This window comes from Cupriavidus sp. 22TCCZM04-2 (assembly GCF_057798895.1).
On the sequence record NZ_JBYOJS010000022.1, the window covers coordinates 23,958 to 80,615 of the forward strand.

The following is a 56,658-nucleotide window of genomic DNA, read 5'->3' on the forward strand; positions in this document are numbered from 1 at the left end:
CGCCCCAAAAAACCCCCCCATTTGTACCCCGCCGCCGGGGGGGGGGGGGGGGGGCGGGGGGGGGGGGGGGGGGGGCGCGCCCCCCCCCCCCCCCCCCCCGCCGTGGCCTCAATACACCAGCTCGACCGCCTCGTTGCCGAGCCACTGCCGCAGTTCGCCGAGCAGGGCTTCGTCAGGCTCGACGCGCCAGTTCGGTCCGAGGTGGATATCGCATGCGGCACTCGGATTGCGGTAGCGCACCAGCAGGCCAAGGCCCGCCAGGCCAGTGTCGCGCGGCTTGGCACGGTACTGGGTGAGCATGGTGCGCAAGCGTTCCATGGTCGAGTCTTCCGGTGCGAGCGCAATGCTGAGCGCGCTGGCATAGGCGCTGCGGGCCGTGGCGAGGTCCATCACCGACTCGGCCGTAAAGCGCACGCCGCCGGTAAAGGTGTCGTGGCGCGCGTTGCCGGTGGCGATCAGCAATTCGTCCTCGCGGAACATGTGCCGGTTGGCATCGAACAGCTCGTTGAAGACGGTCATCTCCACCAGCCCGGTGCCGTCGTCGAGTTGCACGATGATCATCTTGCCGCGCTGCGTCATCTGCGTGCGCACCCCGGCGATCACACCGGCGATGGTCTTGCCGCGCACATCGCGGCCAAACCCGCCGCCATTGCCCTGCACTTCCTTTTCGAGCCCCGCCAGCGTGCTCTTCACGAAGCGGCGCACCTCGTCGCGGCACGCGTCGAACAGGTGTCCCGAGAAGTAATAGCCAAGCGCCTGCTTTTCTTCCTGCAGCGTGCGCTTGGGCGTCCAGCGCGGCTCGTCGAGCAGTTCCGGGCCGTGCGCGTCGCCGGCATCGCCCATCAGGTCGAACAGCGAGACCTGGTTGGCCGACTGGGCCTTCTGGTCGGCCGCTTCCATGGCGATCGAGACCGAAGCGAGCAACTGCGCGCGGTTGTCGTTGAGGCTGTCGAACGCACCGGCTCGGATCAACGCCTCGATGGTGCGGCGGTTTACCTGGCGGCGATCGACGCGCTCGCAGAAGTCGAACAGGTCCGTGAACGGCCGTTCCGCGCGCGCGCGCAGGATGTCTTCGATGGCGCCCTGGCCGGAACCCTTGATGCCGCCGAGTCCATAGCGGATGGTTTTGGCATCGGTCGGCGCGAAGCGGTATTCGCTGGCGTTGACGTCGGGCGGCAGCACGGCAAGCTTGTTGAGCTTGCAGTCCTCGTAGAGGATCTTGACCTTGTCGGTATCGTCCATGGCCAGCGACATGTTGGCTGCCATGAATTCGGCCGGGTGATGCGCCTTGAGCCAGGCGGTGTAGTACGCCAGCAGCGCGTACGCGGCCGCGTGCGACTTGTTGAAGCCGTAGCCCGCGAACTTCTCCATCAGGTCGAAGATATCGTCGGCCTGCTCGGCGGAAAGTCCGTTCTTGGCGGCGCCTTCGCGGAACATCACGCGGTGCTGCGCCATCTCCTCGGGCTTCTTCTTGCCCATGGCGCGGCGCAGCAGGTCGGCGCCGCCCAGCGAGTAGCCGCCGATGATCTGCGCCATCTGCATCACCTGCTCCTGGTAGACCATGATGCCGTAGGTCTCCTTGAGCACGGGCTCGACGCGCGCATCCGGATACTCGACCTTCTCGCGGCCGTGCTTGCGCGCGCAGAAGCTGGGGATCAGGTCCATCGGGCCCGGCCGGTACAGTGCCACCAGCGCGATGATGTCCTCGAAGCGGTCAGGCTTGGCGTCCTTCAGCATGCCTTGCATGCCGCGGCTTTCCAGCTGGAACACGGCAACCGTGTTGGCCGTCTTCAGGATGTCAAAGGCCGGGCCGTCATCCAGCGGAATCTGGCTGCAATTCCAGTCCGCCTTGCTCGGGTCGAGCCGGCGGATATAGCGTTCGGCCCAGTCGAGGATGGTCAGCGTGGTCAGGCCCAAAAAGTCGAACTTGACCAGGCCGGCCGCTTCCACGTCGTCCTTGTCGTACTGGCTGACGACACCGCTCATGCCGTCGTTCTGCGCGCCCTGCGTGTAGAGCGGGCAGAAATCGGTCAGGCGCCCTGGCGCGATCAGCACGCCGCCGGCGTGCATGCCGACGTTGCGGGTCATGCCCTCGACACGCTGCGCCAGTTCCAGCAGCTGGCGCACTTCTTCCTCGTTGTTCTCGCGCTCGGTGAGCAGCGGCTCTTCCTTCTTGGCTTCCTCGATCGTGACGAGCTTGCCTGGCTTGAACGGAATCAGCTTGGCGATGCCGTCGACGAAGCCGTAGCCAAGGTCGAGCACGCGTCCCACGTCGCGCACCGCGGCCTTGGCCGCCATGGTGCCGAAGGTGGCGATCTGCGATACCGCGTCCTTGCCGTACTTTTCCTTCACGTACGTGATCACGCGGTCACGGCCGTGCTGGCAGAAGTCGATATCGAAGTCGGGCATGGACACCCGCTCCGGATTCAGGAAACGCTCGAATAGCAGCGCGTACTTGAGCGGGTCCAGGTCGGTGATGCCGAGCGCATAGGCCACCAGCGAACCCGCGCCGGAGCCGCGGCCCGGGCCCACGGGCACGCCGTTGTTCTTGGCCCAGTTGATAAAGTCCGCCACGATCAGGAAGTAGCCGGGAAAGCCCATCTTGATGATGGTGCCGGTCTCGAACTCCAGCCGCGCGTAGTATTCGGGCCGCTTGGCCTCGCGCTGCGCCTCGTCCGGGAACAGGACGGCCATACGCTTCTCCAGGCCGTCCTTGGCCATGAAGACCAGGTAGTCGTCGAGCGACATGCCGTCGGGCGTGGGGAACAGCGGCAGGCGCGGCTTGCCGAGCTCCAGCGTCAGGTTGCAGCGCTTCGCGATCTCGACGGCGTTCTCGAGCGCGGACGGGATGTCTGCGAACAGCGCGCACATCTCGTCCTGCGTCTTGAAATACTGGTCCGTGGTGAAACGGCGCGTGCGGCGCGGATTGGCCAGCAGTTCGCCTTCGGCGATACAGACGCGCGCCTCGTGCGCAGTGAACTCGTCCGGCGTCATGAACTGCACCGGATGCGTGGCCACCACGGGCAACTGCATCTCGGCGGCCAGGTGCACGGCCTGCTGCACATAGGCGTCCGTGCCCGGATGGCCGGCGCGCTGCACCTCGATGTAGAAACGCTGCGGGAAGACGGTGGCCCAATGCTCGGCGGCGCGACGGGCGCCTTCGACGTTGCCATTGGCCAGCGCCATGCCGACATCGCCACCCATCGCGCCCGACAGCGCGATCAGTCCTGTCGCCAGCGGCTGGCCCGCTTCACCGGGTTCGCTGAACCAGCCGGGCTCGATTTCGGCACGGCCACGGTGCTGGTTCGACAGCCATGCGCGGGACAGCAGCATGCACAGGTTCAGGTAGCCGATGCGGTCCTGCACCAGCAACAGCAGCCGCGCGGGCTTGTCGCGGTCGTCCGCATTGGACAGCCAGACATCGGCGCCGACCACGGGCTTGACGCCGCCGCCGCGCGCTTCCTTGTAGAAGCGGATCAGGCCGAAGGCGTTGGCAAGGTCGGTGAGAGCGAGCGCGCCCATGCCATCCTTGGCCGCGGCCTTCACGGCATCCTCCAGGCGGACGATGCCGTCGACGACGGAATACTCGGAATGGACGCGAAGGTGTACGAAACGGGGGGCAGACATGGGCGACATTGTACCGGCTCGGGCATGGCAACGGCCGCCCCGCAGACATCGTCGACACGCCACGATAGCTGAGGACGACGCTAGGAAATGGCGGCCGGCAGCGGGCCGGCGCGCTATAATTTCACGTTTCCAATCAGGCAGTTATCGCGTGCTTTGCGCGCGTGATGCAGCGCAGCCCATCATGCAGATCGTCAACATCTCCGCTTACAAGTTCGTCTCGCTCAACGACATCGAGACCTTGCGTCCGGAAATGCGCTCGCGCTGCGAGGCGCTCGCCCTGAAGGGCACCATCCTGCTCGCGCCGGAGGGTATCAACATGTTCCTGGCCGGCCCGCGCGATGCCATCGACGGCTTTATGGCGTGGCTGCACGCCGACGCGCGCTTCGCGGACATTACGCCCAAGGAAAGCCTGTCGGACAACCAGCCCTTCAAGCGCATGCTGGTGCGGGCCAAGAAGGAAATCATCACCATGAAGCGCCCGCTGATCCGCCCCGAGGAAGGGCGTGCGCCGTCGGTACGGCCGGTCGACCTCAAACGCTGGCTCGACCAGGGCCATGACGACGAAGGCCGCCCGGTGGTGATGCTCGATACGCGCAACGATTTCGAAGTGGCGGTGGGGACGTTCGATACGGTGGTGGAATACAACCTCACCAAGTTCAGCGAATTCCCCGAAGCCGTGGAAGCCCACAAGGCGGATTTCCAGGGCAAGACCGTGGTGTCGTTCTGCACCGGCGGCATCCGCTGCGAGAAAGCCGCGATCCATATGCAGGAAGTCGGCATCGATCACGTCTACCAGCTTGAAGGCGGCATCCTCAAATATTTCGAGGAAGTCGGCGGCAGCCACTATCGCGGCGACTGCTTCGTCTTCGACTACCGCACGGCGCTCAACCCGAACCTTGAACCGGCTGGTCCCAGGCAGTGCTTTGCCTGCCGCGCCGTGGTCACGCCGGAAGAGCAGCAAAGCCCGCAGTACGTCGTCGGCAAAAGCTGCCCGCACTGCATCGGGCAACAAGGTCAGGCCGCAGCCTGATTCTGCGCGCCGCAGCGAAACTCAGGCGGCAAGCAAGTGGTAGAGATTGCGCAGCATGCCGGCCGTCGCGCCCCAGATGAAGCGATGGCCACCGCCTTCGCGCGGGAAGGGCATGGCATAGAACATCCGTTCGCCATCGACCCAGCGGAACAGGCGTCGCTCATGGTGCGAAGGGTCCATCAGGAAAGCCAGCGGCACCTCGAACACATCGGCCACTTCGGAGGCGTCGGGCCGCAAGGTGAAGCCGTCGCGTACCAGGCCCACCACCGGGCTGACATGGAAACCGGTGCCGGTGATGTAGTCCGGCAGCGCGCCTAGCACCTCCACATAGTCGCGTGCCAGGCCCACTTCTTCCTCGGTCTCCCGCAAGGCCGTATCAACGCGGCTGGCGTCATAGTCTTCCTGGCTGCCACCGGGAAAACTGATCTGCCCCGCGTGCGCGCTCAGGTTGGCATTGCGTTCGGTGAGCAAGATCGTCAGGCCATCCCGGCGCTCGACAATCGGCACCAGCACGGAGGCCTGGCGCAGGCTTCGGCTACGGTCGTACACACGGGATTCATCGGTCAGCTCGGGCGCCCAGGCCGGCGGCACCTGCAGCCGGCGGCGGATGAAATCCGCCCTCAGGCGCGGCGCGCTCAGCGCCGGTCGGCGCGTGTCGGTATCGATGATGGGGAGGGATTCGGGATCAAAGGCGGGGCGCATAACAGGTTGAAGTATGACAGATGCTCGTCTTCCGGCAGCGCAGCAATCCGGCACAGTTGCCAAAACGCAAAAAGGGCACCTTGCGGTGCCCTTCCCGAGGAAACGTCCAGCCGGCAAAACCGGCCAGCATGTCCGGCTTACTGAGCAGCCTTGACTGCCTTCGAAACCAGCTTTTCCTTGATACGTGCCGACTTGCCCGAGCGCTCGCGCAGGTAGTACAGCTTCGCACGACGCACGTCGCCGCGACGCTTCACTTCGATGCCGGCGATCAGCGGCGAGTACAGCTGGAACGTACGTTCCACGCCTTCACCCGACGAGATCTTGCGCACGATGAAGGACGAATTCAGGCCACGGTTACGCTTGGCGATCACCACGCCTTCGTAAGCCTGCACGCGCTTGCGATTGCCTTCCACCACGTTCACGCTGACGATCACGGTGTCGCCGGGTGCGAATGCGGGGATGGTCTTGTTCGCGGTCAGACGCGCGATCTCGTCTTTCTCGATCTGCTCGATGATGTTCATCGTTCTTTCTCCGTAACCATCGTGCCGGCGTTGGATGCCCCGGGCATTGCCCGGGCCCCGGCAGAGGATGGGGTTTTACCTGGCGGGAGAAATCTCCCGCCCTTCTTTCGCCTGCCATTCCGACAGGAATTTCTCGTCGGAACGGGTCAGCAAACCTTGCCCGCGAGCGGTCTCGATCAGGTCGGGACGCTTTCTCGCGGTATTGGCCAGCGCCTGCTGGCGCCGCCATTTTTCAATCTCGGCATGATGGCCGCCGAGCAGGATCTCGGGTACCCGCACACCGTCGTACTCTTCCGGCCGCGTGTAATGCGGACAATCGAGCAAGCCGTTGACGAAGCTGTCCTGCACCGCCGACTGCGCGTCGCCCAGTACACCGGGCAAGTGCCGCACCACGGCATCGATCAATGCCATCGCGGGCAACTCGCCGCCGGACAGCACGAAATCGCCAAGGCTGATTTCCTCATGCACGCGACGATCGATCAGGCGCTGGTCGATGGCCTCATAGCGGCCGCACAACAGTACCAGTCCGGGCCGCTGCGCGAGCGACATGACCTTCTGGTGTGTCAGCGGCGCACCCTGAGGCGACATCAGCACCACATGCGGCGTCTCGACGCCTGCCTGAGCCTGCGCGGCCGAGGCCGCATCGATCGCTTCTTCCAGCGGCCTGGCCAGCATGACCATGCCGGGACCGCCGCCGTACGGCCGATCATCGATCGTACGGTAGTTGTCCGTGGTGAAATCCCGCGGATTCCAGGTACGCAGGGCGTACCGTTGCTGCTTGGCTGCCCGGCTGGTAATGCCCCAGTCGGTCAGCGCGCGAAACATGTCGGGAAACAGCGTGATTACATCGAACTGCATCCGCCTTCCCCCTCCAAACCGCACCGGCTCCGGTACAAGTTCAGTAGTCGAGCCCCCAGTCCACCACGATGCGCTTGCCCGCGGTGTCGACCGTGCGCAGGAACGCATCGACAAACGGCACGAGCCGCTCAGCGGCCTGACCGTCGGGCAATGCGTAAGCCACCTGCAGGATCTGGTGAGCCCCGTTATCGATCAGACCGGACACCTCGCCCAGCAACTCGCCTTGCTCGTTGCTCACGGTGCAGCCGATCAGATCTACCCAGTAAAACTCATTCTCGTCCGGCGCCGGAAAGTCCTCGCGTCGGATCCACACGCGTCGCCCCCTGAGCGCTTCGGCCAGATTGCGGTCCGAAACGCCGGTTGCCTGTGCCACCACGGTTCCGCTGTGCTCGCGCGATTGCGCGATCTTGACGCACACCGCCTGGGCACGCGAAGCCTCCGCCGTGGCCACCAGGCCAGCCTGCGGGGGCATCAGCAGCCACCAGCGGCGCGCATGCAGCAGCGCGGACGCATCATTGGCATGGGGCTGGATCTTGATCCAGCCGCGGATGCCATAGGCATCACCGACATAGCCGACCTCGACCAGATCATCCGGGAGGGGATCGGCATACAGCAGCGTCGCCGGCAGCTTGACCGCCTTGGACGACTCGCCTTGAGGCCGGTTCAGCGGCCTTGGCGCAGCGGCGCCCTGCTTTCGTTCAGTCACGTGTGCAATGAAAAACGCGCCCCGATAGGGAGCGCGCTGCAACCTGCTATCAGGCAGCAGCCTTGGCGGCGTTCTGCTTGACCAGGCGTGCAACGGTCGGCGACAGCTGGGCGCCAACGCCTTGCCAGTAGGCCAGACGGTCCTGCACAACGCGCAGGCCTTCTTCGCCTGCCGAAGCCAGCGGATTGTAGAAGCCAACGCGCTCAATGAAGCGGCCATCGCGACGGTTGCGCGAATCGGTAGCGACGATGTTGAAGAAGGGGCGCTTCTTGCTGCCGCCACGAGCCAGACGGATAACGACCATGAGATGGTTCCTCAGAAAACTTGGTGTTCGAACACGAAACGCAAGAGTATAGCCCAATATCCGTGGTCAAACAAACACTTAGACGGTTGACGCGATGCGTGCGCAAGGGCATCGTGGCGAAATCCGCGACTGGAGGCACGCCATGGGAATCGTCAGGCACTTCGTTGATCGCACCGCGCATCTGGCCGCACTGGCTTGCATCACGCTGCTGGGCGCGCCGTCCACCACGTTCGCGGCCCTGCCTCTCGCGGAGATCCAGTTGCCGCCAGGGTTCCGCATCGAAGTCCTCAGCGATACCGTGCCGGGCGCCCGCGAAATGGCACTGAGCCCCTCCGGCACCCTGTTCGTCGGCTCGAATTCCCAAGGCAAGGTCTACGCCCTGCCTGCGGCGCTGACCGGCAAGCCGGTGACACGCGTAGTGGCCCGCGGCCTTGCCATGCCAGTCGGCGTGGCCTTTCGCGATGGCAGCCTCTATGTGTCGTCCACCTCGCGCATTGTGCGGCTCGACGACATCGATGCTCGCCTCGACAACCCGCCGGCACCTGTCGTCGTGAGCGACCGGTTTCCCAAGGAAACGAGCCACGGCTGGAAATTCATCGCTTTTGGCCCGGACGGCTATCTCTACGTCCCGGTCGGCGCCCCCTGCAATATCTGCGCCCCGGACGAGAACCGCTACGCCAACATCATGAAGATACGACCCGATGGGTCGGACCTGCAGGTGGTGGCGCGCGGCGTGCGCAATTCGGTCGGATTCGACTGGCATCCCACGACGCACGAACTGTGGTTCACCGACAACGGCCGCGACAACCTCGGCGACGACCAGCCCGACGACGAACTCAATCGCGTTACGCAGGCCGGGCAGCATTTCGGCTATCCGTTCTGCCACGCTGGCAATGTCCCCGATCCCGAATTCGGCAGGCAGCGCCCCTGCTCCGAGTTCGTGCCGCCGGTGGCCAGGCTCGGCGCGCATGTCGCTGCGCTGGGCATGCGCTTTTACACCGGCACGCAGTTTCCGGCCGCGTACCGGAACAACATCTTCATTGCCGAGCACGGCAGCTGGAACCGCAGCGAGCCCATCGGCTACCGGGTCGTGCGCGTGACACTGGACGCGCAGGGCAAGGCGACAAGCCAGGAAATCTTTGCGCAGGGCTGGCTCCAGCACGGCAAAGCCTGGGGCCGCCCGGCGGACGTGCTGGTCGCGCCGGACGGCTCGCTGCTGGTCAGCGACGACCACGCAGGCGCGATTTATCGCATCCGCTACGCCCCCTGAAATCCCCCAAGGAGCGCCTGATTGCAACGAAACAATCCGTTACACCGGTAACGCGATTCGCATAGGCGGGCCGATGCCCCATGCGTACCATGAACCCAACTTTGAAACACAACGCTGCGCGTCTGGATCCTGGGATTCCGCATGTTCACCCGCTCATTCCTGCGCGACCTGGTGGCTGGCATCCTCGCCGTTGCGGGCTTGATCGGCGCCGTCGCCGCAAGTCATGCACAAGTCACGTTCTGGCCTCGCTCGCATGCCGATGCCCATGCCCCGCGTCTGCAGGCCGGCGGCTGGCAAATGGCCAGCGTCCGCGCCGAGAGCCGCGACCACGTCCAGGCACAGATCGACCGCATGGAAGCGCGCGCCCGCGCCGATGATCGGCTGAGCGGCAGGCCGAATGCCCCGAATGGCCGCGACGACAACCGTTCGCGCCCGCAGGAACGCACCAGCCAGAATGACGGCAACCGCAATGACAACCGCCCGGCCAGCGTAGGTCCGGGCTGGCAGGCCCGCGGCCGCGAAGGCGGCCGCTAAGCGCCCTGGAACTCGTCCGGGGGACTGCGGTCACTATCTGAGTGCGCCCCCAACGCGCGCACAGGCTGTCGCCCTCAAGCTGCCCTGCAACGTGCAGCGTACCGTCCGCGCGGACGGCATACCAAACTGACCTGCCTCTGCCCGGCACCTCCTGCAAGGCGGGGAGATCAGCCGGGCGACAGCCTCCACGGCAATGCCCCTGTCGTACAATGTGTCCCGGCTGGCACCCGCTGCCGCCGCGCCCCATTGACCGCTGCCGGTGGCATGCCCGCCGACACCCTTCGCCACGTTGCCCTCCCCATGCCCGCAGCCAGCCAAGCGCCACAAGCCTCCCGGCCCACCGCCGCGCCGTCCACGCGCTCGAGATCGAAGCTGCTGACGGTGGCGCTCGCCTTCCTGTTCGGCAGCCTTGGCGCGCACCGCTTCTACCTTGGCGGACTGCGCGACCAGTATGGCTGGCTGCACCTGCTGGCCATGCTTGCGGGTATGGTTGGCGTTGCGTCGATGGCGGCTGACGCCGGATCGCCCGCGTTGAACTGGACCTTCGCGGTGGCCGGCGGCACCTCCGTGATCGGCGCCTTCCTGGCCGCGATCATCTATGGCCTGCGCCCGGATGACAAATGGGACGCCCGCTTCAACCCGAATGGCACGCCCACGCGCTCAGGGTGGCCAGTGGTGATCCTGGTGATCCTGTCGCTGCTGATCGGCACCGGCTTGCTGATGGCCGGGCTTGCCATCAGCTTCCAGACCTTCTTCGAGTCGCAAGTGGAAGCGGCGCGCGCACTGTCACAGTAAGCCGCTTGCCGACGCCGGCCAGCCGTGCAGCCGTCCTTGCCCGGCGACGCCAGTGGCACGCAGGCTGCTGCCCGATCTTTGCTGAACTTGTCCGCACGCAAAGCGTGGCCAATGACGGGTTTCCCTTCCGGGCAAATCGCCCATACTGGAAAAACCGCCGGCCTCCGGCGGCAATCCGTCCGGCCGGCCCCGACACCGACCGTGCAAAGGAGCAAGACCGACATGCCTACGTATGAAGAGGGACGCCTGGCGGCCATCGCAGTCAGGCTCGCGTTGTCTTCAGGGCTGGCACCGGCCCGCGCCAGGGCCGCGCTGGAGTTGGCAAGCAGCATGATCCGCGATCAGGAAGCGACCGCCGCCACTCAGAACAAGGTGCCCTGCGCGTCGTCCGCATCGGCCGTCCAACTGGGCGGCACGCGAAATCGCGACGTATCGAGTTCGAATCGGTTGTAACGGAATCCCAGCCGGTCTGCCGCCTTGTAGAAGCGCTGGCGCATCAGATCGGCCCACACCCCTGTTCCGCGCATGCGTGTGGCAAAGCTGGCGTCATAGGCTTTGCCCTCCCGCATGTCACGCACGCGGTTCATCACCCGCTCGGCCCGGTCCGGAAAATGGGCCTGCAGCCATTCCTCAAACAGCGGGCGCACTTCCCACGGCAACCTGAGCACGATGTAGTTGGCATAGACGGCACCCGCCTGGCGCGCCGCCTCCAGCACTCGTTCCAGGTCCGGCTCCGTGATGAACGGAATAACCGGCGCGATACTGACGCCAACCGGGATGCCTGCCTCCGACAAGGTGCGGATCGTACGCAGGCGCCGCGATGGCGTTGCCGCGCGCGGCTCCAGGGTGCGCGCGATGGTAGCGTCCAGCGTGGTCAGCGTCACGGCCGCCACGGCGAGCCCCTTGGCCGCCATGGGCGCCAGCAGATCGATATCGCGCTCGATCAGCGAGGATTTCGTGATCAGCGCCACCGGATGGTCGCAGGCGCTGAGCACTTCGAGGATGCCGCGCGTCACACGATGCTCGCGCTCGATCGGCTGGTAGGCATCGGTATTGACGCCGAGCGCAATCGTCTCGCAACGGTAAGCCGGCCGGATCAGCGCCGCGCGCAGCCGTTCGGCAGCGTTGGTCTTGGCATACAGGCGGGTCTCGAAATCCAGCCCCGGCGACAGGTCCAGGTAGGCGTGCGTGGGCCTGGCAAAGCAATAGATGCAGCCGTGTTCGCAGCCGCGGTATGGATTCAGCGAGACATCGAACGGGATATCCGGAGACGCATTGTGCGTGAGGATCGAGCGCGCGCGCTCGATCGTGACTTCGGTGCGCAGCGGCGCAAGCGGCGCGGTGTCAACCGGGACGATTGGAATGACGGGCCTGCGCGTCGCCGCTTCTTTCCCCGTGCCGGCGGACTCGCCGGCGCTTTCGTCGTTGCCGGACCCTCCCCAGCCGTCATCGAACGGCTCGCGCTGGTCCCGTTCGAACCGGCCCTGGATATTGCTGACCGCGCCCCGCCCCTTGCGCGCCACTGGCGGACGAACGCCGGCCGTGGCGCTCGCATCCTCGGCGTCGCGTTCGCGGCGCAATGCACCGTGCGGATCGGGGGCGGAATCCGGCGGGAAACGTCTCATCGTCAGGCTGGCTGCGCCTTCTCCTCCACGGAAATGGCCAGTGTCTCCTTGATCTCTTCCATGACTACGTAGCTCTTTGACTGCGCGGCGCCCGGCAACTGCAGCAGGATATCGCCGAGCAGGCGCCGATATTCGCCGATCTCGCGGATGCGCGCCTTGATCAGGTAATCGAAGTCGCCCGAGACCAGATGGCACTCCAGCACCTCCGGAATCCGCAGGACTTCGCGGCGGAACTGCTCGAACATATTGCCCGACTTGTTCCCGAGCGAGATCTCGACGAACACCAGCAGCGCGCTGCCGAGCAAGCCCGGATTCAGCCGCGCGTAGTAGCCCATGATGACACCATCGCGCTCCAGGCGCTTGACCCGCTCGATGCACGGCGTGATGGTCAGCCCGACCGCCTCGGCGAGGTCTTTCATCGACATCCGGCCATCCGCCTGCAGCAGCATCAGGATCTTGCGGTCGAGGCGGTCGAGGGCACGCACCGGCTGGCGACTGGTTCTCATGAGTTATTCCTGTTTTTCTAAGAAATTCGAAAACTATGACTGGGTTATATTCAATAGTATAGAGACAAATCCTTCAATACCCTGACATCCTGGTTAGGAGCCCCCGAAACATGCGCGTTCTCGTACTTGGCAGTGGCGTCATCGGCGTCACCAGTGCGTGGTATCTGGCCAAAGCCGGTCATGAAGTAACGGTTGTGGACCGCGAAGCTGGCCCAGCGCTCGGCACCAGCTTTGCCAATGCCGGGCAGATCTCGCCGGGATACGCATCGCCGTGGGCCGCTCCGGGCGTGCCGCTCAAAGCCATCAAGTGGATGTTCCAGGAACACGCGCCGCTGAGCATTCGCCCTGACGGGACCCTGTTCCAGTTGCAATGGATGTGGCAGATGCTGCAGAACTGCAGCGCCGAGCGCTACGCCGTCAACAAGGAACGCATGGTGCGGCTGGCCGAATACAGCCGCGATTGCATCCGCGACCTGCGCGCCCAGACCGGCATTGCCTATGAAGGACGCCAGCAAGGCACGCTGCAAGTGTTCCGTACGCAGGGCCAACTCGATGGCGCGGCGAAGGACATCGCCGTACTCGAGGAAGCCGGCGTGCCCTACCAGTTGCTTTCGCGCGAGGAACTCGCCGCGAGCGAACCGGCGCTGGCCGCCGTCAGCCACAAGCTGAGCGGCGGCCTGCGCCTCCCCAACGACGAAACCGGCGACTGCCAGATGTTTACCGGACGCCTGGCAGCCATGGCCGAGTCGCTGGGCGTGAAATTCCTCTACAACCGCTCGATCAACAACCTGATGACCCAAGGCGACGCCGTGACCGGCGCCGTGGTCGATGGCGAGCCCATGCCGGCCGACCTCGTCGTCGTGGCGCTGGGCAGCTGGTCGACGCAGCTCGTCAAGCCGTTCCTGCATGGCATGTCCAACTTGCCGGTCTATCCGCTCAAGGGCTTCTCGATCACGGTGCCGATGACAGATGCCTCGCGCAGCCCGGTATCGACCGTGCTGGACGAAACCTACAAGGTCGCGATCACGCGCTTCGAGGATCGCATCCGCGTCGGCGGCATGGCGCAGATCGTCGGCTATGACCGTTCGCTCGATCCGGCCAAGCGCCGCACGCTGGAACACGTGGTCACCGACCTGTTCCCGGGCGCCGGCGATGTCAGCGAGGCCACCTTCTGGACCGGCCTGCGTCCGATGACGCCGGACGGCACGCCCATCGTCGGCCCGACCCAGGTACGCGGCCTCTGGCTCAATACGGGCCACGGCACGCTTGGCTGGACCATGGCCTGCGGCTCGGGCAAGCTGCTGTCGGATCTGGTCTCGGGCAAGTCCCCCGCGATCCGCGCGGACGACCTGTCGGTGGCACGGTACCTGAAGCCGGCTCGCACGCACGGCATGCCGCGTCCCGCGACGGCCTGACCGGGCCGGACATATCAGCAAAAAAGGGCGGCCCGACAGGCCGCCCTTTTTTGTATGCCGGAAAACGCCGAATCAGAACTGCTCAGGCGAAACGGCATTCACCGGCGCAGAGCCCGCGACGATGGCATCGCGCAACCCCGACGCTTGCGACAAGACATGCTCGGCGAAGAAATGCGCTGTGGCAATCTTGGCATCATGGAAGCCCGGATCTGCCGCACGCTTCGCGTCCGCCGCCAGCATCGCGCGGCCAAGCTGCCAGCCCGAGAACACAATGCCGCACAGCTTCAGGTAAGGCACGCTGCCCGCGAACACCGCGTTCGGGTCCGACTTGGTATTGGCGACGACGAACGCCACCACGGCTTCGAGCGCAGCACGGCCCTTGGCCAGTTGCGCCTGCACTGCCATGAAGGCCGCGCCGCCGTGCTTGCCCAGTGCGGCTTCGGTTTCGGCGATGCCGGCGCAGAGACTACGCGCCACCGCGCCACCGTCACGCACCGTCTTGCGGCCGACCAGGTCATTCGCCTGGATGGCGGTGGTGCCTTCGTAGATCGCCAGGATGCGCGAATCCCGGTAATGCTGTGCCGCACCGGTTTCCTCGATGAAGCCCATGCCACCGTGCACCTGCACGCCAAGGCTCGTCACATCGATCGACATCTCGGTGCTCCAGCCCTTCACGATCGGCACCAGGAACTCGTAGACGGCCTGGTTCTGCTTGCGCACCGCCTCGTCCGGATGGTTATGCGCCGCATCGCTGATGGCGGCAGCCACGTAGGCCACGGAACGCGCGCCTTCGATCAGGCTGCGCATGGTCATCAGCATGCGCTTGACATCCGGATGGTGGATGATCGTCACCGCCTCGCGCGCCGAACCATCGACCGGGCGGCTCTGCACGCGTTCGCGAGCATAGCCCACGGCCTGCTGGTAGGCCCGCTCGGAAATGGCAATGCCCTGCATGCCGACCGCGAAACGCGCCGAGTTCATCATGATGAACATGTACTCGAGGCCGCGATTCTCTTCGCCCACCAGCGTGCCGATGGCACCGCCGTGGTCGCCGAACTGCAGCACCGCGGTCGGGCTGGCCTTGATGCCCAGCTTGTGTTCGATCGACACGCAATGCACGTCGTTGCGCGCGCCCGTAGAGCCGTCCGCGTTGACCAGGAACTTCGGCACGATGAAGAGCGAGATGCCCTTCACGCCTTCCGGCGCATTCGGCGTGCGAGCCAGCACCAGGTGGACGATGTTGTCCGCCATGTCGTGCTCGCCGTAGGTAATGAAGATCTTGGTGCCGAAAATCTTGAAGGTACCGTCGCCCTGCGGCTCCGCACGCGTGCGCACCGCAGCCAGGTCCGAACCGGCCTGCGGCTCGGTCAGGTTCATGGTGCCAGTCCACGCGCCGGAGATCAGCTTGGGCAGGTAGGTGGCCTTCTGCGCATCGGAGCCGGCCGTCAGCAGCGCCTCGATGGCGCCGTCCGTCAGCAGCGGACACAGCGAGAACGACAGGTTCGCGCTGTTGAGCATTTCGTTGCAGGGCGTGCCAATCAGTTTGGGCAGGCCCTGGCCTTCGAATTCCTGCGGATGCTGCACGCCTTGCCAGCCAGCCTCGGCAAACTGACGGAACGCTTCCTTGAAGCCCGGGGTGGTAGTGACCACGCCGTCTTTCCAACTGCTCGGGTCCAGGTCGCCGGCGCGGTTCAGCGGCGCTACCACCTGCTCGTTGAACTTGGCGGCCTCTTCCAGTACAGCCTGGGCGGTTTCCGGCGTGGCTTCCTCGAAGCCCGGCAACTGGCTGACGGCTTCCAGCCCCGCCAGCTCGTTCATCACGAACAGCATGTCCTTGAGCGGTGCGCGGTAGGTCATCGATGTCTCCAAACGTGTATGAAAAAGCCGTTCGCGGGACAGGCCCGGAACGGCTTATGCAGCATCTTTACAGGGCCGGCCGCAAGGCAGCCGGCGATGCATCAGCCCAGTGCGGCAACCAGCTCCGGCACCACGGTGTTCAGGTCACCAACCAGGCCGTAGTCCGCCACCGAGAAGATCGGGGCTTCGGCGTCCTTGTTGATCGCAACGATCACCTTGGAGTCCTTCATGCCGGCCAGGTGCTGGATCGCGCCCGAGATACCGACGGCGATGTACAGCTGCGGCGCGACGATCTTGCCGGTCTGGCCGACCTGGTAGTCGTTCGGCACGAAGCCGGCGTCCACGGCCGCGCGCGAAGCGCCCAGCGCGGCGCCCAGCTTGTCGGCCAGCGGCGTCAGCACCTTGGTGTAGTTCTCGCCCGAGCCCACGCCACGGCCACCCGAGACGATCACCTTGGCGGCGGTCAGTTCCGGACGGTCGTTCTTGGCCACCTCGCGCGAAACAAACTGCGACACGCCTGCGTCGGCCACGGCCGGCAGGTTTTCCACGGCGGCCGAACCGCCTTCGGCGGCAGCGGCGTCAAAGGCCGTACCGCGCACGGTGATGACCTTGATCTTGTCCGACGACTTCACGGTGGCGATGGCGTTGCCAGCGTAGATCGGACGCTCGAACGTGTCCGGGGCGTCGACCTTGGAGATTTCCGAGATCTGCGCCACGTCCAGCTTGGCGGCCACGCGCGGCAGGATGTTCTTGCCGTACGGGGTGGCGGGAGCCAGGATGTGGCTGTAGTCGTTGGCGATGGCCAGCGCCTGCTCGGCCACGTTCTCGGCCAGGCCGTCGCCGAAGTAGGCGGCGTCGGCCAGCAGCACCTTCGACACGCCGGCGATCTTCGCGGCGGCGGCGGCAGCGGCGGCGGCGTTGGCGCCAGCCACCAGCACGTGGACATCGCCGCCGCATTGGGCAGCTGCCGTCACGGTGTTCAGCGTGGCGGCCTTGATCGATTGATTGTCGTGTTCAGCAATGACGAGTGCAGTCATGTTCTATCTCCCCGCGCTCAGATAACTTTGGCTTCGTTCTTCAGCTTCTGCACCAGCGTCGCAACGTCCGGCACCATCACACCCGCGCTGCGCTTGGCAGGCTCGACCACCTTCAGGGTCGACAGGCGCGGCTTGACGTCCACGCCGAGGTCTTCCGGCTTGACGGTATCGAGCGGCTTCTTCTTGGCCTTCATGATGTTCGGCAGCGTGACGTAGCGCGGCTCGTTCAGGCGCAGGTCGGTCGTCACCACGGCCGGCAGCTTCAGCGACAGGGTTTCGAGACCGCCGTCGACTTCACGGGTCACCGATGCCTTGCCGTCAGCCACGACCACCTTCGAGGCGAAGGTCGCCTGCGGCAGGCCTGCCAGCGCGGCCACCATCTGACCGGTCTGGTTCGAGTCGTCGTCGATGGCCTGCTTGCCCAGGATCACCAGTTGCGGCTGCTCCTTGTCGATCAGGGCCTTGAGCAGCTTGGCCACGGCCAGCGGCTGCAGGTCTTCGTTCGATTCCACCAGGATGCCGCGGTCGGCACCGATCGCCATGGCGGTGCGCAGGGTTTCCTGGCACTGCGCCACGCCGCACGACACGGCGATGACTTCGGTGGCAACGCCCGCTTCCTTAAGGCGCACGGCCTCTTCGACGGCGATTTCGTCGAACGGGTTCATGCTCATCTTGACATTGGCCAGATCCACGCCGGTGCCGTCGGCCTTCACCCGCACCTTAACGTTGTAATCCACCACCCGCTTGACTGCGACGAGTACTTTCATGCGCTCACTCCACTGATAGCTGATAGTCAGAAATTTGTCCGCTCGTCATTATAACCACCGGGTTGGCGGCTCTCATATTTTTCGAACGATCGTACTATTTTATCGGCAAAATTTTGCCGGGCATAGCCCGGCAGGCCTTTTGCACGCTGGTGATTGTGCCGCCACCCGGGCGGCACGCACATCGTCGATTTGGATGAAGTCCCCGACTTACCAGGCCGTAATCACCGAATCCTTGAAGGTGGAAGTGATGTATTGCTTGATTTCCGGCGACTGGTAGGCCTTCACCAGCTTGGCGACCCAGGGCTTGTTCTTGTCGGCCTCGCGGATCGCGATCAGGTTCGCATAGGGACCCTTCGGGCCTTCCATGGCGATTGCATCACGTGTGGGCGACAAACCCGCCGATTCCGCATAGTTGCCATTGATCGCGGCGGCGTCCAGGTCATCGAGCGAGCGCGGCAGTTGCGCGGCGTCCAGCTCGACAATGCGGAGCTTCTTCGGGTTCTCGACGATATCCAGCGGCGTTGCCTTCAGGCCGGCATTCGGCTTGAGCTTGATCAGGCCCTTGCTCTGCAGCAGCAGCAGGCCGCGGCCGCCGTTGGTCGGATCGTTCGGCACGCCGACGCGCGCGCCGGCCTTGAGCTGGTCCAGCGACTTGATCTTCTTGGAATACACGCCCATCGGGAACGTGACCGTGAAGGCGATATGCGTGAACTTGTAGCCGCGGTCCTTCATCTGGGCTTCGAGATACGGCAGGTGCTGGTAGCTGTTGGCATCCAGGTCGCCAGCGGCCAGCGCGGCATTGGGCTGCACGTAGTCGCTGAATTCAATCACCTGGATGTTGAGGCCATCCTTGGCCGCGACCTTCTTGACCTGCTCCATGATCTGCGCGTGCGGGCCGCCGGTGACGCCGATCTTGATCGGCTTGTCCTGGGCCATGGCGCCCGTGGCCAGTGTGGCGCCGAGGGCGGCGCCGAGAATCCATTGCAGCAGGTTGCGACGTTGCATGTCTTGCCTTCTTTCTCAAGTAGCCGGCTGACCGCGGATGCGACACAGCCTGTTTGGTTGCCGGTGAATCGACTCTGGTGACGATCAGCGATGGCTGATGCGCCGGACCAGCCAGTCGCCAAAGCTCTGCACGGCCTGCACGAAGATGATCAGGATCACGACCACCGCGACCATCACCTCGGTGATGTAGCGCTGGTAGCCATAGCGGATGCCCAGGTCGCCCAGGCCGCCACCGCCGATCGCGCCCGCCATGGCCGAATAACCGACCAGGCTCACGAAGGTGATGGTCAGGCCGGCGACGATGCCGGGCATTGCCTCGGGCAGCAGCACCTTCCAGACGATCTGTCCGGTGGTGGCGCCCATCGACTGCGCCGCCTCGACCAGGCCCTTGTCGACCTCGCGCAGCGCGCTTTCCACCAGGCGCGCAATGAACGGGATCGCCGCGATGGTCAGCGGCACGATGGCGGCCGTGGTGCCGATCGACGAACCCACGATCACGCGCGTGAACGGGATCACTACCACCAGCAGGATGATGAACGGGATCGAACGCACCGCGTTGACGACCACGCCGATGGTGCGGTTGAACAGCGGATGCGACAGCACGCCACCACGATTGGTCAGGTGCAGCAGCACGCCCAAGGGCACGCCCAGCAGCGAGCCGACCACGCCGGAGATCGCCACCATCAGCAGCGTTTCGTTGAACGACGTGAGGAACAGGTCAAACATCTCAGACAACATGTTCGATCTCCTCGACCACCACGCCCTGTTGCTGCAGGTATTCCATTGCCGCCTTCACGTCGGCCAGTTCGCCAGTCGCCATGATCGCCAGGGAGCCGAAGGCCTGTCCCTGGATTTCATCGATATGGCCGTGCAGGATGTTGAAATCGAGCCCATAGCGGCGAATGGCCTGCGCCAGCACCGGCTGGTCCACGCCCTCGCCGGTAAAGGCCAGTCGGTAGACATGATCGCGCCCGTTGCCCAGCCGGCTTTCCACGCGCTTGAGCACGCTCTCGGGCAGCTCCTGCGCAATCACGTCGCCGATCATCGCGCGCGTGACTTCATGCCGGGGACGCAGGAACACGTCGATCACGCGCCCTTCTTCCACCACGCGGCCGGCTTCCAGCACCGCCACGCGATCGCAGACCTGCTTGATCACCTCCATCTGGTGCGTGATCATCACGATGGTCAGGCCCAGTTCACGGTTGATCTGCTTGAGCAGGTCAAGGATCGAGCGGGTGGTTTCGGGGTCGAGCGCGGAGGTCGCCTCGTCCGACAGCAGCACCTTGGGCTTGCTCGCCAGCGCGCGCGCAATGCCCACGCGCTGCTTCTGACCACCGGAGATCTGCGCCGGATAGCGGTCCTTCAATGCTGAAAGCCCGACCAGTTCGAGCAGCGGCAGCACGGTGCCCTCGATTTCCGACTTCGACTTGCCCGCCAACTCCAGCGGCAGTGCCACGTTCTGGAACACGGTGCGCGACGACAGCAGGTTGAAGTGCTGGAAGATCATGCCGATCTCGCGTCGCGCCAGGCGCAGCGCGCCGTTGTCCAGCGCGGTCAGGTCCTGGCCGGCGACGATCACGCGTCCGCTGGTGGGGCGGTTGAGCAGGTTGATGGCGCGTACCAGCGTGCTCTTGCCCGCGCCGCTGCGGCCGATAATGCCGAAGACCTCGCCCGCCCCGATGGACAGGCTGACGTCCCGCAATGCATGCACTTCACCCGATCCGCCGGGGAAGCGCTGCGAGAGTCCTTGCAGTTCGATCATGGGATTGACCAAAAGAAAACGGCAACAGGCGAGAAAATCTCCAGCGCTGTTGCCGCACGTTATTTTTATGAAGCGAGCATTTTAAGCGATTCGCTTCATACCCTAAACGAATTTTTGCCGATTCCCTTATGCGCCCACGGTATATAGGGCGTTAAATATGCCTTACGGGGCACGCCAATCCGGTGGACGCTTATCCAGGAAAGCCTGAACGCCCTCCAGCGCCGAATCGTCCATCATGTTGCACGCCATGGTTTGTCCGGCCAGCTGGTACGCCGCCTCGATGCCCATTTCGAGTTGCCGGTAGAACAGCCCTTTGCCCGCCGCCACGGCCGCCGCCGGCTTGGCGCAGACGCTCGCGGCCAGGCGCGCCACCTCTTCATCCAACTGTGCCAGGGGCACGGCACGGTTAATCAGGCCGCGGGCGCACGCGGTGGCCGCATCGATCATGTCGCCCGTTAGCAGCATTTCCATGGCCTGCTTGCGCGACAGGTTGCGCGACAAGGCCACGCCCGGCGTGGAACAGAACAAGCCGAGATTGACGCCGGACACGGCAAAGCGCGCATCGTCGGCGGCCACCGCCAGGTCGCACATGGCCACCAGTTGGCAACCCGCCGCGGTCGCGATGCCGTGGACTCGCGCGATGACCGGCTGCGGCATCTTCTGGATCGCCATCATCATGCGCGTGCAGCGGTCGAACAGGCGCCGGTAGTAATCGTGCGAAGGTTCGGCGCGCATTTCGCGCAGGTCGTGTCCTGCGCAGAAGGCCTTCCCCGCCCCGGCCAGCACCACGACGCGCACGGTGTCATCGGCGGACAATCGGGCAAAGGCACCCGTCAGTTCGTCCAGCAGGCCCTCGGACAGCGCGTTGAACGCCTCCGGGCGGTTCATGGTCAGCCGGGCAACGCCCTGCGCGTCGCGGGACTCGGTCAGCAGCGCGCTCACGCGCGGATCGGTATCGGCCATGCCAGGCTATCCTCCTTATCGTTCCAGCAGCACTTTCAGGTGCGCCAGCACGCTGCGCCCCAGCGCACTCAGGTTGTAGCCACCCTCCAGGCAACTGACGATGCGCCCGTTTGCGTGGGCGCGCGCCACATCGATGAGCTGGCCGGTAATCCAGGCGTAGTCCTGCTCGACCAGGCCCATCTGGCCGAGGTCATCCTCGCGGTGTGCGTCGAAGCCGGCGGAGATAAACACCATCTGCGGACGGAATTCATTCAGGCGCGGCAGCCATATGGTCTCGACCACTTCGCGCACGGCCAGCCCGTTGGTATAGGCCGGCAACGGGATGTTCGCCATATTGGTGGCGATATGCTCGGTGCCGCTATAGGGATAGAACGGGTGCTGGAAAAAGCTGCACATCAGCACGCGCGGGTCGCCGCGGAATGCGGCCTCGGTGCCATTGCCGTGATGGACGTCGAAGTCGACGATCGCCACGCGTTCGAGCCCGTGCGCCGCCAGCGCATGGCGCGCGGCGACCGCCACGTTGTTGAAGAAGCAGAAACCCATGGCGCGGTCGGGCTCGGCGTGGTGTCCGGGCGGGCGCACGCAGCAGAATGCGTTTTCCACCTCGCCCGCCATCACGGCGTCGGTCGCCGCGACCGCCGCGCCCGCTGCCAGCTTTGCCGCAGCCAGCGTATGCGAGTTCATCGAGGTGTCGGGGTCGATCGGGTAGTAGCCGCTGGCCGGGCTGGCGCGCTCCAGCGAATCGACATAGTCGGCCCCGTGCACGCGTTCGATCTGCTCGCGGGTGGCCGGCATCGCCTCGCGGCGTTCCAGCAGACCGTCCATGCCGTGGGAAATCAGGTGATCCTCGATCGCCTGCAGGCGTTCCGGGCACTCGGGATGGAAATGACCCATCTCGTGCCGCAGGAACTCCGGATGCGTGTAATAGCCCGTCGGCATGTCTTATCTTCGTGTTTTGTCTCCAAACGTTACGTTAGCACAGGACAAGGCCGCCAGCGCCGCGCCAGACCTGTCGCGGTGCCGCATTCGCGGGGAATAGCGGAGTGCCATCCGCTATACTCGCTGCGACTTGCTAAGGACACCATGACCGACACCCAGCGTTCATTGCGCCGCCCGTTGCTGGGCGCCGCGCTCTCCGCTGCCGCACTGGGACTCTGCGGCCTCTCGCCCAACCTCCTCGCCGCCGGCAAGCGCCGCGTGAGCGTCCGGGAAGAAGAAATCGAACCCGGACGCTATCGCGACAATGCACAAACGCGGGCCTTCATCGACGACATGGTGACCCGCCACGGCTTTGACCGCGGCGCGCTGGAAAACTGGTTCGGACAAGCCGTCTATTCCGCTACCGTGGCACGGCTGATCCTGCCGCCGGCCACGCCCGGGCGCAAAAGCTGGCGCGCCTATCGCTCGCGCTTTATCGAGCCGATCCGCATCAACGCGGGCGTGCGCTTCTGGCAGGAGAACCGCGACACGCTGCGCCGCGCCGAAGCGGAGTTCGGCGTGCCGGCCTCCGTCATCGTCGGCATCATCGGCGTCGAGACCATCTACGGACGCGACATGGGCACGTTCCGCGTGATCGACTCGCTCTCGACGCTGGCCTTCGATTACCCATCCACGCCCAACCGCGACGCCAGGACGACACTGTTCCGCAACCAGCTTGCGGACTACCTGCTGTGGTGCCGCGACACCCGCACCGACGTCTTTTCGGTGCTCGGCTCCTACGCGGGCGCCATCGGCATCCCGCAGTTCATGCCGACCAGCCTGCGCGAGTACGCGACCGACTATGACGGCAACGGTCGTATCGACCTGCGCAACAGCCCCGCGGACGCGATCGGCAGCGTCGGCCGCTTTCTCCAGCTGCATGGCTGGGAAGCAGGCCGGCCCGTGGTCTGGCGACTGGCGCCCGATGAGGGCAGCCGCGGCATCGCAGCCGCGGCCGCGGACGGCGAACCCTGGCCGACGCGCACGCTGAACCAGTTGACCAAGGCCGGCCTGAGGCTCGATGAGCCCATCGACGCGGTCCGTGAAGGCGAGACCGGCGTCCTGGTGGTCGACCTGCCTACGCCCGACCAGCCCACCGAGTACATGATCGGCCTGCGCAATTTTTATGTGCTGACCCGCTACAACCGCAGTTTTTTCTACGCGCTGGCGGTGTATCAGCTGGGCGAGGCCGTCAAGGCCGCGATGGGCTGAGGCCCCAGCCAACCGACGTACATTGCGGCCCGCCAGCCTGTTGCTGGCGGGCCAATTCATTGCGCCCACGAATTGTGAACCAAAAGCCACCGCAATTTCCGGGCCAACCGTTGCGCTCCCTTACAATAGCGGCCTGACGCCACGTGACTTCCCGCGAGCCATTCGTGACACCATCCCAGACCCTGATTCCCGCAGATTTACTGAAGCAGTCGAAAAAGATACTGTTTATCGCCCACCTTGCCCTGGGCGACTTCACCTATCTGCAAAACTTCTTCAAAGCCTTCGCGCAGGCAAACCCGCACCTGGAAATCCATCTCTGGGTCGATGAAGTCCGTCGCACCAGCGATACCAAGGCCTGGGAATATCTCCGCAAGTACTCGCTCTACGACTGGGTTGCCGCGTGCCCGTTCTTCAGCAAGATCTATGCGCGCACGTACAGCCCGGAACTCTACGAAGAATCGATTCGCGAGGCCCGCCAGGAGCACTACCCGATCGTGGTGTCGCTGGCGACGCTGCGCCCGCACCAGTACGCAGACCTGGCGCGCACGATCAGCCCGGACGGCTTCGTGGTCGGCATGACGCGGCCGGTCCGTTTCTATCAGCCGCACCACTTGCTTGCCTACCGCAAGCTCGATGCATCGATTCCGCCGTACAAGGTCGACCGGTCCGCGCCGCGGCACATCAGCGACGTGTACGCCCACTGGTTCCGACAGATCAGCGGTCTGGAAGTCAGCGCAGCGGAGCGCTTTCCGTTTGTCGACATTCCCGCGCGATGGCAACAGTATGCGCAGGAAACGCTGGCCGCCTGGGGCTTTGCCCCGCGCCAGGGGAAGCTGGTCTTCATCAACCCCTATGCCAAGACGAAGAAGCGCTGCTGGTCGCTGGAACAGGTCGCAGCCCTGATCCAGGGCATGCAGCAGCAGCCGCACTGGCGCGACAGCTGCTTTATTGTCAATGCCGTGCCGCAGGAGCTGGCCCATGCGCGCGAAGTCATCGGCGGATACGCCCTCGCGCGCACCGAGCTGTTCAGCGCCGAAGACAACTTCTTCCAGCTGCCAGCCATCCTGGCGCAATGCGACCTGATCATCTCGGTGGAAACGGCGGTGATGCACCTGGCTAATGCCGTGCATGTGCCGGTCATCGCACTGATGCGCCAGAAAAACCCGGAATGGGTGCCGATCGACCGCGACCACAGCACGGTCATCACCGCCCCCAACCGACGGGACTGGGTCAAGGCCGTCACCGTCGAACAAGTCATGAAGGCCATGCAATGAACCTGACCTCGTCCACCAGCACCGCGCCCGCGCCGATGACGGGCACCAACGGCAAGCCTTCGTTCCATATCGCCTTCTGCGTCGATGACAACTACTTCCGGCCGATGGGCGCGACGATCGCCTCGATCATCGACAACAACCCGGGGCAGCATTTCACATTCCATGTGCTGACGTTCTCGGCGCTGGAAGATAACCAGCGCCGCCTGAAGCAGCTAGAAGAAATGTATCCGGTCAGCACGCAGCTGCATCTGCTCGACCTGGCGTCGTTCACGCAGTTCTCGCATTTCCTTGGCCATTCGCACTATTCGCTGTCGATTTTCACGCGCCTGGTGATCCCCGAGGTACTGCGCGGCCAGACCGGGCGCGTGCTGTACCTGGATGCCGATATCCTGTGTGTCGGCCGCCTCGATGAGTTGGTCGACATGGACATCAGCAGCGATATCGCGGTCGTGGTGCCGGATGCCCCGGTCACGCTGCGCCGCCGCGTTGCCGCGCTGGGCCTGGCCCGCGAGGAGTACTTCAACGGCGGCGTGCTGTTCATGAATATCGAGAAGTGGCTGGCGGAAAACATTACGCCGCAGACGCTGGAAGCCTTGCTCGATACCAGCACCGACATGCGTTTCAACGACCAGGACGCGCTCAATAAAGTGCTCAATGGCCGCGCGCGGTATATATCGCCGCGCTGGAACTACCTGTACGACCTGATCCACGACCTGAACGTCAACAGCTTCGCGATGCGTCCCGTCGGCAAGGCCGTCTTTATCCATTTCGCTGGCTCGGTCAAACCGTGGGCGGATTGGAGTGGCCACGAAGCGCGAACCCTGTTCCGCAAGTATCTGGCCTTGTCACCGTGGCACGACAAGCCGCTCGATCCGGAGCCGAGAAACACCAAGGAAATGCGCATGCATTCGCGCTTCATGTTCCGCCAGGGGAAACCCGTGGAAAGCCTGAAGTGGTATGTGCGGTATTTGCGCAAGCGGGCGCGGCGGTAATGCCCCGATGGCATGACATCCCCCTGCTCTCACATCGAAGATAAATGGCAATTCGAAGCAAACACATACTGGTCAGCCGCACCGACAATATCGGCGACATAGTACTGACTTTGCCCATGGTCGCCCGACTGAGGCAATTGAACCCGAATGCAAAGATCAGCTTTCTTTGCCGTGCCTATGCCGCGCCGCTGGTCCGTTTCTGCACCGATATCGATGAAGTCATCGAACTGGAAAGCATGGCCGATGCGCCGGTCGAATTTCTGAAAAAGTCGGGGATCGATACCATCATCCTGGCGCAGCCCGATCGCAAGCTCGCCATGGCCGCCTTTCGCGCCGGCATCCGGCACCGGATCGGCAATGCCCGCCAGAAGCTCTACCTGCTGTTCTATTGCAACCGGCGCGTGCGCTTCAGCAAGCGGATCATGGAAGAGCATGAAGCGCAGATCAACTTTCAGTTCCTGAGCCCGTTCGGGAGCCGCAGCACGCCGTCCCTGGAGGAAATTCCCGGGCTGTACCACTTTGACATTCCGGCGGACACCGCCATTGCCGAAATGCAGGGCCGCTATGCGTTCAACCTGGTTCTGCATACCAAGTCGAACGGCCATGGCCGCGAATGGCCGATCGAGTACTACGCCAGGCTCGCCACGATGCTGTCGGCCAGAAAGGACGTCCATCTCTGGTTGTCGGGCAGCGCGAAGGAAGGAGAGTGGCTGAAGGCCAACGGCAGCGCGCTGCTGTCACAGCCAAACGTGACCAGCCTGTGCGGTACGCAAACGCTTGGCCAACTCACGACCTTCATTCATCAGGCTGACGGCCTGATTGCGAGCGGCACCGGGCCGCTGCACCTGTCGGCGGCGATTGGACAGCGCACGCTGGGGCTGTTCCCGCCCACGCGTCCGATGCATCCTGGCCGGTGGGCGGCGCTGGGAAATCGAGCCCAGAACCTGGTCGAGGATAAGAGCTGTACCGATTGCGCGAAGCTGGAGACGGTGACCTGCGATTGCATGTACCGGATCACTCCGGAGTCCGTCCTGGGGGTGGTCGAGGGGTGGATCCGGGACAAGGCCGCTGCATAGACCAACGAGACCAACGAGACCAACGAGGCTCGCGGATCAACATTCGGCCACTGGCAAGGCCGGTCGCCGAATGCTTCGACGCGCGGAAGCGCACGTCGCCTTGGGGCAAGCCTCTCAGGCGGGAAATACGCCGGTGGACAGATACCGGTCCCCGCGGTCGCAGACGACGAAAACGATTGTCGCGTTTTCCACTTCCTCGGCAACGCGCATGGCCACGCACAGTGCGCCCGCAGCCGAGATACCGGAAAAAATGCCCTCCTCACTCGCCATGCGGCGCGCCATATGTTCCGCATCGGCCTGGCTGACAGGCTCGGTGCGATCCACATACTTGGGGTCATAGATCTTCGGCAGGTAGGCCTCCGGCCATTTGCGAATACCGGGAATGCGCGAGCCTTCCTCCGGCTGCGCGCCGATGATCTCGATGGCGGGATTCTGCTCTTTCAGGTAACGCGAGACACCCGTGATGGTGCCCGTCGTACCCATCGCCGAAACGAAATGCGTGATCCGGCCTTCGGTATCGCGCCAGATCTCCGGCCCGGTCGTTTCGTAGTGGGCCAGCGGATTGTCCGGATTGGAGAACTGGTCCAGGATGACGCCCTTGCCGTCGCGCTCCATGGAATCCGCCAGGTCACGCGCGTACTCCATGCCGCCCTTCACCGGCGTCAGGATGATCTCCGCACCATAGGCCGCCATGCTCTGGCGGCGCTCCAGGCTCAGGTCTTCCGGCATGATCAGCACCATCTTGTAGCCGCGGATTGCCGCAGCCATGGCGAGCGCGATGCCAGTGTTGCCGGACGTGGATTCGATCAGCGTATCGCCGGGCTTGATGCGGCCACGTGCCTCCGCGCGGGCAATCATCGAGACTGCCGGCCGATCCTTGACCGATCCGGCCGGGTTGTTGCCCTCTAGCTTGCCCAGGATGACATTGCCGCGCGCGTCGTTGGCGGCACCGGGAATGCGCTGCAGTCTGACCAGCGGCGTATTGCCGATGGTGTCTTCGATTGTCTTGTAGGCCATGGTGCGGGGTGGAATTGGTCCCGCACATTGTAAACCAGGGCCCCGACACGCGCCGGAGGGGCCGGTTGGGCCCACTCCCGGCAGGGCCGCACAGGCTTACGCTTCCTTGTTGCCTTCGCCCAGCAGGTGATAGAGCAGGATGCAGCCAAAGGTTGCGGTGCCGATGCCCCCGAGCGTCATGCCACCAAGCTTCAGGGTCAGGTCGCCCGCAGCCACGGTCAGCGTGGCACCAACCGTGATGAGGTTACGCGAACTCGAGAAGTCCACGTGGTTCTGGACCCAGATACGGCCAGCCGTAGCGGCAATCAGGCCGAACACCACGATGGTCAGTCCGCCAATGACCGGGCCCGGGATGGTCAGGATCAGTGCGCCGAACTTTGGCGAGAAACCAAGCACGATGGCGACCACGGCCGCCACGACAAAGATCAGCGTCGAATAGATCTTGGTAACGGCCATCACGCCCATGTTCTCGGCATACGTGGTGACGCCCGTGCCGCCGCCGCTGGCCGATAGCATGGTCGCGATGCCGTCGCCGATGAAGGCGCGGCCGATGTACGGATCCAGGTTGCGCCCGGTCATCACGCCGATGGCCTTGATGTGGCCCAGGTTCTCCGCCACCAGCACGATGGCCACCGGGGCGATCAGCAGCATGGCGCTGGCCTGGAACACCGGCGAGGCGAACGACGGCAGCCCGAACCAGCTCGCGGCTGCCACGCCCGAGAAATCGATCGGCTTGCCAAGACCCATCTGGTTCGCGCCGGCATAGTAAATCAGGTAGCCAAACAGGCCCCCGATCAGCACCGGCAGGCGTCCGATCATGCCCGGCGCCCGAACCGCCACCAGCCCGACAGCCAGCACGGTCAGAAGGCCAACCCAGGTGTCGAACGAGGAGCCGCTCACCGCCTTGACAGCGACTGGGGCCAGGTTCAGCCCGATGGCCGCAACGATCGCGCCGGTCACTACAGGCGGCATCAACCGCTCGACCCAGCCATAGCCAACCGCCTGCACAACGAGCCCGATGACCGTGTACAGCGCGCCAGCGGCAATGATGCCGCCCAGGGCCACCGGGATATTGGCATTGGGCCCGCTTCCTGCGTAACCCGTGGCCGCGATCACGACGGCGATGAACGCAAAGCTGGAGCCGAGATAGCTCGGCACCCGACCGCGCACGCACAGGAAGAAGATGAGCGTGCCGATGCCCGAGAACAGGATGGCGATATTTGGATTGAAGCCCATCAGGATCGGCGCGATCGCCGTGGAGCCGAACATCGCCACCACATGCTGGATGCCGGCAAGCACGGTCTGCCCCGCAGGCAGGCGCTCATCCGGACCGATAACCCCTTCCGTCTTCAACCGCCACTTCGGCAGAAACCCTGCGTCCTCGCCATTCGTCATTGTCATGCTCCCTGTTGTTCTGCCCGGCTCTCCCCGGCCCCTCGGTAAAGGGCAGGCCCGGCCTGATTTTTTCGGATCTTGCGCGGCCGACTGAATACCGTGGCCTTCGCTGGCTGCCGCATGATACTCCGCCGCTGTCTGCAAGCGAAGCAGCGTGCGCCTGTCAGGTAGTGCATACCGACGGCACAACATGGAACCGGATGGATCGGACTCGAAGCAACAGGACCATGGCGCCGCGGTGCCCTTCCCTTGCACCGGCGGCGCCTTGCCATATCAGCGCTTGGCGGGCCGAGAGGCAGCCGCCGCGCCGGCGGGAGCCGCTGCCGGCGCGGCCTTCGCACCGATCGTCAGGCCGGCCTCCTGCATGCGGGCTACCGACTTGGTGCCGACGCCGCTGACGCGCTCGGCAAGATCGTCCGCGCTCTTGTAGGGGCCATGCTTGGTGCGCTCGTCAATGATGTTCTTGGCCGTTGCGGGCCCGATGCCTTTCACCGAGGTCAGGGCTGAAGCGTCCGCCGAATTGACGTCCACCGCGGCCATCGCGGCTCCGGTGAACGACATCCAGAGCGCTGCGGCCAGGCAGCCGCGCCTGAGCAATGTCTTGAACATGGGTGAGTTCCTTATCCGTTTGCATTTGCGTTGCCTCGCCAGGATTGGCAAGGTGCGCTCAGGATAGGACCGGCCGCGTACGCCGGCGCGCGCCGCAACCAAAGTTCACGCGGATTGCACGGAGATGTTTCGGAACGCTGCTGCGATAGCCCCGCCGGGCACAATCAATGGCAGCGATCGAGCAACCACTGGCAGTAGCGCGCCACACCTTCTTCCATCGGAACAAAGGGCGTGGCATAGCCCGTGTCGCGCAGGCGTGACAGATCCGACTGCGTGAAGCTCTGGTACCGGCCACGCAGCGCATCGGGGAAGCGGATGTATTCCAGCAGGCCTTCCTGCACCAGTTCGTCGGGCGCCAGCGGTGGCTTGCCCTCTGCCGCGCGCAGCGTGTTGACCACGACCGCGGCGACATCGTTGAACGAACGGGCCTGTCCGGACCCGACATTGAAGATGCCCGAGCGGCGCGGATGGTCGAGGAAGAACAGGTTGACCCTCACCACATCCTCGACCGCGACAAAATCGTGGCTCTGGCAGCCCGGACCATGGCCAGCATGTTCGCCGAACAGCTTGACCGTGCCTTCGGCACGGAACTGCTCGAATTGCTGCCAGACGATCGAGGCCATGCGATTCTTGTGCGCCTCGCCGGCACCATACACGTTGAAATAGCGCAGGCCGACCACCTGCGACAGCGCGCCTTCCAGCCGCTTGCGCACGACCTGGTCGAACAGGAACTTGGAGTACCCGTAGATGCTCACGGGCCGCTCGCTGTCACGCACTTCGCGAAAGGTCGGGGACTCGCCGTAGACCGCCGCCGACGAGGCATAGAGGAACTGCGCATCCTGCGCCAGGCAGGATTCCATCAGCCGCTTGCTGTAGCGGTAGTTGTTCTCCATCAGGTAGCGGCCGTCCTGCTCCAACGTGTCGGTGCAGGCGCCCAGATGGAACACCGCGCGCACCCTGCCGAACTCGCCGCGCTCGAAGCGGGGCAGGAAGTCGTCCTTGTCGAGGTAGTCGCGAATCTCGCAATCCACCAGGTTGTGGAACTTGTCAGGGCGATGGAGATTGTCGACGGCGACAATCTGGTCCTCGCCACGCGCGTTCAGTCCCTTGACAAGGTTGCTGCCGATGAATCCCGCAGCGCCGGTGACGATGATGGCCATGATCGGTCCGACAGAGAGTTCAACAGGGGCGCCGGAAACCTGGCGTTCAGTTCGCCGAGCCGAACAGCTCCGGATAGCTGACGACGGCCGTACCGAGCTTGCCGACGACAATGCCACCCGCGCGGTTGGCGAACTGCACCGCCTGCTTCAGCGGCACGCCGGCGGCGAGCATGGTCGCCAGCGTGGCGATCACGGTATCACCGGCACCAGATACATCATAGACTTCGCGCGCCTGTGCCGAGACATGCAGCACCTCCGCCTCGGTGTAAAGAGTCATGCCCTCTTCCGAACGAGTCAGCAGCAACGCTTCGAGCTGCAGGTCGCGACGCAGGTTCTGCGCTCGCGCGGTGAGGTCCTGTTCGCTTTTCCAGGCCCCAACAACCCGGCGGATCTCCGCACGGTTGGGCGTGATCAGCGTGGCACCGCGATAGCGCGAGTAATCATCGCCCTTGGGATCGACCAGGACCATCCGGCCTGCCGCGCGACCGGCCTCGACCATGCGGCCGACGTGCGTCAGGCCACCCTTGCCATAGTCCGACAGGAGCAGCACCTCGTACTGCTTCACGAGCTCCTGGAAACCGTCCAGCACGGACAGCAGGACTTCATGTGCCGGCGGATTCTCGAAATCCACGCGCAGCAGCTGCTGCTGGTGGGCCAGCACGCGCAGCTTGATCGTCGTGTTGACGCTCGCGTCGCGGTGCAGGTACGGCTGCACCTTGCAGGCGGCCAGCAACGATTCGATGGTCCGGCCGGGCTCGTCGTCGCCAACGACGCCGAGCATGCCGACCTGCGCACCCAGCGCGGCCGAGTTGCGGGCCACGTTGGCGGCGCCGCCCAGGCGCTCGTCGCTGCGCTTGATCTGGACGACCGGGACGGGCGCCTCCGGTGAAATACGCTCGACGTCGCCGAACCAGTAGCGGTCCAGCATCATGTCGCCGACCACCAGGATGCGCGCCTGGCGGATCTGATCCTGCGAAATTTGATTCATACCCTTGGTTCCTCTGGCATACCGATCCTACTCGGACACGGTCGCCTGCCGATACGTTCAGCGCTTCGCGGCCGAACGCCCGATCGCGTGGTACTCGATGCCGGCCTGCGCCATGGCCTCCGGCTCGTACAGGTTGCGGCCATCGAAGATCACCGGCGTCTTCAGGCGCCGCTTGATCTGCTCGAAATCCGGGCTGCGGAACACCTTCCACTCCGTCACGATCACCAGTGCGTCGGCACCATCGAGCGTCTCCATCTGGCCGGTATGGAAGCTGATCTTGTCGATACCGCCCGGGATATCCGCGAGGTCCGCCTCCAGCGCGCGCCGGGCTTCTTCCATCGACACCGGGTCATGCGTGCGCAGAGTGGCGCCGCGCGACACCAGTTCCCGTGCCAGCACGCGCGATGGCGCTTCGCGCATGTCGTCGGTATTGGGCTTGAAGGCCAGCCCCCAGAGCGCGAAGGTGCGCCCGCCGAGGTCCTCGCCGAAGTGGCGCACCACCTTGTCGCCCAGCACCTGCTTCTGCGCGCCGTTGACGGCCTCGACTGCCTCCAGCACGCGCATCGGCTTGCCGTGGTCCGCCGCCGTGCGCATCAGTGCCTGCACGTCCTTTGGAAAACAGGAGCCTCCATAGCCCGCCCCCGCATACAGGAAACTGTAGCCGATGCGCGGGTCGGAGCCGATGCCCATGCGCACGAGTTCGATATCGGCCCCGACCTCATCGGCCAGGTTGGCCAGTTCGTTCATGAACGAGATCCGCGTGGCCAGCATCGAATTGGCCGCGTACTTGGTGAACTCGGCCGAGCGCACATCCATGTAGAAGGTGCGTTCGTGGTTGCGGTTGAACGGCGCATAGAGCTGGCGCATGGTGGCCTGGGCGTGGCGGCCGGCGGCGTCGGCGCCACAGCCCAGCACGATGCGGTCCGGCCGCATGAAGTCTTCCACCGCAGCGCCTTCCTTGAGGAACTCGGGGTTCGACACCACGGAATACTGGAGATCCTCCAGGCCGCGCGCGGCGAGTTCCTCCCGAATGACTGCCGCAACGCGGTCGCCCGTGCCCACCGGCACGGTTGACTTGTCCACCACGACCTTGAAACCGGTCATATGGCGGCCGATATTGCGTGCCGCGGCCAGCACATACTTGAGATCGGCGGAGCCGTCTTCATCAGGCGGCGTTCCTACGGCGATGAACTGCACATCCGCGTGATCGACGCTGGCGGCCACGTCGGTCGAGAACGTCAGCCGTCCCGCCGCGCGGTTGCGCTGGATGATTTCCTGCAGGCCCGGCTCGTAGATCGGCACGCCGCCGGCGTTGAGCATGGCGATTTTCTTTTCATCGACGTCGAGGCAGAACACATCGTTGCCGAGTTCGGCCAGGCACGCGCCGGTGACAAGGCCAACATAGCCACTGCCAATAATGGTGACTTTCATAGCATGTACATGAAATGGTTTCGCACAGCGGCCGGGTCAGCCGAGTGCTTCCGATCGGCGGGGCGCATACGTCTCCCAACGGTTGCAGCCGGGACACTGCCAATAGAACAGCCGCGCGCGAAAGCCGCATTCGCGGCAGGTGTAGCGGGCGAGGTTGCGCGTACGCAGTTGCAGAAGATCACGGATCGCCACCGTCTCCCTGGCCTTGTCGTTGCCAGTGGAATCGTCGGCACCGGCCAACGCATCGCCTGCCTCGGCAACAGCGGTGGCTGGCGCCATGTCGGCAGCCTGCGCTTCGAAATACCTGGTCAGCGCCAGCAGTGTCGGCTGGCGGCGCAGTTGCTCACGCATGAGGCGCGTCGCCGCTTCAGGCCCGTTTTGTTCCAGCTCGGTCTTGAATGCAACATCGAGCAACTCCGGCGCAAGGCTGCCCTTGAGCAGACCGCGCAGCCAGTCGAGCGCGGCGCCTTGTTCTCCGAGCCCGGCATAGCCTTTCACCAGACGCTCGGCCACCAGCGGGAGGAACGAGGCATCCTGCCGCTCGATGCCGAGCCAGTGGCCCAGTGCGGCGCGGGCGTCGCCGGCCGCGGCGGCCACGTCGCCCAGCAGGATCGGCGCACGCACATTGGCGGGATTTTCCTGGATGGCCTGGTGCAGCCACTTGATCGCGTCTTCAGGGCGCTTGCGTTGCAACGCATCCTGCGCGATTTCGCAGCAGAACTGGGCAATCTGCAAGCGATAGTCGGTCTTCTCGAGCGACTGCAGCTCGCGCGCGGCATCGATGGCCTTCTGCCACTCCTTCTCCACTTCGTAGAGCTCGAGCAGCACGCGCTTGGCCGAGGCCGCATACGGGCCGGACATCAGCCGGCGCAATGATTCTTCGGCACGGTCGAGCAGCCCGGCGCGCAGGAAATCCTGCCCCAGTTCATACAGGGCATGCTCGCGCTCGGGTTCGGGCAGGTCCGGGCGCGTGGCCAGATTCTGGTGTACCCGAATGGCGCGCTCGGTTTCGCCGCGACGCCGGAACAGCGCACCCAGCGCGAAGTGGAGTTCGGTGGTCTCGGGATCGAGCCTGGCCACTTCGATGAAGGCATCGATGGCCTGGTCCGGCTGTTCGTTGAGCAGGAAATTCAGGCCCTTGAAATACGAGCGGGGCAAGGCACCCTGCTCGCTGATGAGCTGGCGCACATCGAGGCGTGCCGCCATCCATCCAAGGCCAAAGACAAGTGGCAGCGCCAGCAGCCACCAGGTTTCAAACATCATGGATCAGACTTTCGGGCCTACTACGTTGTAAGGAGCGCTCTTGCCGTCACGTTCCGCGCCAGCCGGCATCGGCTCGCGGCCGGCATCGCCGAGCGCCCGGCGCAGCCGCGCCACTTCCATGCGCTGGCGCATCAGGCCTGGCGCAATCGCGGCCAGGGCCGCGACGGCGCCCAGGACAAAGGCCACGAACAGGATCAGGATCAGCGGGGCGCGCCAGACGGCGTCAAAGAAAAGCTGCAGCGAAGCGTCCGCGGTATTGCGTAGCGCCAGCACGAACAGCAGCGCAAACAGGACGATGCGGATAATCCAGGCGACGAGTTTCATGCGGTAGTGGCAGGCGTGGCGTTGCGGGAGCGCACAGGCGCATCCCTGCGTGCGCAGACCTCGGCATTGTAGCGGAATCACTTCCAGCAATCGAAAACGGCACGCCCACGGGATACCTTGAACAAAAAAAGCGCCCCGGGTGGAGCGCTTCTTTCACGACAACACAGTGCCGGCCTTAGGAGGCGGTCAGGAGCGAGCCAGATTCAGCCCGCTTCCCTCATGCAGCACCGTCGAACCAGCCGGCGTGGTGCCCTGGGGCCCCTTGCCGGACGGCGAACCGGTCAGGTGTCCGTTACTTGCGCCACCCGAAGGCGGCGTCAGGCTGCGGTCCACCCGTTCGCGCAACTCCTTGCCCGCCTTGAAGTGCGGCACCCGCTTTTCGGGCACCAGCACGCGCTCGCCGGACTTGGGATTGCGCCCAACGCGCGGCGGACGCCGGTTCAGACCAAAACTGCCGAATCCGCGGATCTCGATGCGATGGCCATCGGCCAGCGCATCCGACATCGCGTCGAGTATCGTTTTTACCGAGATGTCCGCATCCCGCAGCAGCAACTGCGGGAAACGGGCAGCCAGTTTTTCGACGAGCTCCGACTTGGTCATTGGCGTTCGCGCGGGCGTCAGGGCCTGCGATTACTGGTTGTCCTGGCCGAGCTTGGCCTTCAGCAGTGCGCCCAGGTTGGTCGTACCAGCGGTGCTGGTGTCGGCCTGGAACTTCTGCATGGCTTCCTGCTGCTCGACGTTGTCCTTGGCCTTGATCGACAGGTTGATGTTGCGCGACTTGCGGTCGACGTTCACAACCAGGGCAGTGATCTGCTCGCCTTCCTTCAGCACGTTGCGGGCGTCTTCCACGCGGTCAGCGGAGATTTCCGATGCGCGCAGGTAGCCTTCCACGTCGTCAGCCAGTTGAACCACGGCGCCCTTCGGATCGACAGCCTTGATGGTGCCGGTCACCAGCGAGCCCTTGTCGTTGGCCGAGATGAAGTTGTTGAACGGATCGCCCGACAGCTGCTTGATGCCCAGCGAGATGCGTTCCTTGTCGACGTCGATGCCCAGAACCACGGCTTCCACTTCGTCGCCCTTCTTGTACTTGCGCACGGCTTCTTCGCCGGTTTCTTGCCAGGACAGGTCGGACAGGTGCACCAGGCCGTCGATGCCGCCAGGCAGGCCGATGAACACGCCGAAGTCGGTGATCGACTTGATCTGGCCCGACAGCTTGTCGCCCTTCTTCTGGTTGCGCGCGAAATCGTCCCAAGGATTGGCCTTGCACTGCTTCATGCCCAGGCTGATACGACGCTTGTCTTCGTCGATATCCAGGACCATGACTTCCACTTCGTCGCCCAGCTGGACAACCTTCGACGGAGCCACGTTCTTGTTGGTCCAGTCCATTTCGGACACGTGCACCAGGCCTTCGATGCCGGCTTCGATCTCGACGAACGCGCCGTAGTCGGTCAGGTTGGTCACCTTGCCGAACAGGCGGGTGCCTTGCGGGTAGCGGCGCGAGATGCCCACCCACGGATCTTCGCCCAGCTGCTTAACGCCCAGCGAAACGCGGTTCTTCTCTTGGTCGAACTTGAGGATCTTGGCGGTGATTTCCTGGCCAACCGACAGCACTTCGCTCGGGTGGCGGACACGGCGCCAGGCCAGGTCGGTGATGTGCAGCAGGCCGTCGATGCCGCCCAGGTCAACGAACGCACCGTAGTCGGTGATGTTCTTGACGATACCGTTGACGATGGCGCCTTCCTTCAGGGTTTCCATCAGCTTCTGGCGCTCTTCGCCCAGCGTGGCTTCAACCACGGCACGGCGCGACAGCACAACGTTGTTGCGCTTGCGGTCCAGCTTGATGACCTTGAATTCCAGGGTCTTGCCTTCGTACGGGGTGGTGTCCTTGATCGGACGCACGTCAACCAGCGAACCCGGCAGGAATGCGCGGATGCCGTTGACCATGACCGTCAGGCCGCCCTTGACCTTGCCGGTCACGGTACCCGAGATGATTTCGCCGTCTTCCAGCGCCTTCTCGAGGTTCAGCCACGATGCCAGGCGCTTGGCCTTGTCGCGGGACAGGATGGTGTCGCCATAGCCGTTCTCGAGTGCGTCGATGGCCACGGAGACGTAGTCGCCGGCCTGCACTTCGAGTTCGCCCTGGTCGTTCAGGAACTCCTCCACCGGCACAAATGCCTCGGACTTGAGGCCGGCGTTGACGACCACGAAGTTGTGGTCGATGCGCACGACTTCAGCGGAAATCACTTCGCCAGCCTTCATATTGGAGCGGGCGATCGATTCCTCGAACAGTGCGGCAAAGGATTCGTTAGTTTGCAGGTCGGACATAAACGTAAGTAGCAATCCGCGGTACACCGGCCGGCACGACGATCGTGCTCAGTCTGCCATGTGCAGCGGGGTCAAGTTGAACACTGCCAGCCACTCCCACAAGGGGGGCCGGCACCATGGTGCAGGTAGCGTCCATCGCTTGGGTACGCCTGACGAAAGTCAGTGTTTGCGCACAGCGGCGAACCACTCCAGCACCTGCGCCACTGCCTGATCCACCGTCATGTCGGAGGTATCGAGCAGGTTCGCATCCTCGGCGGGACGCAGCGGCGCGGCGGCACGGTTTCGATCCCGCGCGTCGCGCGACTCCAGGTCACGCAAAAGGTCTTCGATATTAGCAGAAATTCCCTTATCAATCAATTGTTTATAGCGCCTGCGAGCGCGCGCCTCAACACTTGCCGTCAGGAATACCTTGAGCTGGGCATCGGGGAAGATCACCGTGCCCATGTCGCGCCCGTCGGCGACCAGCCCCGGCAGCTTGCGGAAATCGCGCTGCAGCTTGGTCAGCGCGTCGCGTACCGGCTGATGCACAGCCAGGGCCGAGGCCCGGTTGCCGATCGCCTCGGCACGGATCGCCAGGCTTACCTCCTCTCCGGACAGCCAGACGCGGTCCGGTCCGAACTTCACATCGAGGCGGGAGGCGGTTCTTGCAAGGGCATCGACATCACCGATGTCCACGCCCTCGCGGTCGCTGGCAAGCGCCACCAGGCGGTACAACGCGCCGCTGTCGAGCAGGTGGTAGCCGACCGCATCGGCCACCTTGTGCGCCACAGTGCCCTTGCCGGAGGCGGTTGGACCGTCAATGGTGATGACGTGAACGATAGTCATTGCTGATGATGCCGACAGAAAACTTCGATTTGAAAATCAATTGAGAATCATTATCATTTGATTCATCCTACCAGGACGCAGCGTCCCGCTCGTTCCGGTTATTCCCTCTCTTCATGCGCGAGGCAATCTACCATGGCCAAGACCCTGACGTTCGGCATCATGCACCTCGGTACCGCCTTCAGCGTGACCTACACGCTGACGGGGAGCCTGGCCGTCAGCGGCGCGGTCACCTTTATCGAGCCCGCCATCAATACTGTGGCGCACTACTTCTTCGACCGCTACTGGGCACGGCGGGAGCGCCGGCACGAACCGGCGCAAACGGGCACCACGGCGCTTAGCGCGTGATGGCGCCGAATACCGCGAAATAGTCCGGAAACGTCTTGGCCACGCAGCCGGGCTCGTTGATGCGGACCGGCAGCGGGCCGAATGCGGCCAGCGAGAAACACATGGCCATGCGATGGTCATCATAGGTGCCAATGCCATCGGCCGGGGTCTGCCACTGTGCGGGCGGTACCACCTTCAGGTAATCCGCGCCCTCCTCGACCTGGGCTCCGAGCTTGCGCAACTCGGTCGCCATGGCCGTGATGCGATCGGTTTCCTTCACCCGCCAGCTGGCGATATTGGTGAGCGTTGTCGTGCCTTCGGCGAACAGCGCGGCCACCGCCAGGGTCATGGCGGCGTCGGGAATATGATTGCAGTCCAGTTCGATACCGTTCAGGCGCCCGTCGTCGCGTTCGGTGCCGCGAACTTCGATCCAGTTATCGCCCGCCATGACGTTGGCGCCCATCCGGTTCAGCGCCTCGGCAAAGCGCACATCGCCCTGGATGCTCGCCATGCCCACGCCTTCCACCCGCACGGGACCGCCGCCGATCGCGCCGGCCGCAAGAAAATAGGACGCGGACGACGCATCGCCCTCGACAAAGATCTCTCCCGGCGAACGGTAGACCGCACCAGCGGGAACAATGAACCGCTCCCAGCCTTGCCGCTCGACATCGATGCCAAAACGCGAGAGCAGGTTCAGCGTGATCTCGATATACGGCTTGGAGATCAGTTCGCCGATCACTTCGATCTCGATCCTGCCAGTGGCCGCCTGTGCCATGGGCAAGGTCATCAGCAAGGCCGTCAGGAACTGGCTCGACACGTCGCCGCGCACGCGGATCGGCGCATCGATGCGGATCTGCGCGGCGCGGATATGCAAGGGCGGAAAGCCGTCAGTGCCGGGGTAGCCGATGTCCGCGCCAACCTGGCGCAGGCCGTCGACAAGATCACCGATAGGCCGTTCGTGCATGCGCGGCACGCCCGACAGCTTGTAGTCGCCGCCCTGCAGCGCCAGCGCAGCGGTCAGCGGACGAATCGCGGTGCCGGCATTGCCCATGAACAGCTCCGCCGCCTTGACGGGAAAACTGCCGCCCGAGCCGGTGACGATATAGTCGCTGCCTTCCTGGCGCCACGCGACGCCGAGCGTCTTCAGCGCCTGCAGCATGACGCGCGTGTCGTCCGAGTCGAGCAGGTCGCGCACGCGCGTCTCGCCGCCGGCCAGCGCTGCCAGCAGCAGCACGCGGTTTGAAATGCTCTTCGAGCCCGGCAAACGGACGGTGCCCGCGGCGCGGGTAAGAGGGCCAATCGTCAGGTGTTCCATGGTCTTCACACTAGGGCGCGCATCACGGCTGCGCCGATTCAGGGTTCAATGTTGGCCGCGGCCTCGCGGTCCGCGCCCCATTGCTGGCGAGTCTTGCTCGCGCGCGCAAAAATGCGCTCCAGCGCCGCGCCGTCGCCCTTCTCGATCTGCGTCCTGAGATGCGTCAGCACCGACTGGTAGGTATTCAGCTCGCGCAGCAGTGCCTCGCGATTGGCCACGCAGATATCGCGCCACATTTCCGGCGACGACGCGGCAATGCGCGTGAAGTCGCGGAAGCCGCCACCGGCGAACGCGAGCTTGAGCGCAGCGTCCTCGGCATTGCCGACCTGCGCGACCAGCGCGTACGACAGCACGTGTGGCAAATGGCTGACGGCGGCAAAGACCGCGTCGTGCTGCACCGCCGACAGGATGTGGCACTCGGCACCGGCGCTTTCCCACATCGCGCGCACCGCGGCGACATCGGCTCGCGCGTTTTCCTGCAGCGGGCATACCACGGTTTTCTTGCCGACATAGAGGTCGGCGAGCGCGGCTTCCACGCCATTCAGCTCGCGACCCGCAATCGGATGCGCCGGGACAAACTGGGCCGCCTTGTCGCCAAGCGCCGTCTTGGCCGCCATGATCACATCGGACTTGGTGCTGCCCGCATCGGTCACGATGGTGCCCGGCTGCAGGTGCGGCTCCAGCGCGTGCAGCAGCGCGAAATTCTGCGCCACCGGCGCGCACAGCACGATCACGCTGGCGTCGCGTGCTGCGTCTTCCAGCGAAGCGGCTTCGTCGATGACACCGAGGTCCAGCGCCTTCTGCAGCGAGGCCGGCGAGCGGCCCACGCCTATTACCTTGCCGACCACACCGGCGCGCTTGAGCGCAAGCGCGAGCGAACCGCCGATCAGGCCGACACCAACAATCACAACACGGGGAAAATGCAGAGCGCTCACAATCTCAGCCCTCGGGGGCGGGCAATACAGCGAATTTGAAAATAGCGGAAACTGGGATGCATGTCGTCGCGCAGCTTACTTCAGCGCGCGCTCCAGCGCCGCGATAAATGCAGCGTTCTCATCAGGCAAGCCGATCGTGACACGCAGCCAGCGCGGCAAGCCGTAGTTGCCTACAGGACGGACAATCACGCCCTGCCTGAGCAATGCCAGGTTGACACGCGCGCCGGCGTCATCGTCTTCGCCCACGCGCACCAGCACGAAGTTGCCGGACGAAGCGACGGACTCAAGTCCAAGGCGCGAAAACGCGTCGACAAGTTGCGCCTTGCCGGCACGGTTCAGCTCGGCGCTGCGCTGCAGGAATGCCGTGTCGCCCAGCGCCGCAACCGCCGCGGCCTGGGCCACGCTATTGACGTTGAACGGCTGGCGGATACGGTTCAGCAGATCCGTCAGCTCGGGCTGCGCTACCGCATAACCGATGCGCAGGCCGGCGAGTCCATATGCCTTCGAGAATGTGCGTGACACCAGCAGGTTTGGATAGCGGTGCACCCACGCCACCGAGTCATATTGCTGGTCATCGTCGAGGTATTCGTTGTACGCCTCGTCCAGCACCACGGCCACATGGGCGGGCACCTTGGCCAGGAATGCTTCCAGCGCCGCTGCAGGCGCGAACGTTCCGGTCGGATTGTTCGGGTTGGCGACGAACACCAGGCGGGTATCGGCAGTGATTGCCGCTGCCATGGCATCGAGATCATGGCCGTAATCGCGCGCCTTCACCACGATCGCGCGCGCGCCTATTTCCTGGGTTGCCAGCGCATAGACCGCGAACGAGTACTCGGCATACACCACCGACTGTCCCGGCGTGACCAGCGCGTGCGCGGCCAGCTCAAGGATGTCGTTGCTGCCATTGCCCAGCGTGATCCAGTCCTGCGGCACGCCGAGCTTCGCGGAAAGCGCTGCCTTGAGCTCGAAGCCGTTCGAGTCGGGATAGCGCCCAAGCTCGGCCACCGCCGCGGCCACCGCGTGCCTTGCGGATTCCGGCATGCCCAGCGGATTCTCGTTCGAGGCCAGCTTGACGATGCTGGCCTCGTTCAGCCCGAACTCGCGCGCCACCTCGGAAATCGGCTTGCCCGCCACATAGGGCGAGATTGCCCTGACGTAATCCGGGCCAAACGTCAATTTGCCGCCCTGGTTGCCTTGCTCTGCCATCTTGTCTCCTTGCCGCGCTTACTTGCTGGACGGGTACGACCCCAGCACCTTCAGGTAGGCGGCATTGCGCCGCAGCGTCTCGATCGCGCGTGCGACCGCCGGTTCATGCTGGTGACCTTCGACATCGACGTAGAAGTAGTACTCCCAGGCACCACTGCGCGCAGGACGCGACTCGAAACGGCACATCGACACGCCGTTCTCCGCCAGCGGCGCAAGCAGCTGATAGACCGCGCCGGCCTTGTTGGGCACCGACAGGATCATCGAGGTCTGGTCGCTGCCCGACGGCTCGGTCTCGTACCGTCCGATCACGGCAAAGCGCGTGCGGTTATGCGGATCGTCCTGGATATGCGGTCGGATGACATGGAGGTGATAGCGGTTGGCCGCCGTTTCGCCGGCAATCGCCGCGACGGTCGGATCTTCGCTCGCCATGCGCGCGGCCTCGGCATTGCTCGATACCGCCTGGCGCTCCAGATGCGGATAGTTCGCGGTCAGCCAATGCTGGCACTGCGCCAAAGCCTGCGCATGCGCGCGCACGACCTTGACGCCCTTCATGTCGGGCGAAGACGCCATCAGGTTGTGGTGCACCTTCAGCGCGATCTCGCCGCTGATCTTCAGCGAAGTCTGCAGGAACAGGTCCAGCGTGCGCGACACCGCGCCTTCGGTGGAGTTCTCGACCGGCACCACGCCGTACTCGACGGTCCCCGCCTCCACCGCGCGGAACACCTCGTCGATGCTCGGGCATGGCACGCCGGATACTTCATGGCCGAAGTGGGCATAGAGAGCCTGTTCGGAGAACGTACCGGCCGGGCCCAGGAAGGCAATTTCCAACGGCTTTTCCAGCCCGCGGCAAGCCGACATCACCTCGCGCCAGATCGACGCGACACTTTCGCCCAGCAGCGGCCCGGGATTGGCGGCCTGCACCTTGCGCACGACCTGCAGTTCGCGTTCCGGGCGGAACACCGGCGCGCCGTACTTCTTCTTCACCTCGCCGACATCCAGCGCGAGCTGCGCGCGCCGGTTCAGCATGGCCAGCAGTTCGCGGTCCACGGTGTCGATCTGCTCGCGCAGGGGGGCCAGTTCAGCGCCGAGCGCGCGCTCCGCCTCGCTCGGGGAAGCACCGCTCTGCGGCGTCTCCTCGCGCGCGGTGTTTTTGTCTTCGCTTGTCATTTGCAGGAACCCGTTGGGCCGCTCCGCGCGGGAGGGCCTGAGAATAAAACAACGCCGCGCGCACCGATGGCACGCGGCCGGCCGACGCGGCGCCTTCAGGCAGCGGCGCGTTCGAACTCGCGCATGAAATCGATCAGGGCATAAACGCCTTCGATCGGCATGGCGTTGTAGATGCTGGCGCGCATGCCGCCCACGGACTTGTGGCCCTTGAGTTGCAGCAGGCCGTTGGCGCGGGCCTGCTGCAGGAACGCCTCGTTGCGGGTTTCGTCAGCGAGGAGGAACGGCACGTTCATGCGCGAACGGCAGTGAGGATCGATGTCGTTGCGATAAAAATCGCTCTGGTCGAGGAAGTCATACAGCGCCTTGGCCTTCGCGATATTGCGCTGCTCGATCGCCGGCACGCCGCCCTGGCGCTTCAGCCACTTGAACACCAGGCCCGCAATGTAGATCGCATAAGTCGGCGGCGTGTTGTACATGGAGTCATGCTCCGCCACCACGCGCCAGTTGAACGCCGACGGGCACAGCGGGTGAGCGTGGCCCAGCAGGTCCTCGCGCACGATCACGATGGTCACCCCCGCGGGACCAATGTTCTTCTGCGCGCCGCCATACATGACCTGCACGCGCGACCAGTCCACCGGACGCGAGAGGATATGGCTCGAGGCGTCCGCGACCACGACGCGGCCCTTGTCCTGCCCGATATCCGGGATTTCGTGGAACTCCACGCCACCGATGGTTTCATTGGTGCAGAGGTGCACGTAGGCCGCCTCGTCCGACAGCTTCCAGTCGGCTACTGCGGGGATATTGGTGAACTTGCGGTCCGCGCTCGACGCGGCGATATTGACTTCGCCATAGCGCCGGGTCTCTTGCTCGGTCTTGACCGACCACGCGCCGGTCAGCACGAAATCCGCCTTGGGTTGCTCCGCATTGCGCAGGCGCATCAGGTTCAGCGGCACGATTGCGTTCTCGCCGATGGCGCCGCCTTGCAGGAACAGGATGCGGAAGTTCTTGGGAATGTGAAGAAGTTCGCGCAGATCCGCCAGGGTCTCGGCCAGAATGCCCTCGAACTCCTTGCTGCGATGGCTCATTTCCATGACCGACACGCCCGTCCCATGCCACGACAGCATTTCCTCGGCGGCCTGTTGCAGCACTTCGGCAGGCAGGGCTGCCGGGCCCGGCGAGAAGTTGAAGACACGTTCGGCCAATGCGCGCTGCAAGCCAGCGAGAGCGGGAGTCTGTGGATCGTTCATGGACTGGAAAAGAAAAATGGCTGCCGGTGTAACCCAAGCAGCCATTATCCCTCAAACCCGCATCCCGTAGGGCGATGCGGGGCGGGCGCCGGACCAGCGCCCTGCCAGGCCGGCGATTACTTCGCGGCAGCCGAGATTTCCTTTTCGGCGGCGTCGCGCATCGACTTGCCGACTTGCGGACCGTACTTCTGCATCATCGAACCCCAGATCTCCTGGGTCGCCTTGCCCTGGTTCGCCATGAACTTCTGGCCGGTAGGCGACTTCAGGAACGTGGTCAGGTCCTTGATTTCCTGGGTGCTGTAGTACTTGCCGAAGGCGTCATAGTGCGCCTGGATAGCATCCTTGCGGAAGCCGTCGGTGTTGAACGCCGTGCCGGCGCCGTCGACCATGCGCTGTACGGCACCGTTCTTCTTCAGCTTCTCGACAGCGGCTTGCTTCTGCTTGTCGCTCAGCGTCTTGTTCTCGACCAGCACCTGCTCCAGCACCAGCGGAGCTTCCTGCTTGGCGCCTTGCTGCCAGTTGTCAGCCTGGCCCTTCACAGCCTGGTCAGCCTGCATGACGGAAAGCAGTTCCTTGATGGCTGCGGTCTTGTCCGCGTCCTGGGCGTGGGCATGTTGCGCCACCATGAACGTAGGAACAAAAGCAGCCAGAACAGCGATACGTCGGTAGGTTTTGAGCATTGTGACTCCCTGGAAAATATGTCCGTTTTAGTCCGGCCCGCCATCTGGCGAGTTCCGGCCGGTGTCCTATTGTTGCAACAACTTACGAATTGGCGTCGGCGTCCGTGGGACCGTCGGCTTCTTCCGCCTCTTCCGAGCCGGCGCCGGTATCGGCATCGCTTTCCACAATGCGCTGAAGTCCCGACAATTTGGTACCTTCGTCGACGTTGATCAGCGTAACGCCTTGCGTGGCACGGCCCATCTCGCGGATTTCCGCCACGCGTGTACGGATCAACACCCCACCGGTGGTGATCAGCATGATCTCGTCTTCGGGCGAAACCAGTGCAGCAGCCACCACACGGCCATTGCGCTCGCTCGTCTGGATCGCAATCATGCCCTTGGTGCCGCGCCCGTGTCGAGTGTACTCAGTGATCGGCGTACGCTTGCCGTAGCCGTTCTCCGTGGCGGTGAGCACGCTGCCCGGCGCGTTGGCCTCGGTTTGCTCCGCCGTGTCGACGCCCTCGGCCGTCTCCGCCGGAGCTACCAGCATGGCGATGACCGTCTGGCTTTCGTCGAGGTTCATGCCTCGCACGCCACGGGCCTGGCGACCCATCGGACGCACGTCGTTCTCGTCAAAGCGCACGGCCTTGCCGGCATCCGAGAACAGCATCACGTCGTGCTGGCCATCCGTGACCGCGGCACCGATGAGGTAGTCACCATCATCGAGGTCGACGGCAATGATGCCGGCCTTGCGCGGGTTGGAGAACTCCGTCAGCGCCGTCTTCTTGACCGTGCCGCGGGCAGTCGCCATGAAGATGAAGTGCTCGGCGTCGAACTGGCGCACCGGCAGAATGACGTTGATCTTCTCGCCATCCGACAGCGGGAACATATTGACGATCGGCCGGCCGCGCGAGTTACGCGAACCTTGCGGCACTTCGTAGACTTTCAGCCAGTACAGGCGGCCGCGGTTCGAGAAGCACAGGATGTAGTCGTGGGTATTGGCCACGAACAACGTGTCGATCCAGTCGTCTTCCTTGGTGGCCGTCGCCAGCTTGCCGCGACCACCGCGCTTCTGCGCGCGGTACTCGGAAATCGGCTGACTCTTCATATAGCCACTGTGGGACAGCGTGACCACCATGTCTTGCGGAGTGATCAGGTCCTCGGTATCCAGCTCGGTCGCGTTCAACTCGATTTGCGAACGGCGATCGTCTCCGAATTCCGCGCGGATAGCGGTCAGTTCGTCGGAGATGATGGTGGTGATGCGCTCCGGACGGGCCAGGATATCGAGCAGATCGGCGATGATCGCCATCACTTCGCGATATTCCTGGACGATCTTGTCCTGTTCCAGGCCCGTGAGGCGCTGCAGGCGCATCTGCAGAATTTCCTGCGCCTGCGAGTCCGAAAGCCGGTACAGGCCGTCGGACTGCATGCCAAACACGGCTGGCAGGCCATCCGGGCGGTAGGAGGCCCGACCCCCCGGGGTGTCGGATTCGGCACGTGAAAGCATCTCGCGCACCAGGCCGGAATCCCAGGACTTCGTCATCAGTTCCTGCTTCGCGATCGGCGGCGTCGGCGCCGCCTTGATGATGGCGATGAACTCGTCGATATTGGCCAGCGCGACGGCCAGGCCTTCCAGCACATGGCCGCGCTCGCGCGCCTTGCGCAGCTCGAACACCGTGCGGCGGGTCACCACCTCCCTGCGATGCTGCAGGAAGTACTCCAGCATCTGCTTCAGGTTGAGCAGGCGCGGCTGGCGGTCGACCAGGGCCACCATGTTCATGCCGAAGGTGTCCTGGAGCTGGGTGTTCTTATATAGGTTGTTGAGGACGACCTCAGGCACTTCATTGCGCTTGAGTTCGATCACCACGCGCATGCCGGACTTGTCCGACTCGTCACGGATGTCCGAGATGCCCTCGACCTTCTTGTCGGTGACCAGTTCGGCGATACGCTCCAGCAGCGTGCGCTTGTTCACCTGGTACGGCAGCTCGTCGACGATGATGGCCTGGCGCTGGCCGCGGTCAATGTCTTCGAAGTGCGTGCGGGCACGCATGACGACACGGCCACGTCCGGTGCGATAACCCTCGCGCACGCCCTGGATGCCGTAGATAATGCCGGCGGTCGGGAAATCGGGCGCGGGAATCAATTCAATCAGCTCGTCGATTGTCGCCTGCGGATTACGCAGCAGGTGAAGACAGCCGTCGACAATTTCATTCAGGTTATGTGGCGGGATATTGGTGGCCATGCCGACCGCAATACCCGACGAACCATTGATAAGCAGATTCGGAATTCGCGCCGGGAGAATAGCCGGCTCTTTTTCCGAACCGTCATAGTTCGGATCGAAATCGACTGTTTCCTTGTCGATATCGTGAAGCATCTCGTGGGCGATTTTCGAGAGGCGGATTTCGGTATAACGCATGGCGGCCGCGTTATCCCCGTCCACCGAGCCGAAATTCCCCTGGCCATCGACCAGCATGTAGCGCAGCGAGAAATTCTGCGCCATGCGGACGATTGTGTCGTATACAGCAGTGTCGCCGTGTGGGTGGTACTTACCAATCACATCGCCGACGATACGGGCCGATTTCTTGTACGCCCGGTTCCAGTCGTTGTTGAGCTCATGCATCGCATAGAGCACGCGCCTGTGAACCGGCTTCAAGCCATCTCGTACATCGGGAAGCGCCCGGCCCACGATCACGCTCATTGCGTAATCCAGATACGAGCGGCGCATTTCCTCTTCGAGGGAGACCGGAAGGGTTTCTTTTGCGAATGGATCCATTGCGGCGTGGTTTATGCGGCGGGTTTAAGCGAAAGGAGGCCGGTGTTTTCCGCCCCTATGCGCGAGGCATCCGGCGGCTGGCCAACGTGCCATTCTAACATGCGCGCGAACCCGCCTCCGCCCCCCTCCGCCGCCCCTGTCCAGGCCTCCGGCGCGCTCGACTTGAAACCCGCAAAGCCTGATGCCACAAGGCTTTCCGGGTAGTTCAAGAGCCATGTTGCACAAACACCACAGGGGCCAAAACCCGTTGATTGAATCGAATATATTTACTTCTTAGGAAACGAGCCTTGTGGCACAATTCCCCAGCGAAGAGCCAGACGTTGTTCGAAGTGGAGCATACACCACATCGAGAATGTTATACTCCGAAGAATGTATGACTTGTTTTCGTCCATTTGCTCGCAGTAACCCTGCGGTGATCTCATCCTGAGAGGAGAAATATGAAAAAATTTGCCAAGCTCGCGCTCGTTGCAGCTACCGCAGTAATGGCTGCATCCGCTCAAGCCCAGTCCGTCCCCTATGAAAAGAAGGCCGTGAATGACAACTGGGGCAACGGTACGAGCGAGTACGTGTGGAAGAATGGCACGAACGAGCTCTGCTGGCGCGACAGCTCCTGGACCCCGGCTACCGCCAATGCCCTGTGCGACGGCGCCCTGGCCCCGGCCGCAGCACCGGCACCGGCACCGGCACCGGTTGCTCCTCCGGTTGTTTCCAGCGAGAAGGTCACTTTCGCTGCTGACACCCTGTTCGACTTCGACAAGGCTGTCCTGAAGCCGGAAGGCAAGGCCAAGCTGGACGACCTGGTCTCGAAGCTGCAAGGCATTACCCTGGAAGTCATCATCGCCGTTGGCCACACCGACTCGTTCGGCTCGGACAAGTACAACGATCGCCTGTCGATCCGTCGTGCTGAATCGGTCAAGGCTTACCTGGTGAGCAAGGGCGTTGAAGCCAACCGCGTGTACACCGAAGGCAAGGGCAAGCGTCAGCTGAAGGTCGACGCAAAGTCGTGCAAGGGCACTCGCAAGGCCCAGATCGCCTGCCAGCAACCGAACCGTCGCGTGGAAGTCGAAGTGGTCGGCACCCGCAGCGCACGTTAATCGGAACTTTTCCGATGCAGAAAAGCCCAGCGCAAGCTGGGCTTTTTTTTTGGTACAGTTGGCCAGACTTCCTTCTATCTGCCGGCTCGCGCACATGGCGCCGAGCCAGCACCGCACACCATGACGTCGCCTACGCAAACCCTGCCGCCCTCGGCTGGCAATACCGCCGGCCGAAACGCCGACCCCAAGGAAATCGACAAATTCAGCGAACTGGCCCATCGCTGGTGGGATCCCAACAGCGAATTCAAGCCGCTGCACGACCTGAACCCGTTGCGCCTGGGCTGGATCGACGGGATCGCCGGACTGGCCGGCAAGAAGGTGGTCGATATTGGCTGCGGTGGGGGCATCCTGTCTGAAAGCATGGCACGGCTGGGGGCCCAGGTGCGCGGCATTGACCTGTCAAGCAAAGCTCTGCGCGTCGCTGACCTGCATAGCCTGGAGTCCGGCGTTGCCATTACCTACGAGGAAATCGCCGCCGAAGCGCTCGCGGCCCGTGAGCCGGGAAGCGTGGATGTCGTGACTTGCATGGAGATGCTGGAACATGTGCCGGACCCCGCCTCCATCATCCAGGCTTGCACAACGCTGGTTCGTCCCGGCGGTTATGTTTTCGTGTCCACGATCAATCGCAATCTGAAGGCCTACCTGATGGCCATCGTGGGAGCCGAGTACATCCTGCAGATGCTGCCGCGCGGCACGCACGATTATGAAAAGTTTATTACGCCCTCCGAACTCGCTCGATTTGCGCGCAATACCGGGCTGGAGCTGCTCGAGGTACGCGGCATGACTTACAACCCGCTCTCGCAGATCTATTCGCTGGGCCGGGATACGGACGTGAATTACATGATGGCTTTCCGCCGGGTGGGCGAATGAGGACCAGGATTGACGCCGTATTTTTCGATCTGGACGGCACGCTGGCCGATACCGCACCCGACCTGGCCGCTGCCGCCAATCGCCTGGTAGTGGAGCAGGGACGCCCCCCCGTCGCGTACGAGAAGTTGCGGCCGGTCGCCTCGCATGGCGCCCGCGGACTGCTCGGTGCAGCGTTCGGCAAGCAGCCCGAAGACCCTGACTTCCCTGCCCTGCGCGACCTGTTCCTCGATTATTACGAAGCCGACATTGCCGTTCATACCCGCCTGTTCGACGGCATGCCCCAGGTGTTGGCCGCGCTCGAGGCTGCCGGCATCCGCTGGGGCATCGTCACCAACAAGATCGCGAGATTCACAGTTCCACTCGTGGCCGCCATCGGGCTCGCGCCGAGGGCCTCTGCCGTGGTCAGCGGCGACACGACGCCATACGCGAAACCTCATCCCGCGCCACTGTTGCACGCCGCCGAAGTGAGCGGCGTGGCACCGCAACGATGCGTCTATGTGGGCGACGACTTGCGCGATATCCAGGCCGGCAAGGCAGCCGGTATGGTCACCATCACCGCCGCGTATGGATACTGTGGCGAAGGCGAACCGCCGGAAAGCTGGGGCGCCGACTACCTGGTGCGGCATCCTGCGGAGTTGATTCCGCTGCTCATGCCGGCCTAAGCTGGCGTTCGCAAGCAAAAACGGAACCCGGCGCGGCAACATCCGTCCAAACCGGGTACAATCCGTTTTCTGATCACTGGGGCCGACCTGGTTTCGACGTGGGTTGCGAAGCAGTGGAGGGCATACCGAGGACCCGTCACCTCGTTAATCAATGGGAATGTAATAACTGCTAACGACGAACGTTACGCACTGGCAGCCTAAGGGCCGCCGTCCTCGCACTGGCTCGCTGACGGGCTAGGGTTCGCAAGAACCAGCGAGGTCATTTACGTCAGATAAGCCCCGTCGGTGTCACGACTGCAGGGACGAAAACCAAGTGACTCGCCGTAACAGAGCGTGTTCGTCCGCGATGGTACGGTTAAATCAAATGACAGAACTAAGTATGTAGAACTCTCTGTGGAGGGCTTGCGGACGCGGGTTCGATTCCCGCCGGCTCCACCAATACACCCTTTTCCAGTGTTTTCAGGCGTTATCGGCACATGCCGGGATGCCTTGAAAACACTGGCTTAGCGGCTGATAGCTGTTATCAGACGTTCTCAAGCGTTACCATGCGATACGCAACGACGAGTGCGTATATCTGTGCGAGGAAACCATGAGAACGCCCAAACCCTCAAGTCCGCGTGTGCGTATAACCAGCAAACCCTTGGCCGACAAGGCTTTGCGGGATGCCAACACGGATGCGCGCGACACGGATATCCCGCTTAATCCGCATGAACAGCCGGGCTTGGCGGTTTCCGGACACGCGGACAGCGACGACGAGCGCACTGCTCTTACGGCAACAAAGGCCGCGCCAGCCTCGCCTGTGACACCCGCCGAGGGCGAGCGTTCTATACACCAATCTGCCGACGACGGAGTGGCGAGTGTGCATAGAACCCCAAGTACCCGTCCGCGCACTCTCGCTCAAGCCGGCACCAACAAGCTGAGCGCGCCGACCGTTGCGGCCAGGATCGCCGCCGCCCAGGCTGCGTATCTGGCTGGCGACTGGCACAAGCCGGCCTACTACGCCGATGGCGCCGGCATGTCGCTTTACATCGACAAGGAAGCCCGCGCCTACTGGCATGCGCGCTATCGCGTGCGCAAGAACGGGAAGCTGGTGGCGCGCTTGTCGAGCCTCGGTCCCGCTGCCGGCCCTAATGCAATTTCCCTGAAAGATGCCCGCGTGCGGCTGGCCGTCTTAAAAGGCGATCTGGCCGACAACAAGGACCCGGTGCAACAGGCAAAAGCGCGTGCCGCTGAAGCCGCCATTGACCGGGATGCCACGTTCGCAGCGCTGACCAAGGATTGGCTGGAAATGCGCACAACGGGCAAAGCGGCGTGGAGCGCAGTGCACTACAAGAAAAGCTCTCGGGCGCTTGAGCGGGATGTTCTCCCCATCCTCGGCCCCTTGCCGGTTTCACAAATCCGCACCGGAGTGGTCGCGCGCACCCTTGAAGGCGTGGTTAAGCGCGGCGCTGAGGAAACCGCGCTGCGCTTGCAACAGCACGTCTCCAGCATCTTCGATCTGGCGGCCTCTCGTGGGCATATCACTATCAATCCCTGCGCCCCGATAGACCTCGGCGTCAAGTCAGCGCCCAACAAGCGCCCGGCCTTCACGACCTTTGCCGAACTCGGTAGTGTGCTGCGCGGCATCGAAGCGGCGCGTATTTCTCCGGCGACCCGTCTGGCCGCCGACCTCATGCACGCGACCCTTTTGCGTGTTGGCGAACTGATGGGTGCGCGCTGGTCGGAGTTCGACCTCGACGCCACCCCGCCGCGTTGGAAGCTTCCCCGCGCCCGCATGAAGATCAAGGACAAAGAAAAGCCAGACCATACTGTGCCGCTGCCGGCCGAGTTGGCCGGGCGGCTGAAACGGTGGAAGCAATACAGCGACGGCTCACCCTACGTATTCCCGGCCAACACGAAGTCCGGCACCGCAAGCCCGGCCACGCTGGAAAAGCTCTATAGCCGCACCCTCGGCCTGTCTGGCAAACATTGCCCCCACGGTACTCGCGCCACCTTCTCCACCTTGGCGCGCGAAGCCGGGTACGACGGCGAGGCCGTGGAAATCCAGCTCGACCACCTGCACGGCGGCGACGTGCAGCTCGCCTATGACCGTGGCACCCGGTGGGACAAGCGCGTCGCCATGATGGCGTGGTGGTGGGCGCAGCTCGAGCAGGCCAAGACGGGCGCCAAGGTCATTTCCATCAGCGAGGCGGCGAATGGCGCGCGATGAAGCGGACTTCGATAATCGTCTCGCGGCGCTAGCGGAACGCCTGTCGCACACGCTCCCGACGGATAACAGGAGCCCGGAAGACGATGTGCCGACCATCATGTCATTGCTGGACGAGTGGGGGCCGTATATCGTCCGGAACGCCTGCGCCCTGCAAAAAGGGCGCACGCGCCGGCAAATGATGCAGGACGATCTTCTGGTGCAGGCCTTCGACATCCATCGCCAGCAAAACCCTGCATTTATTCCGCTTCTGCTGATGCTTGCCGATTCGCATCACGCGCTGCGCTTGCTTGACCAGGGGACCGCCAATTCGCTAGTAACCGTCACCAAGGACAAGGACGGCGCAAAAGGGGGCCGCCCTGTGCCGCTCATGACTTCCCTGCGCGTTGCGACTGTAGCCAGCGTTGTGCGCTACCTGCGCAATATCAGGGGTATGACCCTCGCCAACGCACTCGCTGAGCTGGCACGGTTGGCGAATATCCCCCTTCAGCGCCTGCAATACGATTACGACAACCGTAACGCCCCATCCGGCAAGTGCCTTTGCGACGAAGCCGCATTTGAACAGGCGCTGCGCTGGTTGCAAGCACTGCACGCGGCTGGTGAGACACCGGCATCTTGAACAATCCCCCCTATTCCTCGGGCAATCCCGCTTGATGCAATGGCGTGGCACCAACAAGAAGGAGCCACACCATGCCGCAAACGGAACACATCGACGCCGCGCCGCTTCGCTCCGGCACCGACTTTGACGTCTACGCGCTGCTGCGCGCCGTCGCTGACAAGGTTCTAAATGACCGCCAGGGGCGTCGCCTGCTGACCCGGCAACAGGTACTCGACATGACGGGCCTGTCGTCTGCCGAACTCTGGCGCAAGCTGGAACAGCCCGACGAAGACAATCCTTTCCCGCAGCCAAGGCTGCGCAGCCCGTCGCGGCTGTGCTGGATCGCGGACGCCGTCTATGACTGGATTGACAGGCTGCCGGTCGCTGATCGTCGCCTCCAGAGCCCGGCCACCAAGGCGTCGCTGAAAGTGCGAGCCGCAGCGAAGGCTGCCCCCTCCCGCAAGCTGCGCCAGCAAGGTTGAGGGGGCCCCATGTCCAAGAAGAACTCCCCTCTTCGCGCCGCCCGGCGTGCGGCACAACGCATCAAGATCGCCGACGTCCGCTCAGGACGTTGTATCGACAATCCTCACAAACCCTGCCCACGCCGCGCACTTCGTTGCCGCCCAGGCGACCTCGCCATAGTTGTGAACATCACTGGCGGCGGGAACAACCCCAACCCAGATGGAACAGCTGCCTGGGTGGATTTCACTCCGTTGCTGGGCCGCATCGTTCGCGTCATCAAGCTCGATCCCGAGTACGCGCCATGCGTGCCCGTGTGGTGGATCGAATCGCCGATCACCCTGCCGGATATGTACGGGCGCCCCTGCGTGATCGCCTCTCTGCCGGACGCCCGTTTGCGGCCACTGCGCGCCGAGGGCATCGCAGAGGAAGCCGACTGGAAGGAAGGCGACGTGGCGCCGATCGAGCCTGACCCGACGCCGCTGCCGAATTGCCGCGCATAAAGAAACAAAACGCCTGCCGATGAGCGAACACAGCAGGCGCGGAACGCGCGGCTCACACCGCGGGAGAACAGATAATGCCTGAACAGAATATGCCTCGTACGGCGACGGCGCAACGTGCCCCTCAGCAAGACGCACGGGACCCCGGCATGAACGCGTCCGCCGACTTCATGCCCTCTGCGAGTGCGCCAGCAGCAGTGCCGGCCATCATCGCGCCGCCCACGGAGGGCGAGTTGGCCGACCGCCTGCTGGATCTGGCCGGGTGCCTGACTCCGCGTGCTGGCTTTATGACGTTCGCGCGAGCGCGCATGGGCCTGACGTGGCCGCAGATTCAGGCCATGGTGGGCAGCACCAAGCCCGCCGCCAAGATGCATGTTAGCCGGGCCAAGACGCTGGAGTCGGAATGGCAGAAGCTCAAGGGCAAGGCCAGCACGCCGCCGTCGCCCACGCCCGCACCAACAGCGACGGCGCAGGCGGCTGCCGCTGTGGCCAAACCCGCGCCGCCGCTCTGGGAGCGCATTACCGTGCTGGTGAGCGACCAGCCCTGCGGCAAGTCCTTCGTGCGCGATGCAGACGGCACAGTGGCAAAGACCAGCGAAGCTCGCGTGCAGAGCGCCCGTGCGCAGGTCAAACACGTCCCCGACGCCCAGAGTTTGGCCGCCGTGCTCCGGCAGACGATGGCGATTCCCAACGCAGTGGTGATCCTGAACGCCGTGCGGGGCGTGGAGGTCGGTGAGGAATTCCGGATTGTCTCAGTGGCGGACTTGGCGCAGCGGCTCGGGGTGAGTCCGGATGACCGGGAGGCGCTGGTGGGCGTCCACACCATCGGCGGCGAAAAGTTCGTGGCGCGCCTCAAGGAAAACTTCGCGCCATGCTGCTGGGCACTGCTCGACCGCGATACCGACGCCAGCACGCCGACTGAGTTTGGCGCCCAGCTCGACTACGACGCCTGGCTGGCCATGATCGACAAGCATTTTTTCCCCGGCGTGCTGGCCGCCGAGCGTGTGCGGGTGCCGTCGTCGTCTGCCCGCGTGCTGCTGCCTGACGGCAAACCCTACGGCGAGGGGAACGGCCACACCATCGTCAGGGTGGCCAATCCGGAGCGACTGGACGCGATCCGCCCGCAGATTCTGCCGAAGGCCCGCCTGTTCGGCGTGGCATGGAACAAGCCGAACAAGAACGGGGCGCTGACCCGCGACGCCAATGCGACCATCCTCGACCCGAGCGTGTTGACCGCCGGGCGGCTGGTGTTTGACGGCAAGCCCGCCGTGAGCGGCGGCCTGACTATCGCAGCGCCTGTCGTAGAGATTCACGAAGGCTTGCCCCTTGACCTCGCCAGCTTTACCGACCTGACGGACGCGCAGATCGCCCGCCACAACGCCACATCAGCGGCGCAGATCCAGCATGACGGCAGCGGCGGCTTGGTGGTGCGCGACTACAAAAGCCTGACACGCGACACGCTGCTGACGCCCCAGACGGGCTATCCGTTCACCGTGCGGGAATGGAAAGCCGCCGGAGCCAAGCGCATGCGCATTCAGGCGCCGTTCAGGGATTCGGATTCTGTCGCCGCCTTCATCGGCCTGACCGACAGCGGCGAGCCTTTTGTCCACGACTCTGGTACGGGCATCACGTATCACCTGGCCCCGCCTAACCCTGCCGACGTATTTCAGCCCTTGCCGCAGAGCACCACGACAGCCAACCCTGCAGGCGCTACGCTCGGCGGTGTGCCCATGCCCACGGCCCCCGCCAAGTCATACGGCGCGGAATTTCTCGATAGGATCGACCCGAGCCAGCATCGCCAGCATCACGGTTTCGACGCCGAGCCGCCGCCGCTGGATACTGTGGTTGACCGGTTGATGGTGCGCGGCTCGCTCACGGTACTGTCGGGCGATGGGGGCAGTCTCAAGTCCGCGCTGGTGCTGATGCTGGCCTATGAGTTGGGTACGGGCGTGCCCTTCCTCGACGGCACGCCTTTTCAGATCCCGGCGCAGGGGGACTCGCTGTATCTGACAGCAGAGGACACCGACGACGACATTAAGCGCCGCCGCAAGCGCCTGATCAACCGTGCGCAGGCTATGACGGCTGCCTCTGTCGAAGCGGGGACACCAGTTGATTACGTGACGATGCTTCGCAATGGCCTGGAGCGTGTCCACGTGGTAGCCACCAATACGGAGCTGGTCACGCTGTATGGGAGCAACGGGCCGACGCCCGCGCTCGATGCACTGGAGCGCCTCTGCCGTCGGATTCCTGGCCTGTGCGCGCTGTTTATCGATCCGGCAGGTTCCTACTTCCAGGGCGACATGAATGACGCCAGCGCATTTGGCGGGTTTGCGATGGCGTTGCGAGCCTTGGCCTCGCGCCTTGGTATTGCCGTCATGGTGGTACATCACATCGCGAAGAATGCCTCGAAAGATATTGCAGGAGGTGGAGACCTGTCGGCGCATGCCGCATTGGGCAGCGTCATGATTACCAACGCCGCCCGCGTTGCGG

The 56,658-nt window shown here is 64.0% G+C and carries 53 protein-coding genes and 1 other RNA gene (1 of these 54 cut by a window edge); 19 read left to right on the forward strand and 35 right to left on the reverse strand.

Translation table 11 applies throughout. The features are described 5' to 3' along the window. Window positions 1–108: 108 nt before the first annotated feature. Entirely contained in the window at window positions 109–3,627 is a 3,519-nt protein-coding gene (gene dnaE / locus AC3FKG_RS25240; RefSeq protein ID WP_488744427.1) for a DNA polymerase III subunit alpha, read from the reverse strand. A 181-nt stretch (window positions 3,628–3,808) separates the two neighbouring features. Between dnaE and AC3FKG_RS25245 the strand changes: the two genes are divergently transcribed. Continuing rightward, complete coding sequence (locus AC3FKG_RS25245; protein ID WP_488744428.1) at window positions 3,809–4,657, forward strand: sulfurtransferase; 849 nt, start codon at window positions 3,809–3,811, stop codon at window positions 4,655–4,657. A 21-nt stretch (window positions 4,658–4,678) separates the two neighbouring features. Here the strand turns inward: AC3FKG_RS25245 and AC3FKG_RS25250 are convergent, their stop codons facing one another. The 5 genes from AC3FKG_RS25250 to rpsP form a co-directional block, all read right to left on the reverse strand. Next, window positions 4,679–5,359: a CoA pyrophosphatase gene (locus tag AC3FKG_RS25250; protein WP_483710762.1), complete on the reverse strand. Its 681-nt coding sequence runs from the start codon at window positions 5,357–5,359 to the stop codon at window positions 4,679–4,681. Window positions 5,360–5,496: 137 nt separating this feature from the next. Next, the gene (rplS, locus tag AC3FKG_RS25255) at window positions 5,497–5,880 is read right to left on the reverse strand and encodes a 50S ribosomal protein L19 (RefSeq protein ID WP_483710761.1); all 384 of its coding nucleotides are present in this window, start codon (window positions 5,878–5,880) and stop codon (window positions 5,497–5,499) included. Between the two features lie 75 nt (window positions 5,881–5,955). Then, the gene (trmD, locus tag AC3FKG_RS25260) at window positions 5,956–6,738 is read right to left on the reverse strand and encodes a tRNA (guanosine(37)-N1)-methyltransferase TrmD (protein WP_483710760.1); all 783 of its coding nucleotides are present in this window, start codon (window positions 6,736–6,738) and stop codon (window positions 5,956–5,958) included. 40 nt (window positions 6,739–6,778) lie between these two features. Beyond that, window positions 6,779–7,444 carry a ribosome maturation factor RimM gene (rimM, locus tag AC3FKG_RS25265; RefSeq protein WP_483710759.1) on the reverse strand — a complete coding sequence of 222 codons (666 nt, stop codon included), beginning with the start codon at window positions 7,442–7,444 and terminating at the stop codon, window positions 6,779–6,781. Window positions 7,445–7,493: 49 nt separating this feature from the next. After that, entirely contained in the window at window positions 7,494–7,748 is a 255-nt protein-coding gene (gene rpsP / locus AC3FKG_RS25270) for a 30S ribosomal protein S16 (protein WP_483710758.1), read from the reverse strand. A 142-nt stretch (window positions 7,749–7,890) separates the two neighbouring features. Here rpsP and AC3FKG_RS25275 point away from each other — a divergent pair, with 142 nt between their 5' ends. The 3 genes from AC3FKG_RS25275 (at window position 7,891) to AC3FKG_RS25285 (ending at window position 10,347) form a co-directional block, all read left to right on the forward strand. Beyond that, complete coding sequence (locus AC3FKG_RS25275; protein ID WP_488744429.1) at window positions 7,891–9,018, forward strand: PQQ-dependent sugar dehydrogenase; 1,128 nt, start codon at window positions 7,891–7,893, stop codon at window positions 9,016–9,018. Between the two features lie 141 nt (window positions 9,019–9,159). Beyond that, window positions 9,160–9,552 (forward strand): hypothetical protein, encoded by a 393-nt coding sequence (locus AC3FKG_RS25280; RefSeq protein WP_483710756.1) that lies wholly within the window; start codon window positions 9,160–9,162, stop codon window positions 9,550–9,552. A gap of 300 nt (window positions 9,553–9,852) precedes the next feature. Beyond that, window positions 9,853–10,347: a TM2 domain-containing protein gene (locus AC3FKG_RS25285; RefSeq protein WP_483710755.1), complete on the forward strand. Its 495-nt coding sequence runs from the start codon at window positions 9,853–9,855 to the stop codon at window positions 10,345–10,347. A 362-nt stretch (window positions 10,348–10,709) separates the two neighbouring features. On the opposite strand, the gene AC3FKG_RS25290 is transcribed toward AC3FKG_RS25285, so the two are convergent. Both AC3FKG_RS25290 and AC3FKG_RS25295 read right to left on the reverse strand, forming a co-directional pair. Further along, entirely contained in the window at window positions 10,710–11,972 is a 1,263-nt protein-coding gene (locus tag AC3FKG_RS25290; protein ID WP_488744430.1) for a PA0069 family radical SAM protein, read from the reverse strand. A gap of 2 nt (window positions 11,973–11,974) precedes the next feature. Further along, a complete protein-coding gene (locus AC3FKG_RS25295) occupies window positions 11,975–12,478 on the reverse strand; it encodes an Lrp/AsnC ligand binding domain-containing protein (RefSeq protein WP_276099779.1) in 504 nt (167 codons plus the stop codon). A 110-nt stretch (window positions 12,479–12,588) separates the two neighbouring features. Between AC3FKG_RS25295 and AC3FKG_RS25300 the strand changes: the two genes are divergently transcribed. Further along, window positions 12,589–13,893 carry a D-amino acid dehydrogenase gene (locus AC3FKG_RS25300; protein WP_483710753.1) on the forward strand — a complete coding sequence of 435 codons (1,305 nt, stop codon included), beginning with the start codon at window positions 12,589–12,591 and terminating at the stop codon, window positions 13,891–13,893. A gap of 72 nt (window positions 13,894–13,965) precedes the next feature. Here the strand turns inward: AC3FKG_RS25300 and AC3FKG_RS25305 are convergent, their stop codons facing one another. The 8 genes from AC3FKG_RS25305 to AC3FKG_RS25340 form a co-directional block, all read right to left on the reverse strand. Beyond that, window positions 13,966–15,750: an acyl-CoA dehydrogenase gene (locus AC3FKG_RS25305; RefSeq protein WP_488744431.1), complete on the reverse strand. Its 1,785-nt coding sequence runs from the start codon at window positions 15,748–15,750 to the stop codon at window positions 13,966–13,968. Between the two features lie 101 nt (window positions 15,751–15,851). Continuing rightward, window positions 15,852–16,787 (reverse strand): electron transfer flavoprotein subunit alpha/FixB family protein, encoded by a 936-nt coding sequence (locus AC3FKG_RS25310; protein ID WP_483710751.1) that lies wholly within the window; start codon window positions 16,785–16,787, stop codon window positions 15,852–15,854. 17 nt (window positions 16,788–16,804) lie between these two features. Then, window positions 16,805–17,554 (reverse strand): electron transfer flavoprotein subunit beta/FixA family protein, encoded by a 750-nt coding sequence (locus tag AC3FKG_RS25315; protein WP_483710750.1) that lies wholly within the window; start codon window positions 17,552–17,554, stop codon window positions 16,805–16,807. Window positions 17,555–17,761: 207 nt separating this feature from the next. Next, a complete protein-coding gene (locus AC3FKG_RS25320) occupies window positions 17,762–18,559 on the reverse strand; it encodes a MetQ/NlpA family ABC transporter substrate-binding protein (RefSeq protein WP_483710749.1) in 798 nt (265 codons plus the stop codon). An 84-nt stretch (window positions 18,560–18,643) separates the two neighbouring features. After that, window positions 18,644–19,297: a methionine ABC transporter permease gene (locus AC3FKG_RS25325; RefSeq protein ID WP_483710748.1), complete on the reverse strand. Its 654-nt coding sequence runs from the start codon at window positions 19,295–19,297 to the stop codon at window positions 18,644–18,646. Continuing rightward, a complete protein-coding gene (locus AC3FKG_RS25330) occupies window positions 19,287–20,321 on the reverse strand; it encodes a methionine ABC transporter ATP-binding protein (RefSeq protein ID WP_483710747.1) in 1,035 nt (344 codons plus the stop codon). Before AC3FKG_RS25330 ends, AC3FKG_RS25325 begins: the two co-directional genes overlap by 11 nt. 162 nt (window positions 20,322–20,483) lie before the next feature. After that, window positions 20,484–21,284 (reverse strand): enoyl-CoA hydratase, encoded by an 801-nt coding sequence (locus AC3FKG_RS25335; protein ID WP_488744432.1) that lies wholly within the window; start codon window positions 21,282–21,284, stop codon window positions 20,484–20,486. A 15-nt stretch (window positions 21,285–21,299) separates the two neighbouring features. After that, window positions 21,300–22,223, reverse strand: a complete 924-nt coding sequence (locus AC3FKG_RS25340) for a histone deacetylase family protein (RefSeq protein WP_483710745.1) — start codon at window positions 22,221–22,223, stop codon at window positions 21,300–21,302. A 144-nt stretch (window positions 22,224–22,367) separates the two neighbouring features. Between AC3FKG_RS25340 and mltB the strand changes: the two genes are divergently transcribed. The 3 genes from mltB (at window position 22,368) to AC3FKG_RS25355 (ending at window position 25,740) form a co-directional block, all read left to right on the forward strand. Continuing rightward, window positions 22,368–23,474 (forward strand): lytic murein transglycosylase B, encoded by a 1,107-nt coding sequence (gene mltB / locus AC3FKG_RS25345; protein WP_483710744.1) that lies wholly within the window; start codon window positions 22,368–22,370, stop codon window positions 23,472–23,474. Window positions 23,475–23,638: 164 nt separating this feature from the next. After that, window positions 23,639–24,748: a glycosyltransferase family 9 protein gene (locus AC3FKG_RS25350; protein ID WP_483710743.1), complete on the forward strand. Its 1,110-nt coding sequence runs from the start codon at window positions 23,639–23,641 to the stop codon at window positions 24,746–24,748. After that, a complete protein-coding gene (locus AC3FKG_RS25355) occupies window positions 24,745–25,740 on the forward strand; it encodes a glycosyltransferase family 8 protein (RefSeq protein ID WP_483710742.1) in 996 nt (331 codons plus the stop codon). Before AC3FKG_RS25350 ends, AC3FKG_RS25355 begins: the two co-directional genes overlap by 4 nt. 29 nt (window positions 25,741–25,769) lie before the next feature. Here the strand turns inward: AC3FKG_RS25355 and AC3FKG_RS25360 are convergent, their stop codons facing one another. After that, window positions 25,770–26,174 (reverse strand): hypothetical protein, encoded by a 405-nt coding sequence (locus tag AC3FKG_RS25360; RefSeq protein WP_483711587.1) that lies wholly within the window; start codon window positions 26,172–26,174, stop codon window positions 25,770–25,772. Between AC3FKG_RS25360 and AC3FKG_RS25365 the strand changes: the two genes are divergently transcribed. Then, window positions 26,058–26,816: a glycosyltransferase family 9 protein gene (locus AC3FKG_RS25365; RefSeq protein WP_483711459.1), complete on the forward strand. Its 759-nt coding sequence runs from the start codon at window positions 26,058–26,060 to the stop codon at window positions 26,814–26,816. The genes AC3FKG_RS25360 and AC3FKG_RS25365 overlap by 117 nt on opposite strands. Before the next feature lie 114 nt (window positions 26,817–26,930). Here AC3FKG_RS25365 and cysM read toward each other — a convergent pair whose 3' ends face one another. The 11 genes from cysM to cmk form a co-directional block, all read right to left on the reverse strand. Then, window positions 26,931–27,833, reverse strand: a complete 903-nt coding sequence (gene cysM / locus AC3FKG_RS25370) for a cysteine synthase CysM (protein WP_483710741.1) — start codon at window positions 27,831–27,833, stop codon at window positions 26,931–26,933. A 96-nt stretch (window positions 27,834–27,929) separates the two neighbouring features. Then, window positions 27,930–29,228, reverse strand: a complete 1,299-nt coding sequence (locus AC3FKG_RS25375; protein ID WP_483711458.1) for a solute carrier family 23 protein — start codon at window positions 29,226–29,228, stop codon at window positions 27,930–27,932. Window positions 29,229–29,501: 273 nt separating this feature from the next. After that, window positions 29,502–29,837 (reverse strand): ComEA family DNA-binding protein, encoded by a 336-nt coding sequence (locus AC3FKG_RS25380; RefSeq protein ID WP_488744433.1) that lies wholly within the window; start codon window positions 29,835–29,837, stop codon window positions 29,502–29,504. A gap of 164 nt (window positions 29,838–30,001) precedes the next feature. Next, the gene (gene rfaD / locus AC3FKG_RS25385; protein ID WP_488744434.1) at window positions 30,002–30,997 is read right to left on the reverse strand and encodes an ADP-glyceromanno-heptose 6-epimerase; all 996 of its coding nucleotides are present in this window, start codon (window positions 30,995–30,997) and stop codon (window positions 30,002–30,004) included. A 46-nt stretch (window positions 30,998–31,043) separates the two neighbouring features. Then, the gene (rfaE1, locus tag AC3FKG_RS25390; protein ID WP_483710738.1) at window positions 31,044–31,985 is read right to left on the reverse strand and encodes a D-glycero-beta-D-manno-heptose-7-phosphate kinase; all 942 of its coding nucleotides are present in this window, start codon (window positions 31,983–31,985) and stop codon (window positions 31,044–31,046) included. A 57-nt stretch (window positions 31,986–32,042) separates the two neighbouring features. After that, window positions 32,043–33,416, reverse strand: coding sequence for a UDP-glucose dehydrogenase family protein (locus AC3FKG_RS25395; protein WP_488744435.1), 1,374 nt, complete (start codon window positions 33,414–33,416; stop codon window positions 32,043–32,045). A 36-nt stretch (window positions 33,417–33,452) separates the two neighbouring features. Continuing rightward, entirely contained in the window at window positions 33,453–34,679 is a 1,227-nt protein-coding gene (gene lapB / locus AC3FKG_RS25400) for a lipopolysaccharide assembly protein LapB (protein WP_488744436.1), read from the reverse strand. Window positions 34,680–34,682: 3 nt separating this feature from the next. Next, entirely contained in the window at window positions 34,683–35,003 is a 321-nt protein-coding gene (locus AC3FKG_RS25405; protein ID WP_483710735.1) for a lipopolysaccharide assembly protein LapA domain-containing protein, read from the reverse strand. A gap of 186 nt (window positions 35,004–35,189) precedes the next feature. Next, a complete protein-coding gene (locus tag AC3FKG_RS25410) occupies window positions 35,190–35,603 on the reverse strand; it encodes an integration host factor subunit beta (RefSeq protein ID WP_483710734.1) in 414 nt (137 codons plus the stop codon). A gap of 30 nt (window positions 35,604–35,633) precedes the next feature. Further along, window positions 35,634–37,328: a 30S ribosomal protein S1 gene (gene rpsA / locus AC3FKG_RS25415; RefSeq protein ID WP_483710733.1), complete on the reverse strand. Its 1,695-nt coding sequence runs from the start codon at window positions 37,326–37,328 to the stop codon at window positions 35,634–35,636. A gap of 159 nt (window positions 37,329–37,487) precedes the next feature. Continuing rightward, window positions 37,488–38,153 carry a (d)CMP kinase gene (gene cmk / locus AC3FKG_RS25420; protein WP_483710732.1) on the reverse strand — a complete coding sequence of 222 codons (666 nt, stop codon included), beginning with the start codon at window positions 38,151–38,153 and terminating at the stop codon, window positions 37,488–37,490. A gap of 132 nt (window positions 38,154–38,285) precedes the next feature. Here cmk and AC3FKG_RS25425 point away from each other — a divergent pair, with 132 nt between their 5' ends. After that, a complete protein-coding gene (locus tag AC3FKG_RS25425; protein WP_488744437.1) occupies window positions 38,286–38,498 on the forward strand; it encodes a DUF2061 domain-containing protein in 213 nt (70 codons plus the stop codon). On the opposite strand, the gene aroA is transcribed toward AC3FKG_RS25425, so the two are convergent. The 7 genes from aroA to gyrA form a co-directional block, all read right to left on the reverse strand. Continuing rightward, window positions 38,488–39,792, reverse strand: coding sequence for a 3-phosphoshikimate 1-carboxyvinyltransferase (gene aroA, locus AC3FKG_RS25430; protein WP_488744438.1), 1,305 nt, complete (start codon window positions 39,790–39,792; stop codon window positions 38,488–38,490). The two genes, AC3FKG_RS25425 and aroA, sit on opposite strands and share 11 nt — an antisense overlap. Before the next feature lie 38 nt (window positions 39,793–39,830). Next, a complete protein-coding gene (locus tag AC3FKG_RS25435) occupies window positions 39,831–40,727 on the reverse strand; it encodes a prephenate dehydrogenase (RefSeq protein WP_488744439.1) in 897 nt (298 codons plus the stop codon). A 75-nt stretch (window positions 40,728–40,802) separates the two neighbouring features. Next, on the reverse strand, window positions 40,803–41,933 hold the full coding sequence (hisC, locus tag AC3FKG_RS25440) for a histidinol-phosphate transaminase (RefSeq protein ID WP_488744440.1): 1,131 nt from the start codon (window positions 41,931–41,933) through the stop codon (window positions 40,803–40,805). Between the two features lie 18 nt (window positions 41,934–41,951). Further along, complete coding sequence (gene pheA / locus AC3FKG_RS25445) at window positions 41,952–43,100, reverse strand: prephenate dehydratase (RefSeq protein WP_483729992.1); 1,149 nt, start codon at window positions 43,098–43,100, stop codon at window positions 41,952–41,954. A 95-nt stretch (window positions 43,101–43,195) separates the two neighbouring features. Next, a complete protein-coding gene (serC, locus tag AC3FKG_RS25450) occupies window positions 43,196–44,347 on the reverse strand; it encodes a 3-phosphoserine/phosphohydroxythreonine transaminase (RefSeq protein WP_488744441.1) in 1,152 nt (383 codons plus the stop codon). A 116-nt stretch (window positions 44,348–44,463) separates the two neighbouring features. Beyond that, window positions 44,464–45,027 carry a DUF2059 domain-containing protein gene (locus AC3FKG_RS25455; protein ID WP_276099751.1) on the reverse strand — a complete coding sequence of 188 codons (564 nt, stop codon included), beginning with the start codon at window positions 45,025–45,027 and terminating at the stop codon, window positions 44,464–44,466. An 82-nt stretch (window positions 45,028–45,109) separates the two neighbouring features. Continuing rightward, window positions 45,110–47,779 (reverse strand): DNA gyrase subunit A, encoded by a 2,670-nt coding sequence (gene gyrA, locus AC3FKG_RS25460; protein WP_483710725.1) that lies wholly within the window; start codon window positions 47,777–47,779, stop codon window positions 45,110–45,112. Window positions 47,780–48,216: 437 nt separating this feature from the next. Here gyrA and ompA point away from each other — a divergent pair, with 437 nt between their 5' ends. The 9 genes from ompA to AC3FKG_RS25505 all read left to right on the forward strand — a co-directional run. Further along, window positions 48,217–48,873, forward strand: coding sequence for an outer membrane protein OmpA (gene ompA / locus AC3FKG_RS25465; RefSeq protein WP_211947270.1), 657 nt, complete (start codon window positions 48,217–48,219; stop codon window positions 48,871–48,873). A gap of 120 nt (window positions 48,874–48,993) precedes the next feature. After that, window positions 48,994–49,743 carry a bifunctional 2-polyprenyl-6-hydroxyphenol methylase/3-demethylubiquinol 3-O-methyltransferase UbiG gene (ubiG, locus tag AC3FKG_RS25470; protein WP_483710724.1) on the forward strand — a complete coding sequence of 250 codons (750 nt, stop codon included), beginning with the start codon at window positions 48,994–48,996 and terminating at the stop codon, window positions 49,741–49,743. Beyond that, on the forward strand, window positions 49,740–50,405 hold the full coding sequence (gph, locus tag AC3FKG_RS25475; protein ID WP_488744442.1) for a phosphoglycolate phosphatase: 666 nt from the start codon (window positions 49,740–49,742) through the stop codon (window positions 50,403–50,405). Before ubiG ends, gph begins: the two co-directional genes overlap by 4 nt. Before the next feature lie 78 nt (window positions 50,406–50,483). Further along, window positions 50,484–50,843: a transfer-messenger RNA gene (gene ssrA, locus AC3FKG_RS25480) on the forward strand. Window positions 50,844–50,994: 151 nt separating this feature from the next. Further along, on the forward strand, window positions 50,995–52,614 hold the full coding sequence (locus AC3FKG_RS25485) for a tyrosine-type recombinase/integrase (RefSeq protein WP_488744443.1): 1,620 nt from the start codon (window positions 50,995–50,997) through the stop codon (window positions 52,612–52,614). Further along, window positions 52,601–53,230, forward strand: a complete 630-nt coding sequence (locus tag AC3FKG_RS25490; RefSeq protein ID WP_488744444.1) for a hypothetical protein — start codon at window positions 52,601–52,603, stop codon at window positions 53,228–53,230. Before AC3FKG_RS25485 ends, AC3FKG_RS25490 begins: the two co-directional genes overlap by 14 nt. Before the next feature lie 71 nt (window positions 53,231–53,301). Then, a complete protein-coding gene (locus tag AC3FKG_RS25495) occupies window positions 53,302–53,691 on the forward strand; it encodes a helix-turn-helix transcriptional regulator (protein WP_488744445.1) in 390 nt (129 codons plus the stop codon). A 9-nt stretch (window positions 53,692–53,700) separates the two neighbouring features. Then, window positions 53,701–54,171: a hypothetical protein gene (locus tag AC3FKG_RS25500; RefSeq protein ID WP_488744446.1), complete on the forward strand. Its 471-nt coding sequence runs from the start codon at window positions 53,701–53,703 to the stop codon at window positions 54,169–54,171. 146 nt (window positions 54,172–54,317) lie between these two features. Then, a protein-coding gene (locus AC3FKG_RS25505; RefSeq protein WP_488744447.1) for an AAA family ATPase crosses the window boundary here: on the forward strand, window positions 54,318–56,658 show its 5' portion. The gene runs 524 nt beyond the window's last position; 2,341 of the gene's 2,865 nt are visible here — the first part of the coding sequence; it begins with the start codon at window positions 54,318–54,320; its stop codon lies off the right edge, out of view.

Coding starts and splice junctions, on each gene's coding strand:
- AC3FKG_RS25425 (WP_488744437.1), top strand. CDS start 38,286: ATGGCCAAGACCCTGACGTTCGGCATCATGCACCTCGGTACCGCCTTC.
- serC (WP_488744441.1), bottom strand. CDS start 44,347: ATGAACGATCCACAGACTCCCGCTCTCGCTGGCTTGCAGCGCGCATTG.
- AC3FKG_RS25300 (WP_483710753.1), top strand. CDS start 12,589: ATGCGCGTTCTCGTACTTGGCAGTGGCGTCATCGGCGTCACCAGTGCG.
- AC3FKG_RS25455 (WP_276099751.1), bottom strand. CDS start 45,027: ATGCTCAAAACCTACCGACGTATCGCTGTTCTGGCTGCTTTTGTTCCT.
- AC3FKG_RS25490 (WP_488744444.1), top strand. CDS start 52,601: ATGGCGCGCGATGAAGCGGACTTCGATAATCGTCTCGCGGCGCTAGCG.
- AC3FKG_RS25275 (WP_488744429.1), top strand. CDS start 7,891: ATGGGAATCGTCAGGCACTTCGTTGATCGCACCGCGCATCTGGCCGCA.
- rpsA (WP_483710733.1), bottom strand. CDS start 37,328: ATGTCCGACCTGCAAACTAACGAATCCTTTGCCGCACTGTTCGAGGAA.
- dnaE (WP_488744427.1), bottom strand. CDS start 3,627: ATGTCTGCCCCCCGTTTCGTACACCTTCGCGTCCATTCCGAGTATTCC.
- AC3FKG_RS25290 (WP_488744430.1), bottom strand. CDS start 11,972: ATGAGACGTTTCCCGCCGGATTCCGCCCCCGATCCGCACGGTGCATTG.
- lapB (WP_488744436.1), bottom strand. CDS start 34,679: ATGATGTTTGAAACCTGGTGGCTGCTGGCGCTGCCACTTGTCTTTGGC.
- AC3FKG_RS25315 (WP_483710750.1), bottom strand. CDS start 17,554: ATGAAAGTACTCGTCGCAGTCAAGCGGGTGGTGGATTACAACGTTAAG.
- hisC (WP_488744440.1), bottom strand. CDS start 41,933: ATGGCAGAGCAAGGCAACCAGGGCGGCAAATTGACGTTTGGCCCGGAT.
- AC3FKG_RS25365 (WP_483711459.1), top strand. CDS start 26,058: ATGGCCGCCTTTCGCGCCGGCATCCGGCACCGGATCGGCAATGCCCGC.
- cmk (WP_483710732.1), bottom strand. CDS start 38,153: ATGACTATCGTTCACGTCATCACCATTGACGGTCCAACCGCCTCCGGC.
- AC3FKG_RS25335 (WP_488744432.1), bottom strand. CDS start 21,284: ATGGCCGATACCGATCCGCGCGTGAGCGCGCTGCTGACCGAGTCCCGC.
- AC3FKG_RS25295 (WP_276099779.1), bottom strand. CDS start 12,478: ATGAGAACCAGTCGCCAGCCGGTGCGTGCCCTCGACCGCCTCGACCGC.
- AC3FKG_RS25380 (WP_488744433.1), bottom strand. CDS start 29,837: ATGTTCAAGACATTGCTCAGGCGCGGCTGCCTGGCCGCAGCGCTCTGG.
- AC3FKG_RS25305 (WP_488744431.1), bottom strand. CDS start 15,750: ATGACCTACCGCGCACCGCTCAAGGACATGCTGTTCGTGATGAACGAG.
- rpsP (WP_483710758.1), bottom strand. CDS start 7,748: ATGGTCGTTATCCGTCTGGCTCGTGGCGGCAGCAAGAAGCGCCCCTTC.
- ubiG (WP_483710724.1), top strand. CDS start 48,994: ATGACGTCGCCTACGCAAACCCTGCCGCCCTCGGCTGGCAATACCGCC.
- gyrA (WP_483710725.1), bottom strand. CDS start 47,779: ATGGATCCATTCGCAAAAGAAACCCTTCCGGTCTCCCTCGAAGAGGAA.
- AC3FKG_RS25395 (WP_488744435.1), bottom strand. CDS start 33,416: ATGAAAGTCACCATTATTGGCAGTGGCTATGTTGGCCTTGTCACCGGC.
- AC3FKG_RS25485 (WP_488744443.1), top strand. CDS start 50,995: ATGAGAACGCCCAAACCCTCAAGTCCGCGTGTGCGTATAACCAGCAAA.
- gph (WP_488744442.1), top strand. CDS start 49,740: ATGAGGACCAGGATTGACGCCGTATTTTTCGATCTGGACGGCACGCTG.
- AC3FKG_RS25325 (WP_483710748.1), bottom strand. CDS start 19,297: ATGTTGTCTGAGATGTTTGACCTGTTCCTCACGTCGTTCAACGAAACG.
- AC3FKG_RS25245 (WP_488744428.1), top strand. CDS start 3,809: ATGCAGATCGTCAACATCTCCGCTTACAAGTTCGTCTCGCTCAACGAC.
- AC3FKG_RS25340 (WP_483710745.1), bottom strand. CDS start 22,223: ATGCCGACGGGCTATTACACGCATCCGGAGTTCCTGCGGCACGAGATG.
- AC3FKG_RS25375 (WP_483711458.1), bottom strand. CDS start 29,228: ATGACGAATGGCGAGGACGCAGGGTTTCTGCCGAAGTGGCGGTTGAAG.
- trmD (WP_483710760.1), bottom strand. CDS start 6,738: ATGCAGTTCGATGTAATCACGCTGTTTCCCGACATGTTTCGCGCGCTG.
- AC3FKG_RS25280 (WP_483710756.1), top strand. CDS start 9,160: ATGTTCACCCGCTCATTCCTGCGCGACCTGGTGGCTGGCATCCTCGCC.
- AC3FKG_RS25250 (WP_483710762.1), bottom strand. CDS start 5,359: ATGCGCCCCGCCTTTGATCCCGAATCCCTCCCCATCATCGATACCGAC.
- AC3FKG_RS25320 (WP_483710749.1), bottom strand. CDS start 18,559: ATGCAACGTCGCAACCTGCTGCAATGGATTCTCGGCGCCGCCCTCGGC.
- AC3FKG_RS25405 (WP_483710735.1), bottom strand. CDS start 35,003: ATGAAACTCGTCGCCTGGATTATCCGCATCGTCCTGTTTGCGCTGCTG.
- AC3FKG_RS25495 (WP_488744445.1), top strand. CDS start 53,302: ATGCCGCAAACGGAACACATCGACGCCGCGCCGCTTCGCTCCGGCACC.
- rfaE1 (WP_483710738.1), bottom strand. CDS start 31,985: ATGAATCAAATTTCGCAGGATCAGATCCGCCAGGCGCGCATCCTGGTG.
- AC3FKG_RS25500 (WP_488744446.1), top strand. CDS start 53,701: ATGTCCAAGAAGAACTCCCCTCTTCGCGCCGCCCGGCGTGCGGCACAA.
- AC3FKG_RS25285 (WP_483710755.1), top strand. CDS start 9,853: ATGCCCGCAGCCAGCCAAGCGCCACAAGCCTCCCGGCCCACCGCCGCG.
- AC3FKG_RS25360 (WP_483711587.1), bottom strand. CDS start 26,174: ATGCTCTTCCATGATCCGCTTGCTGAAGCGCACGCGCCGGTTGCAATA.
- AC3FKG_RS25355 (WP_483710742.1), top strand. CDS start 24,745: ATGAACCTGACCTCGTCCACCAGCACCGCGCCCGCGCCGATGACGGGC.
- AC3FKG_RS25410 (WP_483710734.1), bottom strand. CDS start 35,603: ATGACCAAGTCGGAGCTCGTCGAAAAACTGGCTGCCCGTTTCCCGCAG.
- aroA (WP_488744438.1), bottom strand. CDS start 39,792: ATGGAACACCTGACGATTGGCCCTCTTACCCGCGCCGCGGGCACCGTC.
- pheA (WP_483729992.1), bottom strand. CDS start 43,100: ATGACAAGCGAAGACAAAAACACCGCGCGCGAGGAGACGCCGCAGAGC.
- AC3FKG_RS25310 (WP_483710751.1), bottom strand. CDS start 16,787: ATGACTGCACTCGTCATTGCTGAACACGACAATCAATCGATCAAGGCC.
- AC3FKG_RS25330 (WP_483710747.1), bottom strand. CDS start 20,321: ATGATCGAACTGCAAGGACTCTCGCAGCGCTTCCCCGGCGGATCGGGT.
- ompA (WP_211947270.1), top strand. CDS start 48,217: ATGAAAAAATTTGCCAAGCTCGCGCTCGTTGCAGCTACCGCAGTAATG.
- cysM (WP_483710741.1), bottom strand. CDS start 27,833: ATGGCCTACAAGACAATCGAAGACACCATCGGCAATACGCCGCTGGTC.
- rplS (WP_483710761.1), bottom strand. CDS start 5,880: ATGAACATCATCGAGCAGATCGAGAAAGACGAGATCGCGCGTCTGACC.
- rfaD (WP_488744434.1), bottom strand. CDS start 30,997: ATGGCCATCATCGTCACCGGCGCTGCGGGATTCATCGGCAGCAACCTT.
- mltB (WP_483710744.1), top strand. CDS start 22,368: ATGACCGACACCCAGCGTTCATTGCGCCGCCCGTTGCTGGGCGCCGCG.